This window comes from Pradoshia sp. TA40_28, from assembly GCF_059694525.1.
Genome location: NZ_JCATZO010000002.1, coordinates 1 through 57,671, shown reverse-complemented (window position 1 = coordinate 57,671; position 57,671 = coordinate 1). Strand labels below are relative to the sequence as shown.

Genomic DNA, 57,671 nt, shown 5'->3' with positions numbered 1-57,671 from the left:
TAAAGCGCCTAAGAACGAGAGAAGTTGGTTTAAACGCAATAAGACGCAATTATTCGGAAGCCTGATTGTGATGCCTATTTTCAATACCCTTATGATTGTCATTGGAGCTGTCGCGTATATAGCAGTCGGCACATCTGATCCAATTGTTGCACTTCAAGAATCGGCAAGTGGAATTGTGCTCGGCATCCTATTGTTGATGATTGTATTGGCGCAGTGGTCGACTAATACGTCCGCGAATGTCATTCCGGCAGCGACCATTTTCTCGAATGTAGGAGGACCGAAAGTGCCATTTTGGGTTGGTGTCGTAATTGCGGGTATTATCGGAATCATCGCGCAGCCTTGGAGCCTTTTTGATGTTTTGAATTCAGTTCTATTGATTATCGGTGGGATTTTGAGTTCCATTGTCGGCATCCTATTCGCAGATTATTATTTACTTCGGAAACGCAGGGTTCATGTTAAGGACCTTTATGAATTGAACGGTCAGTTTCATTATTGGAAAGGCGTTAATATGGCTGGATTTATCTCCTGGGTTGTAGGAGGAACAGCGGCAAATCTGTTGTCAGCTTATTCTTCGCTTGTCGGCTTCATTGTTGGAGGTGCACTCTATTATATTCTGGCCAGGTACTGGTGGTTTGCGAAGTATCCTCAGGCAGAGCTGATTGATCCGAGTGATGAAAAATATTTAGGTCTTACAGCCGGGAGAGATTGGGAGATTGACGAGAATGAGACAGCCGGATTACTTAAGACAGAAACAATTTCTGAGCAAATTTAGAAGGAGGCTATCTCTTATGTCAGATTACACGCAGTACTTAGAAGAGAAGAAGCGAATAGATACTTTCCTTGAACAGGGCTATATCATCAAGTCTATCATGGAAAATTTGAATGGTGCCTATGTAGAATTCAGTAGTCAGGAGCGCATGCAAGATCCATATGAAAAGCATATTCTTCATGTCACTTCACCGGATGCGAGAAAATATTTCTCCGTCAAGCTGATCGAACAGCAGGCCTCCTTGAAGAATAAGATTTAGCCATTTATAAAAAGGAGAGTGAGTGGTTAGTGGAAAGTCAAAAACTATTAATCAACGGGAAACGCTTAAAGGAATCGCTAGAAGCTTTTGCGCAATTTGGCCATACCGACAATAACGGAGTGACAAGATTGGCCTTATCAGAGGAGGACCGAGCTGCCAGAGATTATTTGCGGGATTGCTGTGTTGAGCTAGGCCTTGAGGTCAAGCATGATGACCTAGGAAATATATACGCTACCTTAAAGGGCAAAGAAGATAAACCACCTATCCTGATTGGATCGCATCTTGATTCTGTAAAAAAGGGAGGAAGATTTGACGGGGTTTTAGGGGTTGCGGCCGGACTAGAGGTGGTCAGAACACTAATCGAAAATAAAATAACGCCCCGCGTACCAATTACCATTGTTAACTTTACGAATGAGGAGGGAGCTCGTTTTGAACCTTCCATGATGTCATCTGGTATACTGTCGGGAAAATTTGACAAAGATACCATGCTTCAAAAAAAGGATGCGGATGGAATTACCTTTAAGGAAGCCTTGAAATCGATAGGCTATGCAGGAGATGAGGAAAACAGACTAAAAGAGGGAACGGCCTTTTTAGAGCTTCATATTGAGCAAGGTCCGATTTTGGAACAGGAATCTCTGTCCGTTGGAATCGTTGGGTGTGTCGTTGGGATGGTTTGTTATGAGTGGGAGATTAGCGGGGAATCAGATCATGCAGGAACAACTCCAATGTCGATGAGAGAGGATGCCTTATTCACTGCCAATGATATTATCAGTGAAATACGCAGCCAATTAAGTGATTTGGATGCTGAATTGGTCTATACAGTTGGACGCATGAATGTCTGGCCCAATATTCATACCGTCATACCTGAGAAGGCAGTCTTTTCCTTAGAGGCGAGACATCAAGATCCCAAAGTGATCAAGAAGGTTGAGGAGACGATTCGGAAGATTAAGGACTCCTATCAACTGAAAGAATGCCGCGTAGAGATTAGGAAACTATGGGGAAGAGAAACCGTGTTTTTTAGTGAGGAACTATGCAAACAGCTCACAAAAGCAGCGGAGACATTAGGCTATTCGTATAAGGAAATGGTTAGTGGAGCAGGACATGACGCTCAGTTCATAGCTTCCTATATTCCTACTGCGATGGTGTTTGTCCCAAGTGTGAATGGAAAAAGTCATACTGAAGTGGAGCTAACATCCTGGGAGGATTGCGAAAAAGGGGTAAATGTTCTTCTCGAAGCAATCCTTGATATGCAGAACGGCTGATGAATGCGAACATGCTGGGCGAAAGACTTTTGTTTAAATACGAACTAATGGGAGGAAGCAAATATGTCGATGATCAAAGAGGAAACACAGGTATTGAAGAATTACATAAATGGTGAGTGGGTGGACGCAAAAGCCGCTGATACATTGGATGTTCCAAATCCGGCAACAGGTGAGGTGCTCGCTCGAGTTCCCCTTTCTACTCTTGAAGATGTAGATAATGCGGTGCAAGTAGCAAGTGTTGCTTTTAAGAAATGGAGGAATGTACCTGTTCCTAAGCGTGCCCGTATTCTTTATAAATATCACTATCTCTTAACGGAACATCATGAAGAGCTTGCAAGGCTTGTAGTAAAAGAAAATGGAAAGGCCTACAAAGAAGCATATGGGGAGGTTCAGCGAGGAATTGAGTGTGTCGAATACGCTGCTGGGGCTCCGACTTTAATGATGGGTGAAACCTTGTCGAATATTGCAGAGGATATTGATTCGGAAATGTACCGTTATCCGCATGGGGTAGTCGGTGGCATTGCCCCCTTTAATTTTCCGATGATGGTTCCTCTCTGGATGTTCCCGCTTGCGATTGCTTGTGGCAATACATTTATTCTCAAACCGTCGGAGCGGACACCGCTGCTTGCGAATAAGCTGGCAGAACTATTTACAGCAGCAGGTGCCCCGAAAGGTGTGCTGAATGTTGTGCATGGTGCACATGATGTTGTGAATGGGCTGCTTGATCATCCAGATGTAAAAGCAATTTCCTTTGTCGGCTCACAGCCGGTCGCGAAATATGTGTATAGCCGTGCTGCAGCGAATGGGAAAAGAGTACAGGCTCTCTCCGGTGCAAAAAATCATCATATTGTAATGCCCGATGCAGATGTGAAAAAGGCAGCCGGGAATATCATCAGCTCTTCCTTCGGTAGTGCTGGTCAGCGTTGCATGGCTTGCAGCGCGGTTGTCATTGTTGGTGAGGGGCAGGCATTTACCGAGGAGCTGAAAAGACAGGCAGATGAGCTGACGATCGGAAATGGAATGGATGAAGATGTCTTATTAACTCCTGTTATTAGAGAAGAGCAACGGAAGAAACTTTTAGGTTATATTGAAAAAGGCTTGAAAGAGGGGGCAGATTTAATTCGGGACGGCAGAAGCGAAGCGGAATTGGAAAGGGAAGGCTATTTCCTAGGACCAACTATATTTGATCATGTGAAGCCTGAAATGACAGTTGCTAAGGAAGAAATGTTCGGTCCTATCCTAAGTCTGCTCCGTGCTGATTCACTAGATGAGGCTCTAGAGTTTATCAAAAAGTCTAAATATGGCAATGGGGCAACAATTTATACGAAAGATGCCCGTGCAGTTAGGCAGTTCCGAGAAGAAGCGGATGCGGGAATGCTTGGAATTAATGTCGGAGTTCCGGCTACGATGGCCTTTTTTCCTTTCTCCGGTTGGAAGGATTCCTTTTATGGAGACCTTCATGTGAACGGCAAAGACGGAGTTAATTTCTATACACGCAAGAAAATGATTACGTCCAGATTTGATTATTAATGAAAGGGGGAGACAGATAGCAATGGGAGAGGTTAAGGAAGAGACAGATTTACTGACAAAGGATAAGGAGTATGTATGGCATTCCATGAAACCATATAATCCGGACGCAACCATGATTGCCGAGCAGGCGAAAGGATGCTGGGTCACAGACGCAAATGGCAACCGATTGATTGATGCGATGGCAGGCCTTTGGTGTGTCAATATCGGATATGGCCGTGAGGAACTCGCCGAGACGGCCTATGAACAATTAAAGAAATTGGCTTATTTCCCACTGAGCCAAAGCCATCCTCCTGCCATTGAACTTGCTGAAAAGCTTAATAATATGCTTGGCGGCGACTATGTTGTTTTCTTTTCTAACAGTGGGTCTGAAGCAAATGAAGCTGCTTTTAAAATAGCGAGGCAATATCATGCCCAAAAGGGGGAGCATTCCCGCTATAAATTCATCTCACGTTATCGCTCCTACCACGGCAATTCAATGGGTGCACTTGCGGCAACAGGACAAGCCCAGCGTAAATATAAGTATGAACCGCTCGCACCGGGATTTATTCACGTAGCTCCGCCTGACTCGTACCGAGGCCCGGAAGAAGATGACAGCCAGTCGCAAGAACTGCAATCGGTAAAGGATATGGACCAGGTAATGACGTGGGAATTAAGTGAGACAATCGCCGGGGTTATTATGGAGCCAATCATTACGGGTGGAGGAGTGCTCATGCCGCCAGAAGGGTATATGGCCGGTGTCCGCGAACTCTGTGATAAACATGGGGCTTTATTAATTGCCGATGAGGTGATTTGTGGATTTGGAAGGACAGGTGAACCGTTTGGATTTATGAATTACGGCGTGAAGCCCGATATTGTCACGATGGCAAAAGGAATTACAAGTGGGTATCTTCCATTATCAGCGACAGCAGTAAAAAGAGAAATCTATGAAGCCTTCCAGGGCGTGGAGGAATACGATTATTTCCGACATGTAAATACTTTTGGTGGAAACCCAGCGGCTTGTGCACTTGCTTTAAAAAATCTCGAAATCATGGAACAAGAAGGATTATATGAAAATTCGAAAATACTTGGAGAATATATGAAGGAGCGTCTTGAAAAGTCGATTGGCAATCACTCTTTTGTCGGAAATATCCGCGGAAAGGGGCTCCTTATTGGAATCGAGCTTGTTACGGATAAGGAGACAAAATCTCCACTGGAGATAAATGCAGTCAATCAAGTTATTGCCGGGTGTAAAGAAAAAGGTGTGCTGATTGGCAAAAACGGGGCAACGGTCGCAGGCTTTAATAATGTTCTTACCCTGGCACCGCCATTGTGTATAACTAAGGAAGAAGCAGATATCGTGTGCACGGCAGTTGCGGAGGCAATAGAAGCTTTGTAAGAAAAAGAGCTGGCGATCATTCATTTACAAAGTTTAGAGACTTATTAGTGAGGAAATTAGTCATCAACAAATCATTATAATGGATCAGCATTAAATCAATCCTGCTAAAAAAGGTTGCTTATTTGATTAAAAAAAGAAAGCCGTGAGGCTTTCTTTTTTTACTTAGATATAAATTGTTGAGTCCAAATGTGACCGTCTTTAGCATAACCTACGCCAATATGAGTATACTTTGTACTCAATATATTCGCTCTGTGACCGGAGCTATTCATCCACGATTTTACGACCTGTTCTGGAGTCGTTTGTCCTTTGGCAATATTTTCCGCAGCTGCTTTATAGCTGATGCCAAAGTTCTTAATCATATCAAATGGTGAACCATACACAGGACTAGTATGGCTAAAGTATTTATTATCCTTCATATCTTCTGACTTGTATCTTGCAACTCTGGCAAGCTCCCAATCATATTGTAATTCTTTTAAACCTTGTTTAGTTCTTTCAGCATTAACGAGTCTGATGACTTCTTGCTCGTATGCTTTTATATCATCCTGGGTAGGAATAGTAATCTTTTGTCCGGGATAAATGAGGTTAATATTTGAGATTTGCGTATTCGCAGCAATTAGTTCACTGATCCCTGTCTCTGTTTTGACTGCAATTTTCCATAAAGTATCCCCAGATACAACCGTATATTGGTAGTCTGCAAAAGCAGAGGCTGTAGGGAGCAATAAAGTGGTTGTGAGTGCAACGGCTATAATTTTTTTCTTCATCTTTCCTCTCCTTATAAATTTTTGATACAAATTTCATTATATAAAAAGATGGAAATAAATTGGGTTGTAAATAATAGGAAGCTAATTTCCTCTATAATTAATCCTTACTAGAAATAGATTTCTACGTAATTGGTAGTTTGTGGTTTAAGTGATTGGAGTGTGAAAAAGGAGGGTCCAATGACCGTTCGTTTTAGGGATATTTCTTGCTTAACTATAATTCACTGGGTGAGAATTACTAGCCGGTTCGAAGACCTTTGCATCAACCTACAGAAAGGGCATTAGCTAGAGAAGTATAAATCAAAAAAAGTATATATAGAAAATATCAAAATATGACAATTTTGAAAACAGACTATCCCTTCCATCTGTAAGTCTTTTATACTAGAAGTAGATAGGTGGAAAGGAGGTCCATAATATGAAAAAACAGTTAATTGGAATTAGTGCCATATTAGTCATATCAGGCTGCGGTGCTCCAGATTTATTCTTGAATAATAACCACCAAGCAAATATTGAGAGCGTGATTGACCAGAAAACAGTACATACGTATATAGAGAAAGCGATAGCACATCTTAGTACAGCTCCAAATTATAATCAGGCAGATGTTGAAGAACGATTAATGAAGATGGCAAGCGATTCTTTTCATATCCCAGTTAATGAAGTCAGAAAGATATACACAGCTTATGAATATAATGAATAAAGGGATATGAATCAATAAAGCGAGATGATATTTGTGACCACTTAAATTAAAGCGCTTACATATATAACTTTCCTTACTTTATCCAAATTTGTATTAACAACGATGCTAAATGGGTAATAAACTATAAGAGGGTTAATACAGAGAGGAAGTGGCACTATGAGTCTCCAAACCGTTCTTTTTGACTTTGATGGAACCATTGCCGATACTTTACCTGTATGTTTTGATGCATTTAGGTATGTATTTAATAAATATGATCAAAGAAATATAACGAATGAAGAGATTATTGAATTATTTGGTCCAAATGAGGATTTTATTATAAGAAAACATCTGCGAAACAAGGGAAAAATAGAGGATGCTATAGAAGATTTTTATGATCAATACGAAAAAGGGCATAATCGGGAGTTTGAATGCTTAACAGAAATTCAGGAAATGCTGGATGTTTTAAAGGATATGGATGTTAATCTTGGTATTATTACAGGAAAAAGCAGAAGGTCCTTAACCTTATCATTAGAGACTTTGAATCTATATGATTATTTTGATGTGACCATTTCCGGAGATGAAGTGAAAGAAAATAAACCCAGTCCGGAGGGAATCCAAAAAGCATTAAAGTTACTCCACAATGAACCTTCTCAGGCATTATTTGTTGGAGATAGCCAAGTTGATATCGAGGCAGGGTCTGCGGCAAAAGTAACAACGATTGCAGCTCAATGGTTTAGTACGATTCAACCTATAACGTATCAAACAAAGCCTACTCATATATGTAAAACATTGCCTGATTTTATTAAATTGATAAAAAAATATAAATATAATCCTGGGAGTAAGCTTCAAAAATGATAAACGTCTATAATAGCCTTTTTATTTGACATCTTTCGTTAAATGAAAAGGTTTTTTATGTACCATAAGATGATTCTCGGATAAATCATTGTGAAAACAATTGATTAGTTTAGTATAATAAGAATGTATGTGAAAGGGGGCAAAGCATTGAAGAGTAAAAAAACGATATGGGGAAGTATAGGTATATTTTTACTGGTTGTTCTCCTCGGTGGTTGTAATGACATTTCCAGTCCGGAAGAACGATTAAATGAATACATAGAGCTTTGGAACGAACAAAAATTTGAAAAAATGTATTCAGATTATGTGACAGTCTCAGCAAAAGATAAGTTTAAGAAAGAACAATATGTTAATCGGTATGAAAAGGTATATAAGGATTTAGAAATTTCGGATTTATCTGTAAAAGGTACTTTCAAAGATGAGAAAGATTTGAAGGATCAGAAGAGCATAGCGCTTCCGATTCAGGTTAAAATGAATTCGCTTGCAGGTCCAATTGAATTTGAAAAAGAAGTAACCATGAAGCTTGAAACAAAAGATAAGGAAGAAAATTGGTATGTTGATTGGGATACAACATATATTTTCCCAGAACTAAAACCGGATGATAAGATCGGTATTAAACATACCACTGGCAAAAGGGGAGAAATTCTCGATCGCAACGGAAATGGACTTGCTATAAATGGCGTTGCCCAAACTGTAGGAATTGTTCCGGAGAATTTTGATGAATCTAAAAAAGCTGAGTTAACCAATTTATTGAATCTCAGTGATGATTATATTGATAAGCAGCTAAATCAGAGCTGGGTACAACCGAGTTATTTTGTACCAATCAAAACAATACAAAATAACCAAAAAGAACTAATTGAAAAGATAAAAGCCTTTGATGGTGTCAGTTTCCAAGAGAAGGAGATTCGGGAATATCCTTATAAAGACAGTGCAGCTCATTTAACAGGTTATGTCGGAACCATTACTGCAGAAGAGCTGGAGAAAAATAAAGATAAGGGCTATTCGAATGACAGTGTAATTGGCAAAAGGGGGCTGGAGCAATTATTAGAGGATAAACTTCGACCGAAAGATGGGTATACCATTTATATTGATCGTGAAGAAGATCCTGTGGTGATTGCGGAAACAGAAGCTCAGGATGGGGAAAACTTCAGACTGGTAATAGATGCTGAATTGCAAAAGCTGGCCTTTCAAAATATGAAGGGAGCCGCGGGTACCTTTGCAGCGGTTCAACCCAACACGGGTGATGTATTGGCGCTTGTAAGTTCCCCATCATTCAATCCAAATGATTTTGTGCTTGGGATCAGCTCAGAGAAGTATAGTCAGCTGGAAAAGGATAAGAAACAACCGCTGCTGAATCGATTTGCTGCAACCTATTCACCAGGCTCAACGATTAAGCCGATTATCGCAGCAATCGGATTAAGCACTGGTAAGCTAGATCCTAATAAAGAATTGGATATCAAAGGATTGAAATGGTCCAAGGGGAAAGAATGGGGAACTGCTTCGATTACAAGGGTAAGCGATCCAGGACATCCTGTTAATTTGCAGACCGCATTGCAAATATCCGATAATATCTATTTTGCTCAAACTGCCCTATCAATTGGTGAGAAGGATTTAATTAATGGGTTTAAGCAATTAGGGATTGGCGAAGAAAAATTCCCGCTCGAATATCCGATTAGGGCCTCACAATATTCAAATAGCGGTAACTTGGAAAGCAGTAAGCTATTAGCAGATACAGGCTATGGACAAGGAGAAGTATTGATGAGTGCAGTGCATTTGTCCAGCATCTATGGAACGATTGTAAATGATGGGAAATTAATGAAGCCTCGTCTTTATCTTGATACTGAATCAGCTATTTGGCATGATTCTTTTCTAACGAAGGAACAAGCTAAGACATTGCAAACTGATTTGAGAAAAGTTGTTACAAGTGGTACCGGTAAAGCCGCCAATACACCTAAATTAGAATTGGCTGGTAAGACAGGGACAGCTGAACTGAAAAAGACACAGGATGAAAAAGGCATGGAAAACGGACTATTTGTAGCCTATGATCAAAAAAATCCAAAAGCTGTTATGTCTCTATTAATAGAAGATGTGCAAAATAATGGAGGCGGCAAAGAGGTTCAATCTATTGTCCAAAAGACATTCCTAAACTGGAATTCTTCTGAAATTGAATAATTAAAAGGGAATAGTACAAGAATCTGAGAAGAAGCTTCCACCAGAAAGTAGAGTGGAAGCTTTTTTTTTATGTAAGTCTTTTTAAAGTCATTTCGCATTAAATATTGTAGAGAGAGAGGTAAAAGTCACGTATTATGTGGAATAGCTATAGTATAAAACTTCGGAGTAAAAACGGTATACCGGTAATCCTGTTTACTAATTCATTATAGTTTTGTACAAGAAAACGCTAATACAACTGGAATTCTGAGTCTTCTATTATATTCTTTTTCATAGGTGAAGTTTTCACGCACAGGCTGACCTTCTCGTAAATCGGTCACTGAAAATCCAGCACGGATTAGAGCGCTAAAATATTGTTCAACTGTCCGGTGATATTTTACCACTACTTGATCAATCCAAGGTTCTTTTCTTTCTCCATCAAGAAAATAGTCATCTACAATCCAGTTTCCACGTCTATCACCAGTTGCTTTACTTTGAAAAGAAGCTGTAATAATAGGGTGTTGGACACTGAAAACAAACTTACCGCCATCTTCCAAAGACAAATGGACGTTTTGAAAGAGAGTGTGAATATCAGATAGATAATGTATTGCAAATCTTGAGGTCACAATATCAAACTTTGCTTCTGCGAAAGGATAAGACTCCATTGTATGATGATACACGTGTCCATTAACACCTGCTAGATTCTTTTTTGCAACTTCCACCATTTGTTCAGAACCATCAATCCCAGTGTAAGTAGCTGCACCTCGTTCTAATAATTCCTTGCCAAAAGAAGCTTCACCGCAACCTAAGTCCAAAAGGTTATTATTTTGAAAATCGCCTATCAGATCAAAAATAATCGGGGTTTCAATAGCATTATTAGGACTATCTTCTCTAGCTCTTCTTTTCATATATTTTGAAAAAAACTCTTTTTCTTCATAAACACTCGGACCCCTGAATTCCATAAATTCCTCCCTGTATTTTTTGATAATAGTGCACTGCGTACTGTGAGCCACTTTTTAGTAGAATATGCTTTTGTATATAATACCATAAAAAGTAAATTGACTCTCATTTCCTTGAAGGATGAATAAAATAGTTGGAAAAAGAACCAGGAGAGAATAAATTAAAGGATATAGTATGAAAACTAGATGGAAGAAAAATGACTAGTTTACCAGCTTTCCCCCGCGTTTTAAAGATGATAAATAGAAGTCTTAATTACCAATATGGAATAAAATTCATTTAAAAAGAAGTGGAAAGATAGTGACCTCGAAAAGTTAGAGTTGAAATCTATTTTAGGGGGTGTAAAACAGAAGAAAGGAAAGGTAATAGGCCTGTTCTTTCGTAAAATTCATTTCTTTAGAATTGCAGCTTCAGGTTAACTGATTTGCTGTAATAGTTATAGAAAAAGGCATCAGTCAAACACTGATGCCTTTAGTCTGTTTATCTGGAACTCTAATTTTAATTAGTTACATCCATAATCCTGCCTTCAACATTAGGTGATACAGTTTGTTCAGGGAAGGATTGGATGTAATCGGAGAAGATCTCCCAATCAACGAAGCCTGGTTCGCTCACACGGCCATCCGCGTAAATATCTGCGAAGACGGAAAAGCCATCTCCGCCTTTAGCGGTGAAGATGTTCGTGGCAGCGAAGTAGGTTTCTGTATCAGAGAGTGGTGTATATTCTCCATCTTGGAGTATTTCTACTGATTGGACGCGTGCGCCTACTGGTTTAGAGCTGTCATAGGTAAAGTGCATGCCTGCAACCTGCAGGTAACCGCCACTAGCGCTTGGAGCTGCACTAACGCTATGTTCAAGTGCTGTTTTCAATTCAGTTCCGCTAATTTCCATGATTGCAAGTGCGTTACTGAATGGGAGGACTGTCATCACGTCCGCTAATGTGATTGGTCCAGCCTTTAAGGTTGTCCGGATACCGCCGCCATTTTGGAGGGCAATTACTGTATTTGGGTTAATAGCTTTTGCCTTGTCAAGCATCCCATCAGCAATCAAGTTGCCAAGATTTGTTTCGCCAGTTCTTGCAGCAGGATTGCCCCCAATTAGGTCAACGCTTGTTGTGCCGACAACTTGCTTTTTCTTTGCGTCAACAACTGGCTTGTACTTCGCTAGAATTTGAGCTGCTGCCGGGTTTTCGGTAAAGACATAAGAACCATCCGCATTCTTGGCTTCAATGCTTATCAGCTCCCCTTCATAGGCAATGACTTTTCCTTTTTTATCAAAGCTTACATCCAGCTCCCCTAGATATTTGGAATACTCGTTTGCTTGGACGATAATAGTTGGCTCTTTGAATTTATCCACAACGACTGGCTGATCCAGCTGTGAATGTGAATGGCCTCCGACAATGATGTCGATACCTTCGACTTGATTGGCCAGCTCGAGATCATTGTCACCGCCGCCATCATTGTAGCCAATATGGGTAAGGGCAATGATTTTATCAACCCCTTGTTTCTTGAATGCTTTCACAGATGCTTTTGCTGAAGCGATATACTCTTCAAACCTAACATCACCGGGACTTGAAATACTGGTAGTCTCAGCTGTTGTTAAACCGAAAATGCCGACTTTCTCACCATTAATATTCTTGATGATACCGTCATAGATTTTTCCATCATGAGGTTTTCCGGTATATGCGTTATTTTGAAGATTCTTCATGAGGGTATCCTTGCTGAAATTAACATTCGCACTTACAAATGGGAATTTGGCATTTTGTACAAATGGTAGCAAGGTCTCAGTCCCAAGGTCAAATTCATGGTTGCCGAAGGTAAACGCATCGAATTCGGCGAGATTCATCAATTCTAAATCGGCTAGCCCCTTAAATTCATTGAAATAAAGGGTGCCAGAGAACACATCGCCGGCATGGAGAAGAAGATTATTAGTATTTCCATTGCGATGTTGATTGATTGCGGTTAGTTGCCGAGGTGTATTTTCAATGTTGGCGTGCGTATCGTTGACATGAAGGACACGTAATTGATAATCAGGAGCTTTTAATGCTAGTTGCAGCATGGTAATAAATTCAGATAGGCTAACCTTTTGGCTATAGCCAAATTCTGTAGCAGAAATGCTTTCAGCGATGCCATAGAGAACGATAGAACCAATTCTTTCTCGGTGTTTCTTAGGTACATCAGTGAAGACTGTTTCTGTGCTACCTTTTAAATCAAAAGCCTTGGCAATCCAAACTGAAAGTTCGCCGCGAGTTAAAGTCTCGTGACTGCCGAACTTATTCTTGCTTTTGGCTTCAAGGATTCCAGCATGGAATAGCGAGCTTACAGCTTTTTGGGACGATTTTGGCACATCCGTAAAACCTGTCTTTGGTGCTATTTGGTAATCAAGCTTTAATGCACGCGCCATCAGATTTGCCGCATCAATTCGGGTTAAGGATTCCTGTTTCTTAACACTTTGAGACGAAACACCTAGTTCCTGAATAAAATGAGCTTCACTCTGCCGGTTAGCTGCCTTTGCATCCACATTCGGAACAACTAATGTTCCAGCCAGCGTGGCAGCCATTGTGACAACGGCAAATAGACGGAAAAACTTCAATCGTAACTTCATAAATCGCGCCCCTTTTTATTTGATATGACCAAGAGATTGGTCTTATATCTGATTATAAATAGTTTTTGGGGGAATCGACGTAATTTTCAGATAAATGGTTATTTAGAACTATTTATTTAGCAGTCATTTACGTTATTATCCATTATAAGATTCCTTTATGGTTAAGGGATCGACCCTCTATATATCAAGTTAGGCCTAAAACAGATTATACCTAGTGGCGTTAAAGTTATATTGGAGGTGTGATGGTGAGAAAATTCAGTTTATCGTCAATGGGCTTCGTGTTAGTGGGACTGGTATTAATCGGTTTAGCGGGGAGATTAGAGAATCATATTGAAATGACCTTTCTTTTGGGGATTTTTTCTTGTTTGATTGGGATTGTCTTTAGTTTTGTGGCGTTTTTTAAACAAGAAAAAGGAATTTTAAAATTTGTTTCACTTAGTTCATTTTTTATCGCGCTCTTTTTGATTAGCTGGTTTGAACCATTTCATTTCATTCGCGTCTTAATCTGGCTAAAAACTATTGCTTAGCCATCAAAGGGACAATTATAAGAACATGAATGATTTACTTCTTAATTTAATTCTGAAGAATAGGAATAGTGACTATAATGAAATGATGAATAGGAAGGGTGAAGACATGAATAATGAAGGAATTAAGATCTTATTAAGTGAAACATTTGAAGGGCCAAAAGGAAATGGGAGTTGGTTTACTGAATCAAAGCCTGGGAGCGGATTGTTCGGAACTATTGATTCTTTAAGCTTTGAGGAAGCGTCCGTACTAGTGGAAGGTGTGACAATTGCCGCCCATACGGATCATACACGTTACCACTTATGGGCCAATAACCAATCATTAGAGGGTAAGACGGAGAATCTTGATTGGGATGAGAGTTGGAAAATTGGAGTGGTGACAAAAGATGAATGGGAGCAAATAAAGAATGGACTTCATCATGAGTACATGAAGATAACTAAATACATTACTGAGGAGCATAATTTTAATTCTTCAATGACTACTAACCTCTTAGGGGCGTTAGCCCATGCCGCATACCACTTAGGAGCCATTAGGCAGATGGTAAAGATTGTTAAATAACTTAAAATGCTAATAGGAGGGCGGGGGCTAGTCATGAACGCTCGAATTGATTGAATAATCGTCCCTTTTTTCGAAAGTTAGTTGAATAGGCAGTAGGGGTGTTTCCTTTCTATAACCATATATCAATTAGTAAATTAATACCTGAAAAAAGGTATATAAAAGAGGTACTGCATGTCGCAGTACCTCTTTTTAATTGAGAATATGAGAATATAATTGAGAATTTCAATAGTTAAAATGATAAATCTATAAATCTATTAAACTTCTTCAGTTACTGTTAGGCCTAATCCAGCAGCTACTAGTGTTCCGTATTCAGGATCAGCTTTGTAGAAGTGCTGAATTTGACGTTCGATAATTTCAGGTATAGATACCCCTTGCATAGCACCAACAATGTTGTTAACTAAGTTAGCGCGTTCTTCGCTGCTTAACAATCTATATAGGTCACCAGCTTGTGTGTAGAAATCATCTCTATCATAAGCAGTGCTTGCAGCATAACCTTCTACTTCAAAAGTAGCTTGTTGATCTTCAGGAGATTCTTTCGGTCCTCCAAAGCTGTTTGGCTCGTAATATACAGATGAGCCGCCATTAACACTTGGGTTCATTTGTCCGTCACGTTGGTAGTTATTCACTTCTGTTTTAGGACGGTTGACTGGCAAGTGATTATGGTTTGCTCCTACGCGGTAACGGTGAGCATCTGCATAGGCGAATAAACGGCCTTGTAATAATTTATCTGGTGATACATCAATACCAGGAACAAAATTACCAGGAGAGAACGTAGCTTGCTCTACTTCAGCAAAATAGTTTTCTGGGTTTCTATCTAATACCATACGGCCAACTTCGATTAAAGGATAATCTTTTTGAGACCAAACTTTAGTTACATCGAATGGATCGAAACGATACGTATTGGCATCTTCAAGCGGCATGATTTGTACGCATAATTTCCAAGCAGGGTAATCTCCAGCATCAATCGCATTGAATAAATCTTCAATATGGTAGTCTGGGTTTGTACCAGCAAGTTCAGCAGCTAAATCAGTAGCTAGATTTTTAATTCCTTGTTCTGTTTTCCAGTGATATTTAACCCATACGGATTTGCCTTCAGCATTCGTCCATTTGAATGTGTGGCTTCCAAATCCGTGCATATGACGCCAAGTAGCAGGGATCCCGCGGTCAGACATTAGGATGGTAATTTGGTGCAATGCTTCAGGTGAAAGAGACCAGAAATCCCAAACTGCATCAGGGTTTTTCAAATGTGTTTGCGGATTCCTTTTTTGTGTATGTATAAAATCTGGGAATTTAATCGCATCACGGATAAAGAAGACAGGAGTGTTGTTACCAACGATGTCATAGTTGCCTTCTTCGGTATAAATTTTAACTGCGAATCCACGTGGGTCACGCAAAGTATCAGCAGAACCAAGTTCACCTGCTACTGTTGAAAAACGAGTGAACAATGGAGTTTTTTTCCCAACTTCAGATAGGAAAGCAGCTTTAGTATATTCAGTTAGATCATTTGTAACTTCGAAATAACCATGTGCTCCGCCACCTTTTGCATGTACGACACGCTCAGGTACACGTTCTCTGTTAAAGTGAGCTAATTTTTCTAATAAGTGAACATCTTGAATTAAAGTTGGTCCGCGTCTTCCAGCTGTAATGGAATTCTGGTTATCTCCAACAGGAGCTCCCCAACTAGTTGTTAATTTTTTGGACATTAGTTATACCACCCTTTTTCGTAAGATAAACCTATTATAGTTACTTTTTTTCTTTTTATCAATTAAAAACATTTATTTGTTTAAAATTATTATAAATAGCGTTTGTATTTCTGATAGAAAACTAGTTTGAAGATAAAGGTAAATCCCATTGGTGGCATGAGTTTGTTTGATAGTTTGAAAGGTATTCAGGACATTCTCAATAAGGGAATTAAAGTGCGTTTTTTTTATTCTTTCTTTTTGTGGGGATTCAAAAATCCTTCCTCTTTGACCAAAAGGTATTTAGTAAATTAAGCATTGTTTGGATTTTTGATGCTCTCTAATTTTCCAGTTGATACCAAAGGTTGGTTGTATCCATATAAATAATAAGTTTTCAGGAATGGTTTTCCTTTCAAATGAGGGTGATTCCGAGTAAGATGAAATATAACTTATAAAACAAATGGGAAAGGTTTGATATAATGACGGAGGCTGTTCGCACGGTTCCAAGACCGCTGGTTCGTTTGAATCAATGGGTGATTTTTCTTAGTGTTGTCGCTACATGGGTAACAGGAAATGAATGGATCTTAGCCCTCCCTTTAATTGCAGGAATTATGGGTTTATTAATGGGTTTTAATCCAATTATGCAAGCCGGAAAATTGTTTTTACGAAAAAAACCTTCTGAATATATTCCGGAAGAATGGGCCCAGCAACAATTTAATCAATGGATCGCCGTTATTTGCCTTGCTGGCGGTTTAATTAGTTTTCTGCTTGGATGGAATGTGGCAGCCTATCTATTTACAGGTTTAGTCGCGGTTGCATCATTTGTCGCTATACTTGGATTCTGTGTTGGCTGTTTTATCCGTTTTCAGTGGCAGCAATATATGTACAAAAGATCAGCAAACAAAACAATATAAGAGAAGAAAGAGAATCTTAAGAATAAGACAAGATTCTCTTTTTTCTTTTTATATAGAAGAATAGCGCACAACTTGCTCCAATTTTTAAATCAAGGTCACCTTTCTTCAGCATGGGCATAAACTGTAGCATGCAATCCTTGTTGAACTGATAATTAATTTGCACACTAGACATTTATCACGCATAGGATGAAATGAAAATGGTTGAGGAGGGTAACCTTGAATGTCACAATATAGAGAAATTATTACAAAGGCAGTAGTGGCAAAGGGACGGAAGTTTACCAAGGCAAATCATACGGTTTGCCCGGATCATGATCCTACCAGTATACTGGGCTGCTGGATTATTAATCATACGTATGAAGCCAGGAAACAAGGTAAAAAAGTTGAAATCGCAGGGTACTATGATATCAATGTTTGGTATTCATTCTCCAATAATACAAAAACAGAGGTTAGAACAGAAAAGGTGCCTTATAAAGATATTATCAAGTTGAAATATCGGGATCAAAACGTTTACGATGATAATGAAGTTATTGCAAAAGTTGTGCAGCAGCCCAATTGCATTGAATGCCTAATCACTCCAGATGGTGAAAAAATCTCTGTTCATGTCGAACGTGAATTTTTAGTGGAAATTATCGGTGAAACAAAAGTGTGTGTTGCAGTAAGGGAAAATGCATGCAGTGAAGAGGAAAGCTGGGAACTAGATGTAGACGATGATGAATTAGCAGAAATCAATCCTGATTTCCTTGATCACAGCGAATCATCCAGTGAAGAGTCCAGTTCCTATGAATCAGGCAGGAAACAGAGCAAAGGCAGTAGGTCTTAAGCAACTAGAGAGAAAACTCTCTAGTTTTTTTGTTGTTAGAACAGCTTGGCTCCTATGATATAATACTTCTATATATTTGACTGAAAGAAAGGTTTTGGGAAAATGGCAGTAGCAACCTATACACCTATGATTCAACAATACTTGAGCATAAAGGCAGATTATCAAGATGCATTCTTGTTTTTCCGCCTTGGCGATTTTTATGAAATGTTCTTTGACGATGCGATTAAGGCATCAAAAGAACTTGAGATAACATTAACAGCAAAAAACGGCGGAGGAGATCAAAAGATTCCGATGTGTGGAGTCCCGTATCATTCTGCGCAATCCTATATAGAAACATTAGTAGACCGAGGCTTTAAGGTGGCAATCTGTGAACAAACGGAGGACCCAAAAGCAGCAAAAGGGGTTGTTAAACGTGAAGTTGTACAATTGATCACACCGGGGACCGTTATGGAAGGAAAAAGTCTCGCTGAAAAAGAAAATAACTACCTGACTTCTATTTCATATATGAATAACGCTGCATTTGGAGTTGCCCATATCGATTTAACAACAGGTGAAAATCGTGTAACCTATTTCACTGATTTTAAAGATGTGTTAAACGAGGTATCAGTGATTGGATCTAAAGAAGTTGTCGTTCCGTCTGATATCGGGGATGAAAAAGAAGTGTTATTAAAAGAGAGAGGGGTTGTCACTCTCTCTTATGAAATGGATTCCGAACCTAAAGCAGAGTTTAGCCATCTGGTAAAAGATCTTCAGAAAACGGATTTGAAACATACAGTCGCCCGTTTGCTTAATTATATACAACGTACCCAAAAGAGAAATATAGAACATATTCGGCCCGTTGAATTATATGAAACAGAACAGTATTTAAAAATCGATTATTATTCGAAAAGAAATTTAGAGTTGACGGAGACCATCCGTTCTAAAGGAAAAAAAGGCTCTCTTTTATGGCTCCTTGATGAAACAAAGACAGCCATGGGAGGTCGTAGATTAAAGCAGTGGATTGAGCGCCCATTAATTAGTGAATCTGAAATAGAAGCTCGTTTATCCATGGTCGATACATTTATGAATCAATTTTTTGAACGGGAAGAACTTCGCGAGCTTTTACACGAAGTTTACGATTTGGAGCGTTTGACTGGCCGTGTATCTTATGGCAATGTAAATGCCCGGGATTTATTACAGCTCAAGCGTTCGCTGCAGCAAGTGCCGGCTATTATTGATGTAATTGGAAGGCTGCCAAATAATACGGCTAAAGAAATAGCATCCCGTATGGATCCATGTGAAGAAGTGACCGATTTACTTGAGCAGGCTCTGCATGAAAATCCACCGATCTCTATTAAAGAGGGCGGTATTATTCGTGAAGGCTATAATGAGGATTTAGATCGTTATCGCGATGCATCCAAAAACGGAAAAACGTGGATTGCCCAACTGGAACAAAAAGAAAGAGAAAGAACAGGAATACGTTCATTAAAAATTGGATATAATCGTGTGTTTGGCTACTATTTGGAAGTGACAAAAGCAAATCTTCATCTTTTGAATGATGAGCGATATGACCGTAAACAAACACTCGCGAATGCAGAACGCTATATTACTCCGGAGTTAAAGGAAAAAGAAACTATCATTCTTGAGGCAGAAGAGAAAAGTACGGGCCTTGAATATGATTTATTCTGTGAACTGCGTGACCAGATTAAAGATTATATTCCACGGCTGCAAAAATTGGCGATGGAAATCAGTGAATTGGATGTTTTACAATGCTTCTCTACCATCAGTGAGCGATATCACTATGTAAAACCACAATTCTCTCATACACGTCAAATGAGCATTAAAAATGGCAGACACCCAGTCGTGGAAAAAGTATTGAAAGCTATTGAATATGTACCTAACGATTGCTTTTTAGATAAGAAGAAAGAAATATTATTAATCACCGGTCCGAATATGTCTGGTAAGAGTACGTATATGCGCCAGGTTGCACTTACAGCCATAATGGCTCAAATTGGTTGTTTTGTACCTGCTGATGAAGCCATTCTGCCTATTTTTGACCAGGTATTTACGAGAATCGGTGCTGCGGATGATTTGATATCAGGACAAAGTACGTTCATGGTAGAAATGCTTGAAGCTAACCATGCGATTTCAAATGCAACTGAAAATAGTTTGCTTTTATTTGATGAGATTGGTCGAGGTACGTCCACCTATGATGGGATGGCATTGGCACAATCGATTATTGAATATATTCACCATCATATTGGAGCGGCTACATTGTTCTCCACACACTATCATGAATTGACAGCCCTATCTAAACAATTGGACAAGCTGAAAAATGTACACGTTCGTGCAGTTGAACAAAATGGGAATGTGATTTTCCTTCATAAAGTGGTTGATGGCCCTGCTGATCGCAGTTACGGTATTCATGTTGCTAAGCTTGCTGATATGCCTGAGACGGTTATCAAGCGTGCGGAAGAGATTTTAAATGTATTGGAACAAGGGGACAAGAAACCTAAAGCCATCTCTTCCAAAGAAGCTGATCCAAAGACTGAAGGACCGGCGGAGCTGGCACAGTTGTCTTTCTTTACTGAGGTGAAGGAAGAAAAAACAACAACTTCATCCAAACAATCGAAAGAATGGAAGGTAGCGGAAGAGCTAAAATCCTTATCCATATTAGAAATGAATCCTTTAGAAGCTTTAAATACCTTATATGCATTGCAAAAAAAATTAAAGTAGGGGGGAGAAATCAGCATGGGGAAAATTGTACTGTTAGATGATCTATTATCCAATAAAATCGCTGCTGGAGAAGTAGTGGAGAGACCCGCATCTGTTGTAAAAGAGTTAGTAGAAAACTCTATAGATGCTAACAGTACGGTCATTGAGATTTATGTGACAGAAGCCGGTTTGGAATCGATCCGCATTATTGATAATGGTGATGGGATGGAAGACGATGATGCCTTGAATGCTTTTCACAGGCATGCGACCAGTAAGATCAAAGATGAAAATGATTTATTCAGGATTCGTACGCTAGGCTTCCGTGGGGAGGCCCTGCCTTCCATCGCTTCTGTTTCCAAATTTGAACTGAAGACCTCTACAGGAGAGGGGCCAGGGACCCGACTTTTACTAGAGGGTGGAAAAGTCATAACGCACGAGTCTTTTTCGAGCCGTAAAGGGACAGATATGACAGTTAGTGAACTGTTTTTTAATACGCCTGCCCGGCTAAAATATGTAAAAAGTGTTCATACAGAACTTGGAAATATAACGGATGTTGTAAATAGACTAGCTCTGTCTCATCCAAATGTATCCTTTAAGCTTGTTCATAATGACAGAACTTTATTGCAGACGTCAGGGAATGGCAACCCGCTTCAGGTACTTGCCGGGATATACGGAATCCAAACCGCCCAAAAAATGCTGCCATTTGAAGCATCTACACTTGATTTTTCAATAAAAGGCTATGCCGGCCACCCGGAAATGACGAGAGCTTCTCGTAACTATATGACGATACTCGTCAATGGACGTTTCATTAAAAACTATTTAATCGCGAAAGCCATTATGGAAGGATATCACACCTTATTGCCAATTGGACGTTATCCAATAGCTATGCTCAATATTGAAATGGACCCATTATTGGTGGATGTGAATGTACATCCTTCGAAAATGGAGGTCCGCTTCAGTAAAGAGCAAGAATTAATGGAATTAATCAGTGAGACAATCCGGAATACGTTTAAAAAAGAGACCTTAATTCCGATGGGTTCCCCTGTTAAACGTGATGAAAAAGCCAAAATAGAACAAACTCAATTTACATTTACAGAGGAAAGAACGAAGGAGCCTGAACCCCAGAAGCAGGTTCCGCCGATTGTAAAGGCAAATGAAGGGTTTTCGGTGATTTATGAACCACCGGAGACTGAACAACCAAAGCGGGAAGTCGATGCTCCTAGTTCTATAAAGCTATACGAGAATGCTACAGAATCAATCGAAGTACAAGAAGAGACTGAACCAACTATCAGTTCAGAACCGGGTTCCGAAAGTATCGGAACGTTCGTGGATCGAAAAGAAGAAGAATTAAAGCCGGTTCAAGAAAATCAGGACAGACAAGAAAGTCGAATTCCACCTTTATATCCGATTGGACAACTGCATGGCACGTATATTTTAGCCCAAAATGATCAAGGGCTATATATGATTGATCAGCATGCTGCCCAGGAAAGGATTAAGTACGAGTACTTCAAGCATAAAGTGGGAGAAGTCAATAAAGAACTGCAAGAGATGTTGGTTCCGATGACATTGGAATATTCAACAGATGAATTTGTGAAATTGGAAGAGCATAAAGAAGAGTTGGAAGAAGTAGGTGTGTTTTTAGAACCATTTGGATTAAATAGTTATATTGTACGTGCCCATCCAACTTGGTTTCCAAACGGTATGGAAGAAACAATCATTGATGAAATGGTCCACCAAGTATTAACAATGAAAAAGGTGGATATAAAGAAATTACGTGAGGAAGCGGCGATCATGATGAGCTGTAAAGGATCTATAAAAGCCAACCGGCATTTGCGCAATGATGAAATAAGTGCATTGCTGGAAGAATTACGGCATACCAATGATCCATTTACATGCCCTCATGGACGTCCAATTATCGTCCATTATTCCATTTATGAACTGGAAAAAATGTTTAAACGGGTTATGTAATAGAGTAAATAATGAAAATGAAGGGTGGCGGAAAACGAGTTGGTTTTCCGCCACCCTTTTTTGTTGTTGGCGAAGCGGCTGATGGAGCCAAGTGTTATCCGGTGGACTTCGTGACATGGGGATATAATTTGGCTGGGAAGGAGCGGTTATACGAGACGTTAAAATTAAATTTTAAGATATAGAGTAGTTTATATACAAAAATCAAGCTCGGAAAAATGAGTTTGTAAAGCCTTTTATTCAAGTTTTACTAAGTCCTTAATTCGAAGCGAAATCAATCAAATGGCCGAAAAAAAGAGGTGCCAATCAGCCAATATGACTGTTCAGGCACCCCATATTTTACTCTATATCAATCGTTTTTTCTTGCTTAGCCTGCCAAACTTTGAATTTCTCAAGTTCTTCTGTTATTTGTTTAATGGTAAACCCGATGATGGCTGCATCATCAGCGAAACCTAGTCCAGCGATAAAATCGGGTATAAAATCTACAGGTGACACGAAATAAATGATGGCAGCAATAATGGAAAGAATCGTTTTGGTAGGGATTTCTTTATAGTCACCTTTAACCCAGGAACGAAACATTGCAATCAGAGACTGAAGATTATCCCATACTTCTTCTAATGCATTTTTGTTTGTGTTCGATTTAGTTGTCGCTTCATCTAATAACTCATTTGATTTTGTCTTATTGTTGAGATAAGTTTTAGCCATGTCCAAGTATTTTTTATATTTGAGTTTACCTTTATTATTTTGTTCGTCCATATCTAATTCCTCCTAACCTTAACTTGTATACATTTTAAGGTAAATTTTATTAACTAACAAGATTTCTGCGAATTCTAGTAGTAATGTTTATGGTTACCTCTAAACGGAAATTCAGTACCTTACTGTCATTTTCCCTAAAACTGTGTATACTAATCCTATCCTGTAAAAAATAGAGGTGGATGAATAATGAGTAAAAGTCGGGCAAAGAAATATCGGTTAAAATTAGAGCGGGAAGGTAAACGGAATCCGGAAACGCTGCGTGGTGGCCTAAATCTTATAGATTTGAGTACCAGGATGACGAAAACAAAGATGGAACATGTAAATCAAATTAAACATAAAAAGAGATTTCAGCATCTTAAAGAGGATGAGGGAATCTTTTTTAGTATCATCTCTGCTTTAGAATTAAGAAAAGCAGGAGTGACACAACGATATACATGCAACCAAGAAAATTCCTTTTGACCTGAAATTCTCTAATTCCTGTTATCAGAAATAAAAGGAATAAACAGAGAAAAAGCAATTCCATCAAGATCAATACTCTGAATAAAAATATATACCCTATTAAGACTAACGCAAGTAATCCAGTTAACCCCTGTATGAGTCGTATCACAAATCAATCTCCTCAATTATTCTAGATTGCCCGTTTACCATCTATCTCCAATTTAAGTTTACGTCTTCAAAAGTTAGGATATTCTAATAGTAGCACTGTCTCTCTATATTTATATGAGTTTTAAAGGATGCTTTTTTGCCTTTTTAGAATTGTATGGTTGTGTGTGTATTCGAACTATGGTGATAAGGCTACATTTAAAGTGAGGTATAGTTGTCTCCAGTTGTCTGCATGATTTTAAACGTGTTCAATTTCATGAAAAAAGGTAAAGTTATTCTGAGATAATAAAAGAATGAAAAAGAGATGAATAGAGAGTAATTGATCTGTCTATACTTATTAGATGTTAACTTGCTCATGTTAAGATAATACCGATTTATGTTAAGATAAGAAAAAATGAATAGGGCAGTGTGAAGGATAAATGAATAAGCAGAAATTGGTCGTGATTATTGGACCAACAGCAGTAGGAAAGACAAAGCTATCAATCGATTTAGCCAAAAAGTTCGATGGTGAAATTATTAGTGGAGATTCAGCGCAGGTCTTTAAAGGTATGGATATTGGGACGGCCAAAATAACAGCAGATGAAATGGAAGGGATTCCTCATTATTTGATTGATTGTCGCGAACCATCTGAATCATATAATGTTTATGACTTTAAGCATGAAGTAAAACGGTTAATTACTGATATAACGAATAGGGGTAAATTGCCCATATTGGTAGGCGGTACAGGGTTATATATCCAATCCGTTCTCTATGACTATCAGTTTCCTGAAACCACGGCAAACCCAGACATCCGTCATAAACTTGAAGAACGAATTGAGAAGGAAGGTTCTGACGCTGTATATCAAACACTTGTTGAAATCGACCCTATAGCTGCGGAAAAGATACATCCTAATAATACAAAACGGGTGATTCGTGCTTTAGAAGTATTTTATGATTCAGGCAAGCGTTTTAGTGATCAGGAACAATCTACAGAGAGAACGTTATTATATGATGTTGCCCTGATTGGATTAACAATGGACCGTGACCTTCTATACAATCGGATAAATAAACGCGTTGATACCATGATGCAGCTGGGCCTTGAAGAGGAAGTCAAAAATCTGTATGCAAAAGGGTTAAAAGATTCGCAATCGATGCAGGCAATAGGTTACAAAGAGTTTGCAGGTCTATTTGAGGGAACTGAGACACGAGAAAATGTCATATCAGCTATTCAACGAAACTCACGCAGATTTGCAAAAAGACAATTTACCTGGTTTCGAAATAAGATGGATGTGCATTGGTTTGATGTAACCGATCTGGCTAACTTTGATAAAATTTCTGAAGAAATATCAATTGAAGTGGCAGGAATGCTCGATTTAAAAGCGAATAGATAAACATAGAGAGAAAAGAGGAGGCCAAAATGATGAAGCAAGGAATTAATATTCAAGATCAAATATTAAATCAATTACGCAAGGAAAATGTTTATGTAACGATTTTTTTACTTAATGGTTTTCAGTTACGCGGACTGATAAAAGGGTTTGACAATTTTACAGTCTTAATTGAAACAGAGGGCAAACATCAATTGGTATATAAACATGCGATATCAACTTTTGCTCCTCAAAAAAATGTACAAGTTGACCTTGAAGGTTAAGGATAAGTACGGCAGACTCCCCAAAAAAGGGAGTCTGTTTTTTATTTACTGATATTTTTTCATTCTGTAATAGGGGAAGCAGGAATATAATTAAAAAGAGGAAATACAATTATTTTCCGGGCAATCGCAGTATATGACAAGCAAGGATGTCTTCGTAGAAATAATACGATTTAATTTGTAGTTTCAGGAGGGCTCTTGTCTCTTTTGCCTTCACTTTGTCGAATGTGTTTGATAAAAAGGGGGAAGATGGCTTCATTTAAAGAGGTGATAGAGTGGAGCGACAGCCAATGCGGGTAAGAAATAATGGGCAGATTAACATTGTGTTGAAGAATGAGCAAACAAATGTTCAAGAAAAGCCACTTTCAAATGTTTCTCCACTACCCAGGGAAATACCTTCTCATCATATAGCTCTTAAAGAAATAGAGGCTGAACTAAATAGTCTTGTAGGCATGGAGGAAATGAAAAGAGTTATAAAGGAAATTTACGCTTGGATATATGTAAATAAACAACGAGAAGTAGCCGGACTTAAGGCAGAAAAACAGGCGCTGCATATGATGTTTAAAGGCAACCCGGGTACAGGGAAAACGACAGTTGCTCGTTTAATTGGAGAACTGTTTGTAAAGATGAATGTCTTGAGTAAAGGACATTTGATTGAAGCGGAGCGTGCTGATCTTGTGGGAGAATACATTGGTCATACGGCACAAAAGACACGCGATTTGATTAAAAAAGCAATTGGCGGTATTTTGTTTGTGGATGAAGCCTATTCGCTTGGGCGGGGTGGAGAAAAAGATTTTGGCAAGGAAGCGATTGATACATTAGTGAAACATATGGAGGATCGGCAACACGATTTCATTCTTATTCTTGCAGGATATTCACGGGAAATGGAGTATTTTTTAACATTGAATCCCGGATTACATTCCCGCTTTCCGATTGTGATTGATTTCCCGGATTATTCGGTTGATCAGTTAATGGATATTAGTAAGAAGATGCTGAAAGCACGGCAATATGTATATAGTGCAGATGCGGAAAGAAAACTTCGAGATCACCTGCATTATATAACGAATGTTATAAACTTAAAGTCATTTTCAAATGGCAGATACGTAAGGAATGTGATTGAAAAGTCAATCAGGGCTCAAGCGATGCGTCTTTTAATGGCGGATCAATATGAGAGAAGAGATTTAATGACCATCAGAAGTGATGATTTGGTCTTTGATACGTTTGAGTAAGTATGAATATAATCAATTAGGGTGCCTTATAAGTTGTACACCAGCTTATAGGGCACTCTGTTTTTTGAAGAATAATAGGGATTGTGTTTATGGGAAGAACGAATTTTGTTCTAAATTCTATCAGACTACGGTCAAGACGGTTCGTTCAGAACAAGGGATGAAATTGGTTGTATGTTAGACTAGAAGATATTAGTAGTTTTGGCTATCTTTATTATGGTAATCTGATGAAACAAAGAAATGCTTTATTTAAAAAAAGGTTTGATAAGAAAAAACGTTGCTGTTTCATCGATTGGTACAATTATTTTTACGTAAAATCATTTAGGGGACAGGTATTGAGATAACCTATATTTAATCAGTAGCTGATCCTGAGAAATTGAATGGAGGAAATAGAATGAAAAAATTAGTAGCCATGTTTATTTTACCTATGACTATTTTTATAACGGGTTGTTCGGCAGTAGAGGATGTGTCAAATTCTTTAGATTATGTTACGGAAGCGAAGGAATACATGGATGAGGTTAATCAGTTCGCAAAAGAATTACCAACTGTAGCAGAAGAAGCTATTACCGATTTAAACTCGAAAGTTCAATTAGAAGAATTATTAACAGACATGCAAAATGAAATAGAAGAATTCAATATACTTGAAGCGCCAGCTATGTTAGAGGATATCCATAATCAAGTGGTAGAGCATAATGAGGAACTGGCAAGCAAGATTGAGTTATATATGGAAAAGATTGAGTCAGGTACATTAAGCTCAGAATTACTTTCGGAAATTGGTTTACTAGAGGAAATAGCTGTTTATGACGATCTGTTAAGCCAAATCAATAAATTAAGTGAATAAATGGCTATCTATTCGTTTATGTAGGATTAGATATAGTAACATGGGTGACAATGATGTGTGAATATGGGACGATAGTAATCTATAAAAAAGGAACTCTAAGCAAATGATAGAGTTCTCTTTCTTTTGTAAAATTTTCACGGGTTTTAAAGAAAAAAGTAGATATGTATGTTGTATGAATCTAATTACTATCCGTCTATTCAGTATTTTTCTGTACAACGGGTAATTGCCACTGATAAAGATAGGATAGCATTCTTAAAAATGTAATCATTGCAAACAAAAGGTATAATTCAAGGTTGGTTGTCATCACGCCTAGACCGATTAAGAGCCCTGCAATCCCTGCCCAGATGGCATAAATTTCAGATCTTAGTAATATCGGCTTCCTGCCTGCGAGCACATCGCGAACAATTCCGCCACCGCTACCTGTGAGAATCGCGGCGAAAATGACCGCAATCAGTGGTAAAGACAGTTCAGTTGCCAATAAAGCACCCTGAACAGCGAAAGCACTGAGACCAATCGCATCAAAAAAATTCCCCCACCGGTTCCAATGCTTCAAAAGAGAATGTTGAAATAAACAAACGACACTTATGGAAATGAAAGCAATAAAAAATAAGTTATTTTGATCCCAAATATTGATAATTGGTATGCCGAGAAGAAGATTACGAATGGCTCCACCTCCAAAGGCTGTTACAAAGCCCAGTAAATAAAGGCCAAATAAGTCATATTCCTCTTCCATAGCCACTAATGCACCGCTAATCGCAAAAGCGATGGTTCCAATAATACTTAAAACATCCCATGTCATACTTTTTTAACATTCTCCTAACATAAAATTTAAATAATGCTTTAAAATCCAGCTAATTTATCATATCATTTGAATACAATGTTTGGAACGGTCCATTTTTTTGGTATGATAAGAAGAATAGCGAAGTATGAAGGAAGTGACATCATAATGGAAGATACATATGAAAGAGCCATATTGGTTGGCTGTCAACGCGAAAATATTGACGATAACAGATTTGAATCCTCTATGGAGGAGCTTAAATCTTTAACGGAAACGGCTGGAGGGCAGGCACTTGTACGAATCTCTCAAAAAAGAGTTAAGCCTCATCCAGCAACCTATATTGGAAAAGGGAAAGTAGAGGAGCTCGTTGCATTAGTTGAAGAGCTTGAACCGGATGTCGTCATCTTTAATGATGAATTGTCTCCAAGTCAAATACGAAATTTGGGCAAGGAACTGGGGACGAGAATTGTTGACCGTACCCAGCTTATATTGGATATCTTTGCTCAACGTGCGCGTTCTCGTGAAGGGCAAATGCAGGTAGAGTTGGCGCAATTACAATATATGCTGCCAAGATTAGCAGGACAAGGTACTGAATTATCAAGACTCGGTGGTGGAATCGGTACGAGGGGACCTGGGGAAACAAAATTGGAATCCGATCGACGCCATATTCGCCGTAGGCTAGATGAGATAAAAAGGCAATTGGACTCAGTTGTTAAGCACCGTGAGCGTTACAGAGCCCGCAGAAAAAGAAATAACCGTTTCCAGATTGCGCTCGCAGGTTATACGAATGCCGGAAAGTCGACGTTATTTAACCGTTTGGCTGAAGCTGACTCTTATGAAGAAAATCAGCTGTTTGCAACCCTTGATCCGATGACAAGAGAATGTCTCCTGCCATCAGGATACAAAGTTCTTATCAGTGATACCGTTGGTTTCATCCAAGATTTACCAACGTCATTAGTTGCGGCTTTCAGGTCAACGCTTGAAGAAGTGACGGAATCTGATGCTATATTACATGTGGTGGATTCTTCTCATCCTGATGCCTATAATCATGAGAAGACGGTTCAAAAAATTATAAAAGATTTGGAAGCAGAGGATATACCTCAATTAATTGTTTATAACAAAAAAGATGCTGCCCATCCAGAATTTGTGCCGACATCCAAGGAAAAATCCATTCACATATCTGCACGTCAGGATGAAGGGATTCAACAGCTTCTACAGGAAATGGAAAAGCTGGTTGAAAGCTTTATGGAACCATATTCCGTTAAGATTCCTGCAAGTGAAGGGAAGCTCATAGCCCGCTTAAAGGATGAGACAATTGTTAAATCAAATGAGTTCCATGAAAGCAATGAAACCTATCATTTAAAGGGATTGGCATTAGCAGACCATGCAATCATGGGAATTATTAAAAATTATGAGTAGGAGTAGAAGTACAACATGTTTGAACAATTAAAGAACGGTGAGAGAATAAAAGAGACTGTTCAGGAAACTGAGAAAATGGTTTCTGAAAGATTTTTAGAAATAGATGAAAATGTAGATTTTAATACTGCGAAGGTATTAAAAGCCTTCCAGGAAAATCAAGTGAGTGATGCTCACTTTAACCCATCAACAGGATATGGGTATGATGATATGGGAAGGGACACATTGGAAAAGGTGTTTGCCCATGTTTTTGGTGCAGAAGCAGCTCTAGTCCGTCCGCAAATCATATCAGGAACACACGCTATTTCTACTTCTTTATTTGGTGTGTTACGGCCTGGTGATGAGCTTTTATATATTACGGGGAAGCCATATGACACGCTTGAAGAAATTGTTGGTATTCGTGGAAGTGGCATAGGTTCATTAAAGGAATACCAAATTTCCTATCAATCTGTTGCTTTAAAGGAAGATGGCTATGTAGATTTTGAAGAAGTAGGAAAAGCTATCAAGCCAAATACAAAAGTAATCGGGATTCAGCGCTCAAAAGGCTATGATAATCGACCATCGTTTACGATATCTGAAATCCAAGAAATGATCCAATATGTAAAAGCGATCAAACAAGATGTGATTGTTTTTGTGGATAACTGCTATGGAGAATTTGTTGAGAAAATGGAACCTACTCAAGTTGGAGCAGATTTAATGGCAGGTTCCTTAATCAAAAATCCTGGTGGAGGTTTGGCGAAAACAGGTGGATATATTGCCGGCAGAGCTGATTTAGTCGAGCGCTGTGCGTATCGTTTAACGACACCGGGAATTGGAGCAGAAGCTGGTGCTTCGTTGTATAGCTTATTGGAGATGTACCAGGGATTCTTTTTGGCCCCGCATGTTGTTGGGCAATCCTTAAAAGGGGCAATCTTTACAGCAGCAATGCTTGAGAAATGGGGATTCAATCCTTCACCTACCTGGAATGAACCGAGAACAGACTTGATTCAATCAGTCCAGTTCCATGACAGAGAAAAAATGGTTCTGTTCTGTCAGCAAATTCAGTTCGCTTCACCAGTCAACTCCCATGTGACTCCATATCCTGCATATATGCCTGGATATGAGGATGATGTAATCATGGCAGCTGGGACCTTTATACAGGGTGCAAGCATTGAATTAACGGCTGATGGTCCGTTAAGACCGCCGTATACTGCCTTTGTACAGGGTGGACTAACTTACTCTCATGTTAAAATAGCCATCTGCAAAGCCATCGATCAGATGATTGAAAAAGGTTTAATATAGAATTCTGAAATGACTCCCTTGTTTTTTAATGAGGGAGTTTTTTATTTATGAAAAATCGGTAATTTGAATAGTAGCAAATGATTTCTCGCGAATGGATCATAAAAATGTCGTTATACAATATAGTGTTATTTTCTTGTTCGATAAAATGATGGATGTTATTCATATACAAATTTCCTTTCAAAAAATCTTCTGCCCACTCAGAGTTGGTAAACTTACCTATTTTTTATTATTCTCTATATCTTCTATATCATTTATTCTCACATAAATTCCTTCGTCACAATATATGAATATTTTCCTATATAAAGGGATTTTATTCCAAATGTCGAATTTGTTAAATGAGGAGGTGAATCGTAACGAAGGGGTTTTCGATAAACGATTGATAAATATGCATTTTCGCTATATTACAAGGGGGGGTTCAAATGGTTGAATGGGTTCAGCAGGCAGATGGAATTTGGCAGTATATTGCGTTATTTTTACTATCAATATTACCGTTTCTAGATGTGTTTTATATTATTCCAGTAGGTGTCGCATTGGGGATGTCACCTATAGCTGTTGGGGTTATTTCTTTTTTAGGAAATTTTATTATGGTTATAGTATTTGCTATGTTCTTTAGACAAATTGCCGAATGGCGTAACAAACGCAGAGCAAAGAAAGGAAAAACGGGACCGACAAAAAGGGAAACGAGAGCCAAACATATTTGGGAAAAATACGGTCTTCCAGTTTTCGTTTTACTGTCGCCTTCCATACTTGGGACAGATATAGCTGCTTTAATGGCTCTTGTGCTTGGTTCTTCTAAAATCAGAGTAGTTACTTTAATGGGGGTTAGTTTGGTCATTTGGTCGGTTGTAATGACATTGGGATCTGTGTATGTGTATGAATTGCGATACATAATTTAGATTGAGATATATACATAGTTAGAAAAAAAGGATGTCGCAATGACAAACCTTTTCTTTTTGCTTAATATAAAAAAGAATTTCCTACCATTGACAAGATTAGTCTAGTTTACTGTTTTTTGTTCTTCTAAGATTGTACCGGGTACAGTTATGTTATTAATGAGCCTCTTATAGGGTTTGTTTTTTACATCTAGCACTCTCTTTTTAAATTCACATCAATAATAGCTTTGTACAAACTTCATATTCCTTTCATTAGAATACACCAATCCTAATGAATATATTATAGCAACGATATCCATAAAAAATCCTTCTTTGTTTCGGTAACCCACCTCATCCTTTATTGATTCTGGCAAATTATCGATATTTATATCTTTTGATGCAGCTGCATCTATTGTAGTCATTAAGTAAATGACTATTTCATGAAAAAGATCATTAAGTAACATATCTGCTTTAAATGTTTTTCCGTAGAAAATGGATTTAATTTCTTCAAGATGTTCTGAACCTAATAACACTCCGGTAAATTAAGAGATACAGAGTGATAATGAAATCTCTGGTGGTGATTAGATGAATGATCAACCCAAAAATAGAGAGTTGCAATATTTTGAAGAATTGCTTGCGTTAATTAACACAATCCCCCAAAAACAATCAACCTTGTTAATTGGGATTGATGGCTGTGGGGGCGCAGGGAAAAGTACACTTGCTAAAAAGATAAAAGATAGATTTTCAGATGTAACAATTGTACATATGGACGATTTTTATTTACCATCTTCACAAATATTACGTATAAATCCAAAGAAAAAATCTATTGGCGCAGACTTTGATTGGAAGCGTTTGTTAAATCAGGTACTCATTCCGATCAGTCAAAACAAAGAAGGATATTTTCAGCGATATGATTGGGAGGTGGATGATTTAACAGAATGGTGTACTGTTCCCATTGGAGGAATTGTCATTATAGAAGGTGTTTATTCGATCCGGAAGGAATTATTTAATAAATATGATTTCACAATATGGGTTGAATGTTCACGAAAAGTCAGGCTTTCACGAGGCCTTGATAGAGATGGGGAAGATGCCCGTGATAGGTGGGAAAATAATTGGATGATAGCAGAAGACGTTTATGTTGAAACATATCAACCTTTTAAAAGAGCAGATTTAATCTTTAATGGAATGAATAAAGATTTACCGCTATAAAGAAAAACGAGTGAAATGGAACTTTACTAGTCGTATGGAAGTTGGTCTTAAGGATTACATTTATTTACAGGTAAATTAATAGGTTATTTGTCTGTAAGTGGGGTAAAAGAGTTGGGTAGGCTGCTAGAGACCATACTTTTGAATTTTCATGTCAGAAAACCTTACATATGATTGACAAAGAAGTTTACATGGCATAAACTAACAATATCAATAAGAGATATTGAAGGGGGATACAGTGGTGAGCGGTAACATCAGAAGAACGATGCCACTTTTTCCAATAAGTATTGTCATGCAGCTGACCGATTTAACTGCACGTCAAATCCGCTATTATGAAGAGCACCAATTGGTTCATCCTGCCAGAACAGATGGAAATCGAAGGATGTTTTCATTAAACGATATTGATCGTCTTTTGGAAATTAAAGAATTACTTGATCAAGGCATAAATATGGCTGGGATTAAAAAAATTCTTGGATTATCTGAATTGGAGCCAACTGAAACAATAGATAAAGAGGAACAATCAAAAGTACAACCAAAACCAGAATTGACTAATGCGCAATTAAGAAAATTGCTACGTGATGAAATTTTAAAGGCTGGCCGCTTTACAACAAGAGGCAGCAATCAATCTGGTGATATGCATCGTTTTTTTCATTAAAAATTAAAATATAAAAAAGCTTTATTATTCAAGGAGGACGAAGAAGATGGGGAAATACACTGCTGAGGACATTAGAAAGTTAGCGAAAGAAGAAAACGTTAAGTTCATTCGACTGCAATTTACTGACATTCTGGGAACAATTAAAAATGTTGAAATTCCTGTAAGTCAGCTGGATAAAGCATTAGAAAATAAAATGATGTTTGATGGTTCATCAATCGAAGGATTCGTACGTATTGAAGAATCTGATATGTTGTTATATCCGGATCTTGATACATGGGTAGTCTTCCCTTGGACTGCTGAAAAAGGAAAAGTGGCTCGTCTAATCTGTGACATTTACAATCCAGATGGAACGCCATTCTCTGGGGACCCGCGTGCTAATTTAAAACGTGTGTTGGAAGAAATGAAAGAGCTTGGCTTCACAGACTTCAATTTGGGACCTGAACCGGAATTTTTCTTATTTAAACTAGATCCAGCAGGGGAACCAACTTTAGAGTTGAATGATAAAGGTGGATATTTTGACCTTGCTCCTACAGACTTAGGTGAAAACTGCCGTCGTGATATTGTTCTTGAACTTGAAGAAATGGGATTTGAAATTGAAGCTTCTCACCATGAGGTAGCTCCTGGACAACATGAGATTGATTTTAAATATGCAGATGCTATCACAGCATGTGACCAAATCCAAACATTCAAATTGGTTGTAAAAACGATTGCACGTAAACATGGCTTACACGCAACCTTCATGGCAAAACCATTGTTTGGCGTGAATGGTTCGGGAATGCACATGAACTTATCTTTATTCTCTGATGGGAAAAACGCATTCTATGATACAAAGGGAGATATTGAATTGAGCGATACAGCTCGTCAATTCATCGCTGGTATCATTGAACATGCACCTGCGTTCACAGCCGTAACTAATCCAACAGTTAACTCATACAAACGTTTAGTACCTGGATACGAAGCGCCTTGTTATGTGGCTTGGTCTGCTCGTAACCGCAGTCCTTTAATCCGTATTCCAGCTTCACGTGGATTAAGCACACGTGTTGAGGTTCGTTCCGTTGACCCAACTGCCAATCCATACCTAGCGATGGCTGTATTACTAAGTGCCGGTCTTGACGGAATTAGAAATCAGAAAAAAGCTCCAGCTCCAATTGATCGCAATATCTATGTAATGTCAGCTGAAGAACGTGAAGAAGAAGGAATAAAAGATCTACCGGCTACTTTGTACCAAGCATTAGTCGAATTACAAAAAAACCCTGTCATCATGCAAGGTCTTGGTGATCACATTCTTGAACACTTTATTGAAGCGAAAGAGATTGAATGGGATATGTTCCGCACCCAAGTTCACCCATGGGAAAGAGAACAATACATTCAAATGTATTAATCAAAATGAAACCCTTGATACCATTGGTATTGAGGGTTTTTTATTTTTGTGGGCAAATACATAAGTCTAAGTTATTTTAAAACTGCCCACAAACTGTCCACGAATTTTTATCTATTTAACATGTCCCTCATGAAATCCTCAAATTTATTCATGGGATCTGCTTCAATCTTTTTAGATATATGAGAAGTGATGATAGGCCAATTGCGAATATCATTGGGGAAGCAATTGTACGTTTGAATTCAGAACGAAAAGTTTTGATTTAGTAAAAAGTTTGTCTTATTACTATAAAATTACCTGTCTAAACGTATCTTATATAGATTAAATTTTTGGAGGAATTTTATAATGAGTAAATACATTGATAAAATAAAAAGGTGTTATGCTTATGGATTGAAAATTTAAATTAAAAATGGTGGAACACTGTCGCTGCCCATCTTGTCAAAAAACAATTTTTCTACAACAAATATGTAAAATTCATAAAAAAATAAGGTTGGGCAGCGAATATCAACGGTATGTTAAGAGATTATCGGTAAATCGCTTTCGGAACAAACGATGTAGTAGTTAAAATAGCTCAAGGAACATAGTCTCTTGGCAATAGTATACACACCTGTTATCCTTACTCAAAAAGGAAATTATATCAATGAGTAAATTTTTGTGTATTTTCTACAAGTTAAAATTGCGATATTTACTTAACTATGTAAGACCATCTAAGAAAGTTAATAAAAAAATTCTCAACATACATCTGAAACTAAATAAGTTAGAAATGGTATCGAATTACAACGGTACGGTAATATGTAAGTGGTTTATCGTCAGTCCTCTCTTGGATATGCCGAATAATACATCTGAGATGACTGACGTGGGGGGAAAGCAACAATACGATTTAGATAAGAATTATACTTATCCAGAAAAAATTGCTGGAAGGTGTGATCATTGTGGCAGTTCTTACTTCAAATCCTCTGGGGGTAAAGGTATCTTCCTTCTTGAATGTCACAAGTGCGGTATGGAGAAGTCTATTTAACACACGTTTATTTTAGGAATTATTTACAATTATTTGTTTTTGAGCTATATTGAAATTGCACATATTCCCATACCGTGCCACCTTTTTAGATTTGTTTATAATAACCTTACAGAAAGAAGTCTGAGTATATTTATATACTTAGGCTTTTTTCGTTATCATTCTAATCTGAGTAAAAGTAATTAAATAATATATTTTAGGACTTCTTATTAGAGGTCCTAAGAGTGATGAACTCCCCTGTCAATCGCCCAATGTTGAATGAAGGGCAGTAGGTTAGCTGGAAACTTGACACAATGACACAACGGAGATGAAATTTGCATACGATAAGGATGAAGGGTATGGATGATTAGAGACAGTTGGTGAATACATGGCAGAAGAGTTTAAGGATTATCGACAACAAACAGATAAGCGGTTTGATAAACAAGATGATCGAATGGATAAGCAGGATAGTCGCATGGACAAGCAAGAAGACCGAGTAGGTAAAATTAACGATACCCAAATTATTCACGGTCAGCAGATAGCCGGTATACTGGAGACTCTTGAAGATATAAAAGGAGATACAGTATGGTTAAGAAGAACGGTCACTGGCGCGGTGATAGGTGGTACTATATCAGCTGTCATTGGTTTTGTTGTGTTTGCCATCCAGAAATTATATTAAGGAGGGTGAACCATGAAACGTAAGCGGATACCTTATTTTGAAGCATTAGTCAGCATGTTGAGTTATTACCTGGCATTGGTGTGTATGTTTAACAACGATATGTTCGAACAATTGCCAAAACTATATGGAACACTTGAAAAATTGGGAAGTGAAACCTTTTTTGCGTTAGTATTTTTCTTTGCTGCCACCATAAAAGTCATTGGATTGGTAATTAATAATCATACATTAAGAAAGATTGGTCTTGGCTTATCTGCCATAATTTATTTAGTGATAACTGTATCGTATGCCATGAGTGCCATTCCGTTAAACTGGGGAACTGGCATTTTCTTTTTACTCTTTGTTTTTAGCTTGTTGAATATATTCGAAGTCAAATATACTAAATTAATGGAATCATAGGGGAATTATTTGAACTAGTAAATTCGGTTTAAGAACCCTATATTTATCGTAACTATTTACTTCTTGGTGTTTACCTTAAATACTATGCGATTGAGACAGCGTCTGTGGTCTTGGGCACTGCGATTGTTACTGGGCGCCACAGCTTTGAACTACTGTTAGCGCATAGAATGTCGCTTCCTTCCAAGTGCTAGAAAAGATAGGATTTGAGCGCCACCACAGTATCTCGATAAAGTGGTCAAAATTTGAAACAATTCCTTACCTTTACCCTCTGGTTAACTATGACAATGGATTGTTATGTATCTTATTTTGACTCGTACTGTAATTTACCTTACACAAATGAAAAGAAGGCGATCCTTTTAGGAACGCCTTCTCTTGATTCAAGTGAACCTTATTTAAGTATGGTTTGTATTAGTACTGGATCATGATCGCTTGCCCGTCCATGTTCTTCCATGAAAGCAGCATTGATGTGAACGATATCAACCGCAGTACGCAATGTTAGTGATTTTGATACCAGGATGTGGTCAAGCGTTTGTAAATTACCTTGATAGGCATACGTATAGCGGTCAACTGTAGGAATAAAATCAATCATATTCGTCAGCTCACTGCCCTTTAGCGTTTTGAGTGTATCTGTAAATTCAAAATCATTTAAGTCTCCGAGAACAATAATATTGGTATCCTTGTCCTCGGATTGGATTTCTTTTGCGAATTGATTCACCACATTTGCAATGCTAATGCGCTGTTCTTCACTAGCCAATATGGCTGGTTGATTTTTTCCGAAGAGCGGTTGGTCACCGCCTTTTGAATTGAAATGATTAGCGATGACGATAACATCCTTCCCATTAAAGGTGAATTGGGCAGCTAAAGGCTTACGGCTATCATCGAAAGCTGGATTTTCGGGGGCAATTCGCCCTGGATTTAAAGTAAGTTTACCATCCTCAAAGCCGACAGCTTCATTGGCACTTCCTTTGGGAGCAGAGGCCAGTGACACGCGATCTGAGTCATACAAAAATCCGACGCGGATATTCGCTCCAGGAGCGCCTCCGTCTTGATTATTTAGCGGGGCGATATCTGTGAATGAATAAGCGGGACCGCCCAGTTCTTTGATTTTATCAATCAATGTTTGATAGCTTGCACTTGCATCTGTATTACCGCTATTTGTGGCACCATCATTATCCTGAATTTCAGTAAGACCAATGATATCAGGCTGGTTTAGATTGTCTGTAATGGCTTTTGCAAGTTTTGTAGTTTTCTCATCGCTTTCCTTCGGGGAGAAATTCTCCACGTTATAGGAAGCGACTGTCAATTTTTTTGCATGTTCCTTAAATTTCGTTACTTCTTGTTTCAGGCTACCATTTTTAAGATCCGGTAAATCATCCTTATCGGATAAGATCCGGTAATTGCTGAATCCATAACTGACAACACCGTGAATATCTCCAGTAAAAGAATCGCCAGTCTTGGTAACAAAGCTTGAATCGCCGGTATCAACGATGATACGCTCTGGGTTATAGTCGGTTGCTGAAATTCTTAAACCTTTTGCCAATGTGTTGAGCAGGGTATATTTTGACACTACATATAGTTCACCGTAATCTTGTGGGGCAATGACCTTCGGCTGTTTAATATTTACAAGCATTCCCTCTAGGCTTTCGTAATAATCAACCCCGTCCTGCCAAGGATCAAACTGACTGAACTGGTCGTTATCGATGATTCGTGTTGGCTGTCCTTTAAGCGGGCTAATCTCAATCGGTTTTGGTAGCGACTGTGATGTATCTACAATCGTTATATTAGAAGCATTGATTTCCGTTACCGGTAAATCAGTAGTTAATTTTTCGGCATATCCTTCAAGCACCCATTCTTTAACCTGGCCGCTTGCTTTAATTGTATCCCCAACTTGTACGGCATGGTTTTTTTTATAGACAAGTATGCCTTCTGAGGTCGCAAGGTTTTTATCAGGCGTTAAGGATTGCATGTAGAAGTTGTTGGCGTCGGCAATATAAGTTACGATACCTTCAACATCTGCCACATATTGATCTTGATAAGGAGAGTTATGCCCAGCACCTTGGATGTCATGTATCTTTAAACCGCTAGTGGCAATGGAATAGACTAGTGTTGCAATATCACTGTCTTTGTAGCCATCTGCTATGCTGATTGCTTTAATTGTTGTATTCTCTGTTATGATGATTGGAGTCGTGTACACTTGGCTGTTTATGGTTGGCTCCATTCCGTTTGTTGTATAGTAGATGATCGCGTTCTCCGTTTTTGTTGTTAAGGTAATAGCTGTACCCGATGAAACTGGTCCAGAAGAGATTAAACTCGTGACAGGAGCGGCTTTAGGAGTTGTATCAGGTTCTTCTGCAAAAACGATAGAGGTGGGTGATTTTAATCCTGGCACGGTATAGTAAGTCTCAAGGTTTCCAGTAACTTGAATTTTACTGCCGATGATTGACGGGTTTGACTGCAACCCAAATTGTGCTCGGAAGCTTCCCGAGAGTTGTATGGGAAGCAGCTTTTCTTTATCGGTCTCATTCGGTGAATCGGCGAGGGCGATATTAAAATCATTGCTGAAGGGGGAGTCAAAATCATAGCTGTTATTTCCTGTGGTGTGGGCAACGATATAGCCTTCAACGGTGGTGTTCCCTGTATTGCTGGCAATTGCCTCTTCTACGGTAATAGGTCCATCTGCCTTAGGTGTTTCCTCTGGAATGAAAATTGAGAGGAGCAGGAAAACAAGAAAGGTTGGGACAAAGAAGCGATTAATAATAGGCTTAGACATTCGACACTCTCCTTTATATTTCTGCTATTTGTCCCATATATTACAAAACGAAGAGCAATCAGTACAGGGTGGTTAGATTCATCTTTCTGTTGAAGTTTCTAATCGTCATAAGCAAAAAGTCATGATTGTACTATTATTATAAAGAATCTTTAGATTCAGAGTGATTAATTTTTATTATCTCTGTTACAAGCCATGTAATAAACGTGAGATAGTCAGGGGGGTTAGTTTCGTGTTATATAGCTATGTTGAAAGATAAAACTTTAGGAAATCCGACTAAAATTCAGTTGATGGGTATTGTATGGCTTTAAATTTTAACTGTGGAGAATGAGAAACGAGCGTAGAGAAGGGGAGGTAGTATTGATAATAATACGTAATCCATTATGAGAGCTTGTTAATGATTAATTATCTATTGGATATAGTCACATAAAAAAACCCCTCTCAATAATCAAGACGGGGTACTTTCAAGTCTGCGTATCGTTTGGCAACTAAGTGCTTTAATTGCTCTAAATCTTCCAATGTTGCTTTATTTCCGATAAAGTCTTTTATTACTGGCGGAATCGTTATAGTTTTTGGTTTTTCTACTGGTTCTTTAATGTCCATTTGCATCTATCCTTCTGAAAAACTAGTATAAATTCATTATATAATTACATTATTACGGACAGATTAATACTATTTTACATTTTAATATTATTATGAAGTCAAGTTTGTATTTTTAGCATGCAAAAAGGATCCGGCGATGTTGCGCGGATCCTTTTTGGATGGGGCATGTAGGACTCGAACCTACGACCTGATGATTAAGAGTCAACTGCTCTACCAACTAAGCTAATACCCCGTAAATATTGATTACATTATTTATTTTACTCTTTTCATTCTACTATTCAACTAATATGCTTACAGGAACTGAAAAGAAAGGAGAGGAAGTTAAAAAGACAAAATTAACTAACTGGTGTCCAATCTGGATCATGATTTTAGTTTGCTTCCCACAATTTTTGGAGGGAAAAATAAAAAACGTTTTCTCCTTGAATAATGCATATGTGAAGGAACGAGTTGTCGAGCTCCATCTGGTAAAAATGCTGTCATGGTATTAGTTGAAATATCGGCATGAACCATGCTTACTTTCCATTGATCATGATGAATATCACCTCTGATAATGAAATCTCCCCAAAAGCTGTACATACTATATCGTTCCAGTAGCCAAAAATCTAAAGAATCTGGTTCAGGTTCATATAAAATCCTTTGACGTTCATAATGAACATCAAACTGGTAAGCTTTATTGTGAGCAGTTCTTTCGCTTGAAAAATAAAATTGATCGCCCTCTTGCTGAAAAGACATATGAGCCTTTTTATAAGGTAAACCTAACCCCATTTGCGCACCTAAGACGGCTAACAGCTTGTCTGCTTCTAAACTAAAAAAATAGATGCCTGGGACATTCTTATATTTAACATAGGTGCGAACATTCAATTCTAGATATGTGTGAAGATAAGGAAAATGCGGAAGTCCTCGTGCTCTCATTTTGGTGACTTTAAAAGGAATGATGGAAATCCAGGATTTTCTCTCGAATAAATCTAGTTCTAATTCTTGCGGGACATATGGACGCAGAAGAGCGGGGGAGATTTGATAATGTAAAAATAGCATATCATTCCATACTTGTGTTAGTAACCAAGGCATATTAGGCATAGGGAAAGGGCGGTGTTGGGTTTCATTCAGTTCAAAATACATCATTTTCCCCTCTTTTCTAAGTATAGTAAATATTTGCCCATATACAGGGGCAAATAAACATAGCGATAAGATTTGAGTACTTTGAGCGTAATTAGTTACGCAACTGGTTTTGCTCATTTAGTGAGTCAATCAATTTACCCTTGATCTATTTATTTAGGAGGAGGGTTGCCCCTTCCTCGTCATCATGTTCCTAAAACATACATAGATAGATGAATCAGGTGTAAGGTGAGTATAAACGGTAAATTCAGTAAAAGTGGAAGTCTGTGTTTTCCTAAGAGGAGAAATCATGCATCTCAATATCGGAGATTATATCGAAGCCGCATGATTTGATAAAACAAATGTGCATCTTGGCCCATTTTGGTATGGGGATTTATTTGGGCCCCTAGACAATTTAATAACATTTCGTCACACTGTTTCGTAGGTCCAAACCTTTCATAGCAATCATCATGTCTTTTGCAGCATGAATCCACCTGGTTGGTAGGCCCCCATGGACCGGAACAGCCTGGTCCACACCAATTGTATCCAGGGTAACATAATCCTTTCCTTTTCCGCCTATTTCTTCTTCTCATAATGCCACCTCGCATACAGAACTTTTTATTATTATATGAAAGATTGGACAAAGAGTAAGGGCAAAATAAACAGGGAGAAATGGCGATCTTTAATAAAGTTCTAACTGCTATGGATAATAAAATCGAACCTTGCCTGATGCGCTGACTTAAAAAATAAGTTTAAAAGGAAGAGAAAAGCCCAGAGTATGTATCTCTGGACTTTTGTAATCAGTTTAAATGTAAGTATATATTAATTTGTTTATCTATTGATATTCCAAAATATCAACCTATTATTTATTTAATTCTCGAATGATATAGAGCCCTGAAATCCAACCTTGTTTACCGCCGGCTAGGTTTACTTTATACCATCCATTGCTGGTAACAGGATTGTTTTTGGCATCCAAAGCTAACTCGATATATTGATAATTGGAAAGGGTAGCGACTATATCACTGCCTGTATTGGCAGCTGAACGTACGTGTAGGGAGGTAGCATCCACGCGTGCTAGATTTTTAACAGACATATGTTGATAATAGTTGTTTAAGCTTATACTGGATGTATCATAAACTTTCCCTTTATATTTTACCTTTAATGTTTCATTATTATGTTTTTCTAAAAGATTGAAGGTTTCACCAGCCTGAATATTTACAGAAGATCCGGAGCTTGTTTTTGTTACATATTCAGAGCTAACCCATCCAGTTTTCCCGTTGTACTGAACCTTCATCCAATCCCCGCTTGTATTAACATAGGTAATGGTTTTGCCTTTTGGTATCGTAAGCAGAATAGAGCCGCTTGTTGATGCATTAGAGCGTAAATTCAGATTAGAAGTTGTCTTGTATACATTTGAACCAGTACCTTCTGCTGGTGTCAAAGTGATTGTCTTATGTGCAACGGCAAGGGTGCCAGCTGGGAAGACGTCTTTTGCATCAGGATAGGATGGTCTGCTCGGAACAGTTTTGTTTGGCGTTGCATTTTTAGCACTTTCCATACTGTAATTAAGCATCGCAGACATATGCTTGGCAATGGCTTTTCCCCAATTGGAATCACTGGCATAATAGAAATTCATTCCACTGCTTTGATTGTCAATTCTGTTTCCATTAGCATCCTTAACGGTATAACCAAGATACGCGCCTCTATAGGACCAATATCCTTCATTTAAATACGTTGCTTTCATCATTTGGGCAATAAATTCAATATTTGATTGGATCGTATTGAACTTAACAGCACCGACGAATGGAGCAGCATCATAAGCTCCGTAACCAAATAGATTATTTTTCGCCAAAGAAATAGTGGATTTACCAAAATTACTTTCATGAATGGCATGTGCGGCAAGATATAAAGCATTCACACCATACTTATTTGCTGCATTAATTACAATATTACCTTTATTATATAAAACACTGTTGGCAGATGTTGCGTTATTGGCAATATAAGCATTGATTTGAGCCGCTGTTACAGATGATTTAGTCCTTAAATCCATCATTATATAGGAATCAGAACTGATTTGATCAGACGAGTCCGAAGTGGAGGCACCCTTTTTAAGATAATCAGAACTGACCCAGCCAGTATATGAATTATAGGAAACTTTAAACCATGTGCCGCTTTTTGAGAGATACGTAACTTGACTCCCATTTGGAATAGTTGTAATAGCAGTTGAATCAGTTGAAGCTTTTGTTCGTAAATTTAAATTAGCAGTAGTGCTGTAAATGACATCTTTTTTGGGTTCCTCTTTTGTATCTTCGGTCGTCTGCTTAAGGAAGTCAGAGCTGACCCAGCCGGTTTTGTTTCCGTATTTCACCTTATACCAAAAACTGCTTTTAGATAGATAGGTTACTTTTTCTCCTTTAGGGATAATGGTTAAAATAGATCCCTGCGTAGAAGCTTCGGTTCTTAGTTTCAGATTGGCAGTTGTTTGATAGCTTACATTCTGCTCCGGTTTTACGGGAGAAGTAGGGGTGCTGTTGGTTGGTGTTGGTTTAGCGGTTGTAACTCCTTTTAAATAACTGGAGCTGACCCAACCGGTTTTACTATCGTATTTCACTTTAAACCACGACCCGCTTTTAGAGACATACGTAACGGATTTCCCTTTAGGAATCGTCGTAAGAAGAGATCCTTTTGTTGAAGCAGAAGATCGTAAATTCAAGTTAGATGTTGTTTGATACGTAACCTCCTGTTTCGGTTTTGCCGGGGCAGAAGGAGTGCTGTTGGTTGGTTTGGCAGTCGTAATCCCTTTTAAATAACTGGAGCTGACCCAACCGGTTTTACTACCGTATTTCACTTTAAACCACGTTCCGCTTTTAGAGACATACGTAACGGATTTTCCTTTAGGAATCGTTGTAAGAAGAGCTCCTTTTGTTGAAGCAGAAGACCGTAAATTCAAGTTGGAAGTTGTTTGATACGTAACTTCCTGCTTTGGCTTTGCTACAGAAGAAGGGGTGCTGCTCGTTGGTTTAGCAGTTGTAACTCCTTTTAAATAGCTGGAGCTGACCCAACCGGTTTTACCACTGTATTTCACTTTAAACCACGACCCGCTTTTAGAGACATACGTAACGGATTTCCCTTTAGGAATTGTTGTTACGACAGATCCTTTCGTTGAAGCAGAGGATCGTAAATTTAAGTTTGCTGTAGTTGTATAGGATAACGTGCTACTTAAAGCAACTGCTGCGGTCGCTGTTTCCTTTTTCTCATTCGTTTTTTTTACATAATCAGAGCTGACCCACCCCGTAGTCGTTTGATATTTCACTTTATACCATGACCCACTGGTGGATATATAGGTTACTGTTTGTCCCTTTGGAATGGTTTTCAGGACTTTTCCGTTTGTAGACGCTTTAGATCTCAGATTTAAGTTGGCTGTCGTTTGATAGTTAGAGACAATTGCTTTACTTGAACTAGTTTTTGTGACCTTTTTTACATATTGGTCATTGACCCATCCAGTACGATTATTGTATTTAACTTTATACCACGAACCACTCTTTGAAATATAGCTAACCTGTTTCCCTTTTGGAATGGTTAATGAAATAGCGCTTTTAGTAGAATTACTGGCCCGTAGGTTTACGTTGGCAGTCGTCTCGTAATAAGTTGAACTAGCTGCTTCTGCCTTTATTGAATCCAGTAAATGTAATGATGTTTCCCCGCTATACAGAATAAAACCGGCAGATAATAAGAGTGTTGTACCCTTATAGACCAATGGCTTACGTAGTGCCTTTTGATTTTGCAAATGTACATCCTCCTTTATTCTCCCTCTATTTTTATAAGTTTTATGGTAGATCCCATAAAGTTTTGCTGCATGGTGTTTGAATGCTAAAAACTAAATCAGTGGAAATTGTCAACAAAATTATGCGGGCCTCATAGAATGTATAGAGGGTGCTATATCACATATCGACATAATTCGGAGAAAATTTAATAGGAATCGTGATTTAACATAAAAAAGATGTTATTTTTTCATTAAAAAAAGGAATAAAGATAATAATAAGGATAGAAAGGGGGAGAACAATGAAAGGGTATCTGCATAAAATTACGAAGAAAATGTGTAGTTATTGTTTACATCTGGATTTGAATAGAAAGGTGAAAAATCGTCATTTTACGATTGTCTCAGATAATGATTGGGGCAAAAAAGTATATGATGATTTAGGCATGGAATATCAGTCGCCATTTATAGGAATGTACATATTTGCTCCGGATTATATTGAACTGGTATCTAACTTTGAGCATTATATGAAATCTCCCCTTAAATTTACCTTACATTCTAAATATGATGGTATTAAAGAGGTCTATCCGATTGGTTTATTGGATCAAAAAGTAGAAATACATTTTTATTCCTATAAATATAAACAAACAGCGTTTGAGGATTGGAATGAGAGAGTTAAACGCATAAATTGGGAGCAATTATTTTTTAAATTTAGCGATCAATATCAGTGCAGAGCAGAATGTATCGAAACATTTAATCAATTGCCATTAAAAAACAAAGTTTGTTTTACGGCAATGCCAAAGGGCCATTTACAAAGTATAATTTGTTTTTCGAATCAAAATTCAATAACCAAAATAGAACATGAGCTAACTGATTATAAAAAGTACTTTGATTTAGCTGAGTGGCTTAACACTGGGAAAGTGATTAAAAAAGAACCTCAAAAAAGAAGGAATCATTTTGAACTGGAATTTCCTTTTAAACTAATCGGTAATAAATAGAACATTATACTAGACACCGGATTGATCCCGGTGCCTTTTTATGTATCAGATCAAAAAAAGGATCTGTTTGTCTGTTTTTTAATTGCAGCAATCATCTGTTTATTTCCAATCATTTTATCTAAATAGTAAAGAGCATATTATTATTTAAATATAATTCATTTCGTGCGTTACCGCTTTTTGGACAAATATCATAAAGAAATGAAAACTTACCAAGGTTTTTGAAACTATCTCTCTGTTTGTTCGTATGTATAGTATGATAAAATAGCCTTAGAAAGGGGTGACTGTTATGTTTTATGTTATCCTGCTTGGATTGGTAGGAGCTACAACCGTAGTTTTTTTGCGGGACGCAAAGTCGACAGAACCTAAACAGGAACGACTGGCTAATGTGATGAAACGAATAGCTGGAAAAAATCAAAAAGACCAGTTTGTATGCACACAATTAGATGAGCGCTATGCACATTATGTATACGAAATGGATTCAAATATACTATCTATTTTGGCTGGTCCGGAATACATTACAATTAATGCCCAAAGAGCCAAAACAAAACAGCCTTTATTGGACGTTCGGTATGATACAAGATCAAGAGTTTATACAGAAAAGAAGATTTCCGAACAGTTATTGAAAAAAGAAAGCGATAAAGAAAAGATTGATCTTTTTCTACAATGGGCGATTATGAATTTTCAACCGGAAAAAACGAAATTGTTATATAAAAATAACAAAAATTATACTTCGCTTATTAATGAGCTGGAAGATGCAAGGAATACAAACCGCCTTTCATCACCGATCGATCATGCGTTTACTCAAATTATTCCTAGTTTGGGATATTTGCTGGAGCATGTAGAGTTAATCACAGACATTGATTATGAGCATCAGGTTAGGGAGACACTAATCAAAGATTTCCGAAAGTTGATTGCTGACTTTATTCAATTAGAAGCTAAACAACAAGAAAAATATGAACATGATACATTAAATCGATTAATTACTATACAGGAGAGAATTACACAAATCCGTAGGCATATCGATAATACAAGAGAATTTGATTTAAAGAAAACACTGACTACAATCGATCAACGATATGAAAATTAAAGATGGACAAGAGGTGGAAAGCTAATGAGTGAGCAAAACCGGGAATTTGATGAGACGGTGATTCAATCCGTCATTAATCCCGACGATATGAAAAAATTAAACGAAGAAGCAAGCCAGGTTGTCAAAAAAATATCTGATACAGATGCACATAATATTGACTCTGTTTTAGAGCAATTAAGTAATTTTGGTGGCAATGAACAGCGAATGGCCGGAGAATCGTTAAATAGTCTGCGTAGACCGGTCAAAGAAATGATGGACAACAAGGACAATCACGATATACCAAGTAATTTGTTAAAGCTTCGCGAAGCGGTATCCGATTTAAATCCACGAGCTTATCAAACCAAAGGGATCGCTAAGATTGTACCGAAATTTTTACGGAAGAGTTCCAATGAAAAGTTCATTGCCAAGTATCAAACAGTTGAAAAGAATATTGATGAGATCGTCCAGTCCTTATTAAGAGGAAGAGATATGCTTCAGGAGGATAATGCGGAGCTTGATGTCATCAAAAAAGACGTTCATGAAAAAATATATCTGTTGGATAAACAAGTATATATGGGGCAGCATCTGTTTCAAATGATTGAGGATAAGAGGCATGAGCCTGAGTGGCAAAATAAGCAGCAGCTTGTCAACGAAGCACAGGAGAAGATTATTGTCAGAACAAAAAATATGAGTTCCATGGTTAATGTTTTGCAGCAATCCCTGGCTTCCGTAGATATTATCAAAAAGAATAATGATAAGTTGAAAGAAGCTATTCGAAATGCGATTGATACAACTAAAAACTTGGCTCCTGTTACATCTGCTATTCATTTGGCCTTGCAAAACCAAGAAAAAATCATTACAGCTATTAATGATGTGAATGAAGCTACAGAAAACATGATCTTGGCCAACGCACAAATGTTAAAAGAAAATACAGAGAAAACGACCAAGCTTCTCGAGAATCCTTCTATCTCAATTGAAAAGCTGCAAAAGGCATACCAGGACATTTATTCAGCTATTGAGACTCAGGAAGCATCGAGCCGTAGAATTATCGCGAGCAGTAAAGAGTTTGTGGAGAAGCTCGATGATATGAACAGAGAAATGAAAACGAAGTTATTAAATCAATAAGGGGGAAGTGACAAATGCAATATGTTAGATATTCTCTCTTGCTGTTAACCTGTTATTTGACCGTTATGTTCAGTGGAATGATTCCAGTGGTCTTCTTTGATTCATTTGGAATGTTCCTAGGTTCATACATTTCCATGTCAATTGGGATTACTATTCTTTTGTTTGGTTTATTCTTCATGAAAATGAAGGAACACCATTCTTTAAAAATGAGACTATTTGTTATTAACACAATAGGCTTCCTGCTATTCCATTTCAATTTTGCAGGGTTTGCCTCATACAGCTCAGTAGTCCTTTGTTATCCAATTCTTGCAGTCTTGACATTGGTTGTGTACGACAAATACCAAAAAAACCAAAAGCAGAAAACAAATAGAGTATACTTCTAAAACGTCGAATCCTTCGGCGTTTTTTTGTTTGCTGGGAGACTAGCTAGTAAAAAGTTTTCTATCAAGCGAGAGCTTCATAGAGGTTGAAATAAAGCATGAACAAATAATGAATTAATAAGCATATAGTATTGGTGGGAATTTATTGTTTATATAAGCACTAATTAAAATATATTATGGGGTAATCCATCAGAATAAGGTTTCCGCCTTTAACATGCACTTATTAATACTTAACGATAGTCGTGATTCCGAATTCTGTTACGTAATTTTTATGACACAACTCGTCTACCCATTTTTTAGGGTTTAACTGATATGTTCCAAATTGATCTTGATACATTAAACTTTCAACATTAATAAAAATTGATTCAGAAGCTTCCATTAATCTTCTTTGGTAATATTCAAAGTCGTTTTGATTAGGTATGTATAATAGTTCCAATACATCTCCTATTTCCATATATTTTTCAAGATATAATAAGAATAATTTAGTACCAGCACTGGTAATTTCATATATGTATGGCATCGTAAAGAGTCCTTCTACACACTGACCCCATCCTAATGCATCAACTTCATTCACCCAAAACTGGGTTGAACCTTCCATTTGCTCAAACATTGTTCCAGAGTTATAGTCTTCAATTTCATTAGGTATTATAAAAGATTTGGATGAAGCCAAAAATGTAATTTCAGACATAGGAAACCTCCTCATAAACACCATAAATTGGATTTTTTCACACGTAAACTATCATAGGTATATACTTCGTTTAAAATACAAATGATGGAAAAAGGAACTTTGGTGCTTTCATTTAAAACTAAGCAAGAAAGTCGATGGAGTTATATAACATAACTCCTCCTATAATTAGCTATAGTGTAAAGAAATGGTACGAATGATTTTTGTATATTATACTTTAAAGGATTATCATTTGGGCTAATTAGATCACTTATAATAGTTAGAACTGATGGCAAGAGGACGGTATAGTAACATATTAATAGGAGGAACCATTTTGAAAAGACTTATTTTAATCACTTTGCTATTATCGGTATATTTTGTACCAACTGCTTTTGCTCATTCTCATTTAGAGAGTTCTACACCTGCCGATGGCGAAGTTGTTACTGAAGAGCTGCGTGAAATAGTGTTAACTTTTGATGGAAAGATTGAACAAGGAAGTACTTTTGAATTAATGAATACGAATGGAAAAGCTATTTCGATAAAAGATATCACCATTGCAGACAATAAAGTTATCGGGACTCTTCCAAATGGTTTAGAAAATGGAAAGTATCATGTTGTATGGAAGATTATCAGTGCGGATGGGCATCAAATGGAAGGGGAGTATTCATTTGATGTGTTAACTGAAACGCCAACACCTAACAATGATAAGGAAAAAGAATCAGAGAATGAAAATTTAGAAGACAGTGAAGCAAATCAGCATATAAGTGAACAAGAATCGAAACAAAAAGCGTCTGAAACAGAAAATGACGTGGCTGGGGATCAAACAAAAAATGAAGGTTCGTCCGCTCTCGTTTCAATTATTGCCGTACTATTAATCTTGGCTATGATTATCATCTTTATAGTTTTAAGGAGAAAAAAATAATCAATGGCTCCTGTAATTGTTAGCGAGATTTTTCTATACCTTTGTTTTTCGATTTTAATGGGTAGTTTTATTCTTACCATGGTTCCAAGTCAATTCCGTCCAAGCCTAGTTGTAAGAAAAAGATACATGATATTTGCTGCAAGTGGGATTGCGCTATTTTCCTTTACGCCCATACTCGTTTTAATCATAAATCTGCAGCAAAGAGTAGGATGGCAGGAAGGAATGCAAATGGTACTATTGACTTTCGATATTGGGAATGCATGGATTTTTACAACCATTATTGTTTTGAGTCTAATCCTATTCATTGCTAAATTTTATCAAGCGGAAAAACCTACATACTCTTGGATGGGTTGTCTATTAACTATTCTTTTAATTACAGGAGTTGCCTGGTCCAGTCATGCAAGTTCCTTGGAACAAGGAAAAGGGTTTTTAATCCATTTTATTCATTTTACTTCTGTTACAGTTTGGGTTGGTATCCTGTATGTTGCTAGCTGGTTTTCCAAAAATCATGAAAATTGGCTTCGCTTTTTACATTGGTTTACCCCGCTTGCGATTAGCTGCGTCTTAGTGACAACAGCTTCAGGAGTTGCTCTTATGACTTTCGTGATGGAGATCCCGGAATATCCAAACTCTTGGATGGCTGATTATGGGCACTATTTATTAATAAAACATATACTCATTATTTCATTACTTGTTTATGCTGTTATCAATGGCCTGTTCATTAGAAGGAGATTAATGACAAATCAAACCTTTAATCCGGTTCCCTGGATGAAAGCGGAAAGTATTGTGGCACTCCTTGTTTTTTCAGCAACTGCTGCAATGGGCCAACAATCCCCACCAAGTGCAAATATCATGGAAGAGGAAGGACGATCTTTCCTATTTGAACTCTTTTATCAAGGTCAATATAATCCAGGAATGGACATTCACTTGGGCGTCAATATAATGAGCATTCTCTTTATAATGATAGCTTTCCTATTTTTAGCCATGATTTTTTATATCTATTTTAAAAAATCTTCACCTATGCTCACAGTTTTGATTAGTGTCCTGTTTGTCCTTTCCAGCTATTTGGCGATCATTATGAGTATCAGTTAAATGGTGGTTGAAAGGAAAGCGGCTATAATGGAGGGAACTGTCATTCATTGATTGATTTTATCTCGGTAGAAAATTTATATAGAAGATAAGCAATGTGAAGGGATACCATTGAATACGTCGATGGTAAGAGTGTCATAGATAGGATAGGATTTTTAATGGTAGTATTAAACAGAAAGACAAGCCGGCAGATAGTATACTGGCTTGTCTTATTTTAATTTGTTTTATAAGCTAGATTGTTCTTAAGGAGTAATGGCTGCATGCTTCTCGGCCTTTTCGTCAGGCACATAATCAGGATCGAATTCGTTCTCTGATTTAGAAACAACAACAGTTGCTACGCCATTTCCAATTAGGTTCGTAATGGCACGTGCTTCAGACATGAAACGATCAACACCGATTAATAAAGCTATTCCTTCTACCGGAATCATCGGGAAGGCAGCCAATGTTGCGGCCAGTGTGATAAAGCCGGAGCCTGTCACCCCTGCGGCACCTTTAGACGTTAACATTAATATGCCAAGTAAGGTCAACTCCTGCCAGATCGTCAAATCAATTCCGTAGGCCTGGGCAATAAAGATAGCGGCCATTGATAGATAAATAGATGTACCATCCAGGTTGAAGGAGTACCCAGTAGGGACAACCAAACCAACAACTTGCTTTGAACAGCCATAGTTTTCGAGCTTTCGCATCATTCCCGGAAGAGCTGATTCGGAAGAAGAGGTACCAAGAACCAGCAGAATCTCTTCTTTAATATAGGCCATGAACTTAAAGATGTTAAAACCGTAATATTTTGCAATGGAGCCGAGGACCAAGACGATGAACAAAAACATCGTAAGGTATACGGAACCCATCAATTTACCAAGTGAAACGAGCGAACCAAGACCGAAATTCCCAATCGTATAGGCCATAGCGGCAAACGCGGCGATAGGGGATAGTTTCATAACCATACTGACAATCTTAAAGAATATATCCGCTACAATTTCAAAAAAGGTGATGACTGGTTTAGCTCTTTCGCCTACAGAAGCGGCAGCCAGTCCGAATAGAATGGCTGAGAACAAGACCGGAAGCAGTTCCCCTGCAGCCAAGGCGCCGACAACATTCTCAGGAATCAAGTTCATAATGAATGTTCCGAAGCCCTGATCTGTTTCAGCGGCTTGTTCCGTATATTGAGATACATCGCCAGTTTTTAGATTTTCTGTATTAAGCCCGCTTCCAGGCTGGACAAAGTTGACGACAAGAATACCGATTGCTAAAGCAAGAGTCGACACAATTTCAAAATACAATAAAGCCTTGCCGCCAATTTTTCCGATTTTCTTTAGATTACCCATGCTTCCAATCCCAATGACAACAGTTAAAAAGATAATAGGAGCAATTAGCATTTTAATTAATTTTATGAATAAATCAGCAAGGATTTTTAAACTGGCACCGAACTCAGGGAAAATGGCCCCGACCATAATCCCCAAAATGATACCGGTGACAACCTGGACAGTCAGATTCTTAAAGATTTTCAAAGCCAACCCTTCTTTCTTTTCATTTTGTTAGCGCTTACAAGTTATTTTATTTATCTTAAAGGATAAACAAGAAATTTGGGGATTATGGTTTTAAAGTTCTTTTTGTTCTTTTTGGTCAACGGGTTGATATTTTTTGACCTAAGCGGAATTGGCTTATTCCTATTAAACAATCAGGTTCGACTCCATATGAAAAAGAAAGACCTTCCGTAGGGGAGGTCTGATCAGTTTATTGCTTCTTCCATTTTTTTTAATAACTTTTCATCGATTTGGTTCTCATAGTAATCATATAGGGGCTTGAAAGTTTGCTGCCATTGCTGTAATTCTTCTTCACTTGGATGATGGATCTCAAGTTCAGCGGAAGCTTCCAATTTCGCTAAGGATTCTTTGTTCATTTGCTCGGATTGCGTTAAGTTCCAAGCGGTTGCTTCTTCCATTGCTTCAATGACTGCCTGTTGTAAATTCTCGGGGAGGCTGTTCCAAAATTCATTGTTAATCATGACGGCATATCCGAGAATACCATGGTTGGTTAGTGTCATATGATCCTGTACTTGATAGAAGCCCTTAGAATCAATGTTAGAAATCGTATTTTCTTGGCCGTCAAGCTCCTCACTTTCTAACAATCTATAAACCTGATCAAAGGAGGCGCTTCGGTTCTCCGCCCCAGCTATGTTCAATTGTCTTTGGAGCATGTTACTTGGCATCGTGCGCAGTGTAAGTCCCTCGAGATCATTTGGCAGTTTAACAGGGGAATGCGCCGTTGTAATTTGTTTGAATCCATTATTCCAAAAGGCCAAGCCCTTAACATCATACTCATCAAGCATTCTTAATAGATCTCCCTTTATGGGACCAGTGAAAATCTCCTCTATATCCTTATGATTCTCAAATAAGAAAGGAAGGTCGAGAACTTGCCATTCGGGAATCCAATCCGTCACTTTGGAGAAGGAGGGAGCAATCATCTCGACTTCTCCTTTTTGCAAAGCCTGCAGTTCATCACCATCAGAGTAGAGTGTGCTGTTCGGATAGACTTCTACCTGGATGGTTCCGTTCGTCTTCTGCTCAACTAGCCTTGCAAATTTATCAGCAGTAAGCCCTTTTGGTGTATTTTCGGCAACAACATGACTAAAGTTGATGACAATTTGTTCGTTTAGGCCCTCTTGTTCAAAATCAGTTGGTAAGCTTGCTTTCTGTCCAAAATCATGCCGAAACCCCATGTATATAAGCAATATGGCAATGATGGAAACAGAAGCTATCAAAAATCTTTTCATCTCATATCCCCGCTATATTATTCTAAAACTATTCTTTTCAATATTCTACCATGTTTATTGGTGGTACAATGGAAAAAAGTTACTTGAGGAGTTTTCGGCATGAAGCAAATATCAATTCATTGGAAGATTATGTCTATGACTTTTTTCATTATTTTCTGTTCTTTCGCTGTTGCAGGCATCTTTGTGCTCGAAAGTATCATGGAAAAGAAGGAGGAAGAAATCAGCGAACGGAGCCTGCTCCTCTCCAGAACGGTTGCTGAATTGCCTGAGGTAAAGAAGCTGCTTTCAGAAGACGGTGACAAAAGCGGAGCAGAAGAAATAAACCCAATTGTTGAACGAATTAGGGTGATCAATAAGGCTGATTATATTGTTGTGCTCAATAATAATCGAATTAGGCTGTCCCATCCGGTCAAAAAGATGATTGGTACAGAGTCCAAAACGACAGATGAGGATGCTGCCTTTTCGGAACACAGCTATGTTTCTAAGGCGAGTGGGCAAGCTGGCGCAGTTTTGCGCGGATTTGTTCCAATTATGGATGATGAACATAATCAAGTTGGGGTTGTAATCACAGGCTATCTGACCCCGACTCTGTGGGAAATTGTATGGGGAACAAGGATTGAAATTATCTTGGCCATTTGTTTTTCACTGCTCTTAGGTGCATGGGGAGCATGGTCACTTGCCCGGCATGTTAAAAACCAGATGTTTGGCCTTGAACCGCATGAAATAGCCCGTCTATATGCGGAACGGAATGAAACCTTTAATGCCATGCATGAAGGAATCATCGCCATTGATAATAATTTGGCCATTACAGTTTTTAATGAAAAGGCCTATCATATTCTTGGTGTAGATAAGCAAGATCTAATCGGTAAGAATATATATGATGTCCTGCCTGATACAAGATTGCCAGAGATCATTGATTTCAATCATCCGGTCTATAATAAAGAGCTATTGGTCAATCAGCACTCCATTCTTAGTAACCGTATCCCTATTCATGTAAGGGGCAAAACGATTGGAGCGGTTGCTGTTTTTCAGGACAGAACTGACGTGAAAAAGCTTGCCGAGGAGCTTACAGGCGTTAAGGCGTTTGTTCAGGCTCTCCGTGTTCAAAACCATGAGCATAAAAATAAAATGCATACCATTGCAGGCTTGCTTCAGCTTGGTAAATTTAAAGCGGCTACAGACTATATCTTCCAAGCTAAAGAAGAACAGGACAAGCTTACTGATTTCCTGCATGAACGTATACAAGATGACAATTTATCCGGTCTATTACTCAGTAAAGTTAGTCAGGGGAAAGAACTAGGCATAGAGGTTGAAATAGATAAGAACAGTACGTGGACTCATTTCCCTAAGGGGCTCGACCATCATGATTTTGTCGTCATTATCGGCAATCTTATGGAAAATGCATTTGAGGCTGTACAAAAATCCAACAAAAAAGAGCGTAGAGTTTCTATTAGTTTGGACCAAACGGATGATGCTACATCCATTATGGTAGAAGATAATGGGATTGGGATGGATAAAGTTGTTTTCGATAATCTATTCAAAAATGGATACACAACCAAACAAGAAGATGGACATGGGATTGGCATGTACTTAATTCATGAAATTGTCGCCAAAGGCGGCGGTGCTATAGAAGTGGACAGTTCTCCTGGTGAAGGGACAAGCATTGTTATTACATTTTAAGGGGGAAATAGAATGGAAACCGTTCCTGTATTACTAATAGAGGATGATCCAATGGTGCGCGAGGTAAATCGCGGATTTATTGAAAAAATAGAAGGTTTTCATGTTGTCGGTTTTGCCCCGAACGGTAAGGAAGGGCTTAAACAAATTGAAAACTTGAAGCCAGAACTCGTCTTAATGGATATTTACATGCCTGAACAGGATGGAGTTGCAACGATCCGGAAAATCAGGGAAAAGGCCATTTCGACAGAGGTCATTGCTGTTACAGCAGCCAATGATCAGCAGACCATTCAGAAAGTTCTGCAATACGGGGCATTTGATTATGTCATGAAGCCATTCACCTTTGAGCGGATGAAGCAAGCACTCGAGAACTATAAGGCATATAGGGACCAATTCAAATTGAAAAAGGAATTGACTCAGGAAGAATTGGACCGCCTCTTACGCAGTCAGCCTGAACAGGAGCCGAAAATGAAGAAAGAAGAACTCCCCAAAGGGCTAAACCCGGCAACGATGGAGAAAATCCTTGAATTCATCAAAGAGAAAAAGAACCCAATCTCAGCAGAAGAAGTTGCCGAAGGAACTGGACTGGCAAGAGTTACGGCCCGCCGTTATCTAGATCATCTTGAAAAGCAAAACAAAGTTGAAATTGTCTTACAGTATGGTGGAATAGGAAGACCTGTTAACCGATATCAAACAGTTTAGATTGATTGAATAAGAGGCTATTGAAGTCTGGTGTCTATTATTTTATGAGATTTTTTATATAAGTATTCTAACCCCGAATAATGACTACCTTTATTAATGGATAACTTGTTAATGAAAAAATATGAGAGGATGTATATATTATGGATAACAAATTAATTCAAGAGTTAGGAATTAAATTACCCATCCTACAAGCGCCTATGGCAGGAGTGACCACTCCCGAACTCGTTTCATCTGTTTCGAATAATGATTGTTTAGGTAGTATTGGAGCAGGTTATTTAACAGCAGAACAAACAAGAGATTTTATACAAGAGGTAAAAAAGTTAACAACACATCCATTTGGTATAAATCTTTTTGTACCGGAAGATCAAGCATTAATAGAGGATAAAATCTTCAAAATGAATAGTATCTTAGATAGGTATCGAAAAGAACTTCAGATAGATAAAGATGAGGTATCCATTTCTACTGGATCTGAATTTGAAGAACAAATAGAAATCGTATTAAACGAAAAAGTAAAAGTTTGTTCGTTCACATTTGGTATTCCAAGTAAGGAGATTGTGAAAGAATTAAAAAAGAAGGGGACATTTGTTATTGGTACTGCGACAAATGTAAATGAAGCCCAACTAGTTGAAAGTATAGGAATGGATGCAGTAGTTGTCCAAGGTAGCGAAGCAGGGGGACATAGAGGTTCATTTATCAATCCGGATAGTTTAATAGGGTTAATGTCTTTAATTCCTCAAGTTGTAGATCATGTTTCCATACCTGTTATCGCTGCAGGTGGAATTATGGATGGAAGAGGTCTAACAGCGGCTTTATGTCTTGGAGCAAAAGCTGTTCAATTAGGTACCGCTTTTTTAACTACAAAGGAAAGTGGAGCACATCGATTACATAAGGAAGCAATTCTTTATGCATCAGAAGAGGATACCGTATTAACCAAGGCCTTTTCAGGTAAACAAGCTCGTGGAGTGAAAAATAAATTTATAGAAGATATGCAACAGTATGAGAAGGA

Annotated in this window: 53 protein-coding genes, 1 tRNA gene and 1 pseudogene (1 of these 55 running past the window's edge); 38 read left to right on the top strand and 17 right to left on the bottom strand. The window is 38.1% G+C overall.

Annotation, left to right across the window (positions count from 1 at the left end; translation table 11 throughout):
- The 5 genes from AC58NB_RS02335 to AC58NB_RS02315 all read left to right on the top strand — a co-directional run.
- Nucleotides 1-772, top strand: the 3' portion of a protein-coding gene (locus tag AC58NB_RS02335) for an NCS1 family transporter (protein ID WP_497425206.1). Its footprint begins 704 nt before the window's first position; 772 of the gene's 1,476 nt are visible here — the last part of the coding sequence; its start codon lies off the left edge, out of view; the stop codon is at nucleotides 770-772.
- A 16-nt stretch (nucleotides 773-788) separates the two neighbouring features.
- Nucleotides 789-1,028 (top strand): hypothetical protein, encoded by a 240-nt coding sequence (locus AC58NB_RS02330; protein WP_497425205.1) that lies wholly within the window; start codon nucleotides 789-791, stop codon nucleotides 1,026-1,028.
- Between the two features lie 29 nt (nucleotides 1,029-1,057).
- Complete coding sequence (locus AC58NB_RS02325) at nucleotides 1,058-2,290, top strand: Zn-dependent hydrolase (RefSeq protein WP_497425204.1); 1,233 nt, start codon at nucleotides 1,058-1,060, stop codon at nucleotides 2,288-2,290.
- A gap of 63 nt (nucleotides 2,291-2,353) precedes the next feature.
- Nucleotides 2,354-3,820, top strand: coding sequence for a CoA-acylating methylmalonate-semialdehyde dehydrogenase (locus AC58NB_RS02320; protein WP_497425203.1), 1,467 nt, complete (start codon nucleotides 2,354-2,356; stop codon nucleotides 3,818-3,820).
- Between the two features lie 22 nt (nucleotides 3,821-3,842).
- A complete protein-coding gene (locus AC58NB_RS02315) occupies nucleotides 3,843-5,195 on the top strand; it encodes an aspartate aminotransferase family protein (RefSeq protein ID WP_497425202.1) in 1,353 nt (450 codons plus the stop codon).
- Nucleotides 5,196-5,353: 158 nt separating this feature from the next.
- Here the strand turns inward: AC58NB_RS02315 and safA are convergent, their stop codons facing one another.
- Entirely contained in the window at nucleotides 5,354-5,956 is a 603-nt protein-coding gene (gene safA, locus AC58NB_RS02310) for a SafA/ExsA family spore coat assembly protein (RefSeq protein ID WP_497425201.1), read from the bottom strand.
- A 412-nt stretch (nucleotides 5,957-6,368) separates the two neighbouring features.
- Between safA and AC58NB_RS02305 the strand changes: the two genes are divergently transcribed.
- From AC58NB_RS02305 to AC58NB_RS02295, 3 genes are all read left to right on the top strand, one after another.
- Nucleotides 6,369-6,650 (top strand): hypothetical protein, encoded by a 282-nt coding sequence (locus AC58NB_RS02305; protein WP_497425200.1) that lies wholly within the window; start codon nucleotides 6,369-6,371, stop codon nucleotides 6,648-6,650.
- Nucleotides 6,651-6,806: 156 nt separating this feature from the next.
- Nucleotides 6,807-7,484, top strand: coding sequence for an HAD family hydrolase (locus AC58NB_RS02300; RefSeq protein ID WP_497425199.1), 678 nt, complete (start codon nucleotides 6,807-6,809; stop codon nucleotides 7,482-7,484).
- A gap of 147 nt (nucleotides 7,485-7,631) precedes the next feature.
- Nucleotides 7,632-9,653 (top strand): penicillin-binding transpeptidase domain-containing protein, encoded by a 2,022-nt coding sequence (locus tag AC58NB_RS02295; RefSeq protein ID WP_497425198.1) that lies wholly within the window; start codon nucleotides 7,632-7,634, stop codon nucleotides 9,651-9,653.
- Between the two features lie 203 nt (nucleotides 9,654-9,856).
- Here the strand turns inward: AC58NB_RS02295 and AC58NB_RS02290 are convergent, their stop codons facing one another.
- The gene (locus tag AC58NB_RS02290; protein ID WP_497425197.1) at nucleotides 9,857-10,591 is read right to left on the bottom strand and encodes a class I SAM-dependent methyltransferase; all 735 of its coding nucleotides are present in this window, start codon (nucleotides 10,589-10,591) and stop codon (nucleotides 9,857-9,859) included.
- Nucleotides 10,592-11,084: 493 nt separating this feature from the next.
- A complete protein-coding gene (locus AC58NB_RS02285) occupies nucleotides 11,085-13,187 on the bottom strand; it encodes a bifunctional metallophosphatase/5'-nucleotidase (protein WP_497425196.1) in 2,103 nt (700 codons plus the stop codon).
- Nucleotides 13,188-13,432: 245 nt separating this feature from the next.
- Here AC58NB_RS02285 and AC58NB_RS02280 point away from each other — a divergent pair, with 245 nt between their 5' ends.
- Both AC58NB_RS02280 and AC58NB_RS02275 read left to right on the top strand, forming a co-directional pair.
- Nucleotides 13,433-13,714, top strand: a complete 282-nt coding sequence (locus AC58NB_RS02280) for a hypothetical protein (RefSeq protein WP_497425195.1) — start codon at nucleotides 13,433-13,435, stop codon at nucleotides 13,712-13,714.
- Between the two features lie 25 nt (nucleotides 13,715-13,739).
- Nucleotides 13,740-14,270 (top strand): hypothetical protein, encoded by a 531-nt coding sequence (locus tag AC58NB_RS02275; protein ID WP_497425194.1) that lies wholly within the window; start codon nucleotides 13,740-13,742, stop codon nucleotides 14,268-14,270.
- 254 nt (nucleotides 14,271-14,524) lie between these two features.
- On the opposite strand, the gene katA is transcribed toward AC58NB_RS02275, so the two are convergent.
- Nucleotides 14,525-15,973 (bottom strand): catalase KatA, encoded by a 1,449-nt coding sequence (gene katA / locus AC58NB_RS02270; protein WP_497425193.1) that lies wholly within the window; start codon nucleotides 15,971-15,973, stop codon nucleotides 14,525-14,527.
- Nucleotides 15,974-16,428: 455 nt separating this feature from the next.
- Here katA and AC58NB_RS02265 point away from each other — a divergent pair, with 455 nt between their 5' ends.
- The 5 genes from AC58NB_RS02265 to AC58NB_RS02245 all read left to right on the top strand — a co-directional run bounded on the left by AC58NB_RS02265 (nucleotide 16,429) and on the right by AC58NB_RS02245 (nucleotide 22,527).
- Nucleotides 16,429-16,863: a DUF4395 domain-containing protein gene (locus tag AC58NB_RS02265; protein ID WP_497425192.1), complete on the top strand. Its 435-nt coding sequence runs from the start codon at nucleotides 16,429-16,431 to the stop codon at nucleotides 16,861-16,863.
- Nucleotides 16,864-17,083: 220 nt separating this feature from the next.
- Nucleotides 17,084-17,683: an outer spore coat protein CotE gene (locus tag AC58NB_RS02260; protein WP_497425191.1), complete on the top strand. Its 600-nt coding sequence runs from the start codon at nucleotides 17,084-17,086 to the stop codon at nucleotides 17,681-17,683.
- A gap of 102 nt (nucleotides 17,684-17,785) precedes the next feature.
- Nucleotides 17,786-20,398, top strand: coding sequence for a DNA mismatch repair protein MutS (gene mutS, locus AC58NB_RS02255; protein ID WP_497425190.1), 2,613 nt, complete (start codon nucleotides 17,786-17,788; stop codon nucleotides 20,396-20,398).
- 15 nt (nucleotides 20,399-20,413) lie between these two features.
- Nucleotides 20,414-22,345, top strand: a complete 1,932-nt coding sequence (mutL, locus tag AC58NB_RS02250) for a DNA mismatch repair endonuclease MutL (protein WP_497425189.1) — start codon at nucleotides 20,414-20,416, stop codon at nucleotides 22,343-22,345.
- A gap of 11 nt (nucleotides 22,346-22,356) precedes the next feature.
- A complete protein-coding gene (locus tag AC58NB_RS02245; RefSeq protein ID WP_497425188.1) occupies nucleotides 22,357-22,527 on the top strand; it encodes a hypothetical protein in 171 nt (56 codons plus the stop codon).
- A gap of 154 nt (nucleotides 22,528-22,681) precedes the next feature.
- On the opposite strand, the gene AC58NB_RS02240 is transcribed toward AC58NB_RS02245, so the two are convergent.
- On the bottom strand, nucleotides 22,682-23,098 hold the full coding sequence (locus AC58NB_RS02240; RefSeq protein WP_497425187.1) for a YkvA family protein: 417 nt from the start codon (nucleotides 23,096-23,098) through the stop codon (nucleotides 22,682-22,684).
- A 186-nt stretch (nucleotides 23,099-23,284) separates the two neighbouring features.
- Between AC58NB_RS02240 and brfA the strand changes: the two are divergent.
- Nucleotides 23,285-23,479 (top strand): annotated as a pseudogene (gene brfA, locus AC58NB_RS02235) (ribosome rescue factor BrfA); the annotation flags it as partial.
- 4 nt (nucleotides 23,480-23,483) lie between these two features.
- Here brfA and AC58NB_RS02230 read toward each other — a convergent pair.
- Nucleotides 23,484-23,621: a DUF3953 domain-containing protein gene (locus AC58NB_RS02230; protein ID WP_497425539.1), complete on the bottom strand. Its 138-nt coding sequence runs from the start codon at nucleotides 23,619-23,621 to the stop codon at nucleotides 23,484-23,486.
- Between the two features lie 499 nt (nucleotides 23,622-24,120).
- On the opposite strand from AC58NB_RS02230, the gene miaA reads away from it, so the two are divergent.
- The 4 genes from miaA to AC58NB_RS02210 all read left to right on the top strand — a co-directional run bounded on the left by miaA (nucleotide 24,121) and on the right by AC58NB_RS02210 (nucleotide 27,392).
- Nucleotides 24,121-25,071, top strand: coding sequence for a tRNA (adenosine(37)-N6)-dimethylallyltransferase MiaA (gene miaA / locus AC58NB_RS02225; protein ID WP_497425186.1), 951 nt, complete (start codon nucleotides 24,121-24,123; stop codon nucleotides 25,069-25,071).
- Between the two features lie 29 nt (nucleotides 25,072-25,100).
- Nucleotides 25,101-25,328: an RNA chaperone Hfq gene (hfq, locus tag AC58NB_RS02220; protein WP_066104248.1), complete on the top strand. Its 228-nt coding sequence runs from the start codon at nucleotides 25,101-25,103 to the stop codon at nucleotides 25,326-25,328.
- 287 nt (nucleotides 25,329-25,615) lie between these two features.
- The gene (spoVK, locus tag AC58NB_RS02215; protein WP_497425538.1) at nucleotides 25,616-26,554 is read left to right on the top strand and encodes a stage V sporulation protein K; all 939 of its coding nucleotides are present in this window, start codon (nucleotides 25,616-25,618) and stop codon (nucleotides 26,552-26,554) included.
- A 391-nt stretch (nucleotides 26,555-26,945) separates the two neighbouring features.
- Nucleotides 26,946-27,392 carry a DUF6376 family protein gene (locus tag AC58NB_RS02210; protein ID WP_497425185.1) on the top strand — a complete coding sequence of 149 codons (447 nt, stop codon included), beginning with the start codon at nucleotides 26,946-26,948 and terminating at the stop codon, nucleotides 27,390-27,392.
- Between the two features lie 193 nt (nucleotides 27,393-27,585).
- Here AC58NB_RS02210 and AC58NB_RS02205 read toward each other — a convergent pair whose 3' ends face one another.
- The gene (locus AC58NB_RS02205; RefSeq protein ID WP_497425184.1) at nucleotides 27,586-28,191 is read right to left on the bottom strand and encodes a trimeric intracellular cation channel family protein; all 606 of its coding nucleotides are present in this window, start codon (nucleotides 28,189-28,191) and stop codon (nucleotides 27,586-27,588) included.
- 105 nt (nucleotides 28,192-28,296) lie between these two features.
- On the opposite strand from AC58NB_RS02205, the gene hflX reads away from it, so the two are divergent.
- The 3 genes from hflX (at nucleotide 28,297) to AC58NB_RS02190 (ending at nucleotide 31,763) form a co-directional block, all read left to right on the top strand.
- Nucleotides 28,297-29,589, top strand: coding sequence for a GTPase HflX (hflX, locus tag AC58NB_RS02200; RefSeq protein WP_497425183.1), 1,293 nt, complete (start codon nucleotides 28,297-28,299; stop codon nucleotides 29,587-29,589).
- 15 nt (nucleotides 29,590-29,604) lie between these two features.
- Nucleotides 29,605-30,867 carry a methionine gamma-lyase family protein gene (locus tag AC58NB_RS02195; protein ID WP_497425182.1) on the top strand — a complete coding sequence of 421 codons (1,263 nt, stop codon included), beginning with the start codon at nucleotides 29,605-29,607 and terminating at the stop codon, nucleotides 30,865-30,867.
- A 419-nt stretch (nucleotides 30,868-31,286) separates the two neighbouring features.
- Nucleotides 31,287-31,763, top strand: coding sequence for a small multi-drug export protein (locus AC58NB_RS02190; RefSeq protein WP_497425181.1), 477 nt, complete (start codon nucleotides 31,287-31,289; stop codon nucleotides 31,761-31,763).
- 212 nt (nucleotides 31,764-31,975) lie between these two features.
- Here the strand turns inward: AC58NB_RS02190 and AC58NB_RS02185 are convergent, their stop codons facing one another.
- A complete protein-coding gene (locus AC58NB_RS02185) occupies nucleotides 31,976-32,272 on the bottom strand; it encodes a hypothetical protein (RefSeq protein ID WP_497425180.1) in 297 nt (98 codons plus the stop codon).
- Nucleotides 32,273-32,324: 52 nt separating this feature from the next.
- On the opposite strand from AC58NB_RS02185, the gene AC58NB_RS02180 reads away from it, so the two are divergent.
- The 6 genes from AC58NB_RS02180 to AC58NB_RS02155 all read left to right on the top strand — a co-directional run bounded on the left by AC58NB_RS02180 (nucleotide 32,325) and on the right by AC58NB_RS02155 (nucleotide 37,047).
- On the top strand, nucleotides 32,325-32,948 hold the full coding sequence (locus AC58NB_RS02180) for a uridine kinase family protein (RefSeq protein WP_497425179.1): 624 nt from the start codon (nucleotides 32,325-32,327) through the stop codon (nucleotides 32,946-32,948).
- A gap of 238 nt (nucleotides 32,949-33,186) precedes the next feature.
- The gene (locus tag AC58NB_RS02175; RefSeq protein WP_497425178.1) at nucleotides 33,187-33,600 is read left to right on the top strand and encodes a MerR family transcriptional regulator; all 414 of its coding nucleotides are present in this window, start codon (nucleotides 33,187-33,189) and stop codon (nucleotides 33,598-33,600) included.
- A gap of 46 nt (nucleotides 33,601-33,646) precedes the next feature.
- Nucleotides 33,647-34,981, top strand: coding sequence for a type I glutamate--ammonia ligase (glnA, locus tag AC58NB_RS02170; RefSeq protein WP_497425177.1), 1,335 nt, complete (start codon nucleotides 33,647-33,649; stop codon nucleotides 34,979-34,981).
- Nucleotides 34,982-35,618: 637 nt separating this feature from the next.
- Nucleotides 35,619-35,996, top strand: a complete 378-nt coding sequence (locus AC58NB_RS02165) for a DUF8096 family protein (protein ID WP_497425176.1) — start codon at nucleotides 35,619-35,621, stop codon at nucleotides 35,994-35,996.
- 364 nt (nucleotides 35,997-36,360) lie between these two features.
- Nucleotides 36,361-36,651: a hemolysin XhlA family protein gene (locus AC58NB_RS02160; RefSeq protein WP_497425175.1), complete on the top strand. Its 291-nt coding sequence runs from the start codon at nucleotides 36,361-36,363 to the stop codon at nucleotides 36,649-36,651.
- A 12-nt stretch (nucleotides 36,652-36,663) separates the two neighbouring features.
- On the top strand, nucleotides 36,664-37,047 hold the full coding sequence (locus AC58NB_RS02155) for a hypothetical protein (RefSeq protein ID WP_497425174.1): 384 nt from the start codon (nucleotides 36,664-36,666) through the stop codon (nucleotides 37,045-37,047).
- Nucleotides 37,048-37,435: 388 nt separating this feature from the next.
- On the opposite strand, the gene AC58NB_RS02150 is transcribed toward AC58NB_RS02155, so the two are convergent.
- The 6 genes from AC58NB_RS02150 to AC58NB_RS02125 all read right to left on the bottom strand — a co-directional run bounded on the left by AC58NB_RS02150 (nucleotide 37,436) and on the right by AC58NB_RS02125 (nucleotide 45,299).
- Nucleotides 37,436-39,817, bottom strand: coding sequence for a DUF6359 domain-containing protein (locus tag AC58NB_RS02150; protein WP_497425173.1), 2,382 nt, complete (start codon nucleotides 39,815-39,817; stop codon nucleotides 37,436-37,438).
- Nucleotides 39,818-40,255: 438 nt separating this feature from the next.
- Nucleotides 40,256-40,423: a hypothetical protein gene (locus AC58NB_RS02145; RefSeq protein ID WP_497425172.1), complete on the bottom strand. Its 168-nt coding sequence runs from the start codon at nucleotides 40,421-40,423 to the stop codon at nucleotides 40,256-40,258.
- Nucleotides 40,424-40,576: 153 nt separating this feature from the next.
- Nucleotides 40,577-40,649 (bottom strand) — tRNA-Lys (locus tag AC58NB_RS02140).
- Nucleotides 40,650-40,777: 128 nt separating this feature from the next.
- Nucleotides 40,778-41,653 carry a YqjF family protein gene (locus AC58NB_RS02135; protein ID WP_497425171.1) on the bottom strand — a complete coding sequence of 292 codons (876 nt, stop codon included), beginning with the start codon at nucleotides 41,651-41,653 and terminating at the stop codon, nucleotides 40,778-40,780.
- Between the two features lie 176 nt (nucleotides 41,654-41,829).
- Nucleotides 41,830-42,105 (bottom strand): Parvovirus coat protein VP1-like protein, encoded by a 276-nt coding sequence (locus tag AC58NB_RS02130; RefSeq protein ID WP_497425170.1) that lies wholly within the window; start codon nucleotides 42,103-42,105, stop codon nucleotides 41,830-41,832.
- 269 nt (nucleotides 42,106-42,374) lie between these two features.
- Entirely contained in the window at nucleotides 42,375-45,299 is a 2,925-nt protein-coding gene (locus AC58NB_RS02125; protein WP_497425169.1) for an SH3 domain-containing protein, read from the bottom strand.
- A 275-nt stretch (nucleotides 45,300-45,574) separates the two neighbouring features.
- Between AC58NB_RS02125 and AC58NB_RS02120 the strand changes: the two genes are divergently transcribed.
- The 4 genes from AC58NB_RS02120 (at nucleotide 45,575) to AC58NB_RS02105 (ending at nucleotide 48,841) form a co-directional block, all read left to right on the top strand.
- Nucleotides 45,575-46,267, top strand: a complete 693-nt coding sequence (locus tag AC58NB_RS02120) for a DUF1919 domain-containing protein (protein WP_497425168.1) — start codon at nucleotides 45,575-45,577, stop codon at nucleotides 46,265-46,267.
- 286 nt (nucleotides 46,268-46,553) lie between these two features.
- Entirely contained in the window at nucleotides 46,554-47,354 is an 801-nt protein-coding gene (locus AC58NB_RS02115) for a hypothetical protein (RefSeq protein ID WP_497425167.1), read from the top strand.
- A 24-nt stretch (nucleotides 47,355-47,378) separates the two neighbouring features.
- Nucleotides 47,379-48,458, top strand: coding sequence for a toxic anion resistance protein (locus tag AC58NB_RS02110; RefSeq protein WP_497425166.1), 1,080 nt, complete (start codon nucleotides 47,379-47,381; stop codon nucleotides 48,456-48,458).
- A 14-nt stretch (nucleotides 48,459-48,472) separates the two neighbouring features.
- On the top strand, nucleotides 48,473-48,841 hold the full coding sequence (locus AC58NB_RS02105; protein ID WP_497425165.1) for a hypothetical protein: 369 nt from the start codon (nucleotides 48,473-48,475) through the stop codon (nucleotides 48,839-48,841).
- A 220-nt stretch (nucleotides 48,842-49,061) separates the two neighbouring features.
- On the opposite strand, the gene AC58NB_RS02100 is transcribed toward AC58NB_RS02105, so the two are convergent.
- Nucleotides 49,062-49,526, bottom strand: coding sequence for a hypothetical protein (locus AC58NB_RS02100; RefSeq protein WP_497425164.1), 465 nt, complete (start codon nucleotides 49,524-49,526; stop codon nucleotides 49,062-49,064).
- Nucleotides 49,527-49,836: 310 nt separating this feature from the next.
- On the opposite strand from AC58NB_RS02100, the gene AC58NB_RS02095 reads away from it, so the two are divergent.
- Both AC58NB_RS02095 and AC58NB_RS02090 read left to right on the top strand, forming a co-directional pair.
- Complete coding sequence (locus AC58NB_RS02095) at nucleotides 49,837-50,424, top strand: copper resistance CopC family protein (RefSeq protein WP_497425163.1); 588 nt, start codon at nucleotides 49,837-49,839, stop codon at nucleotides 50,422-50,424.
- A gap of 3 nt (nucleotides 50,425-50,427) precedes the next feature.
- On the top strand, nucleotides 50,428-51,516 hold the full coding sequence (locus tag AC58NB_RS02090) for a CopD family protein (RefSeq protein ID WP_497425162.1): 1,089 nt from the start codon (nucleotides 50,428-50,430) through the stop codon (nucleotides 51,514-51,516).
- A gap of 239 nt (nucleotides 51,517-51,755) precedes the next feature.
- Here the strand turns inward: AC58NB_RS02090 and AC58NB_RS02085 are convergent, their stop codons facing one another.
- A complete protein-coding gene (locus AC58NB_RS02085) occupies nucleotides 51,756-53,021 on the bottom strand; it encodes a dicarboxylate/amino acid:cation symporter (RefSeq protein ID WP_497425161.1) in 1,266 nt (421 codons plus the stop codon).
- A 221-nt stretch (nucleotides 53,022-53,242) separates the two neighbouring features.
- On the bottom strand, nucleotides 53,243-54,286 hold the full coding sequence (locus AC58NB_RS02080) for a DctP family TRAP transporter solute-binding subunit (RefSeq protein WP_497425160.1): 1,044 nt from the start codon (nucleotides 54,284-54,286) through the stop codon (nucleotides 53,243-53,245).
- 99 nt (nucleotides 54,287-54,385) lie between these two features.
- On the opposite strand from AC58NB_RS02080, the gene AC58NB_RS02075 reads away from it, so the two are divergent.
- The 3 genes from AC58NB_RS02075 to AC58NB_RS02065 all read left to right on the top strand — a co-directional run.
- Nucleotides 54,386-55,966, top strand: a complete 1,581-nt coding sequence (locus AC58NB_RS02075; RefSeq protein WP_497425159.1) for an ATP-binding protein — start codon at nucleotides 54,386-54,388, stop codon at nucleotides 55,964-55,966.
- Between the two features lie 12 nt (nucleotides 55,967-55,978).
- On the top strand, nucleotides 55,979-56,665 hold the full coding sequence (locus AC58NB_RS02070; RefSeq protein ID WP_497425158.1) for a response regulator: 687 nt from the start codon (nucleotides 55,979-55,981) through the stop codon (nucleotides 56,663-56,665).
- A gap of 140 nt (nucleotides 56,666-56,805) precedes the next feature.
- Nucleotides 56,806-57,671: NAD(P)H-dependent flavin oxidoreductase (locus AC58NB_RS02065; RefSeq protein WP_497425157.1), on the top strand; the 866-nt coding region annotated here is incomplete at its 3' end.

Bases quoted from the DNA above. Each gene is read 5' to 3' on its own strand.
- AC58NB_RS02330 (WP_497425205.1), top strand. From the start codon at position 789: ATGTCAGATTACACGCAGTACTTAGAAGAGAAGAAGCGAATAGATACT.
- AC58NB_RS02320 (WP_497425203.1), top strand. From the start codon at position 2,354: ATGTCGATGATCAAAGAGGAAACACAGGTATTGAAGAATTACATAAAT.
- AC58NB_RS02315 (WP_497425202.1), top strand. From the start codon at position 3,843: ATGGGAGAGGTTAAGGAAGAGACAGATTTACTGACAAAGGATAAGGAG.
- safA (WP_497425201.1), bottom strand. From the start codon at position 5,956: ATGAAGAAAAAAATTATAGCCGTTGCACTCACAACCACTTTATTGCTC.
- AC58NB_RS02305 (WP_497425200.1), top strand. From the start codon at position 6,369: ATGAAAAAACAGTTAATTGGAATTAGTGCCATATTAGTCATATCAGGC.
- AC58NB_RS02300 (WP_497425199.1), top strand. From the start codon at position 6,807: ATGAGTCTCCAAACCGTTCTTTTTGACTTTGATGGAACCATTGCCGAT.
- AC58NB_RS02290 (WP_497425197.1), bottom strand. From the start codon at position 10,591: ATGGAATTCAGGGGTCCGAGTGTTTATGAAGAAAAAGAGTTTTTTTCA.
- AC58NB_RS02285 (WP_497425196.1), bottom strand. From the start codon at position 13,187: ATGAAGTTACGATTGAAGTTTTTCCGTCTATTTGCCGTTGTCACAATG.
- AC58NB_RS02275 (WP_497425194.1), top strand. From the start codon at position 13,740: ATGAATGATTTACTTCTTAATTTAATTCTGAAGAATAGGAATAGTGAC.
- katA (WP_497425193.1), bottom strand. From the start codon at position 15,973: ATGTCCAAAAAATTAACAACTAGTTGGGGAGCTCCTGTTGGAGATAAC.
- AC58NB_RS02265 (WP_497425192.1), top strand. From the start codon at position 16,429: ATGACGGAGGCTGTTCGCACGGTTCCAAGACCGCTGGTTCGTTTGAAT.
- AC58NB_RS02260 (WP_497425191.1), top strand. From the start codon at position 17,084: ATGTCACAATATAGAGAAATTATTACAAAGGCAGTAGTGGCAAAGGGA.
- mutS (WP_497425190.1), top strand. From the start codon at position 17,786: ATGGCAGTAGCAACCTATACACCTATGATTCAACAATACTTGAGCATA.
- mutL (WP_497425189.1), top strand. From the start codon at position 20,414: ATGGGGAAAATTGTACTGTTAGATGATCTATTATCCAATAAAATCGCT.
- AC58NB_RS02245 (WP_497425188.1), top strand. From the start codon at position 22,357: ATGAAAATGAAGGGTGGCGGAAAACGAGTTGGTTTTCCGCCACCCTTT.
- AC58NB_RS02240 (WP_497425187.1), bottom strand. From the start codon at position 23,098: ATGGACGAACAAAATAATAAAGGTAAACTCAAATATAAAAAATACTTG.
- AC58NB_RS02230 (WP_497425539.1), bottom strand. From the start codon at position 23,621: ATGGAATTGCTTTTTCTCTGTTTATTCCTTTTATTTCTGATAACAGGA.
- miaA (WP_497425186.1), top strand. From the start codon at position 24,121: ATGAATAAGCAGAAATTGGTCGTGATTATTGGACCAACAGCAGTAGGA.
- hfq (WP_066104248.1), top strand. From the start codon at position 25,101: ATGAAGCAAGGAATTAATATTCAAGATCAAATATTAAATCAATTACGC.
- spoVK (WP_497425538.1), top strand. From the start codon at position 25,616: ATGCGGGTAAGAAATAATGGGCAGATTAACATTGTGTTGAAGAATGAG.
- AC58NB_RS02210 (WP_497425185.1), top strand. From the start codon at position 26,946: ATGAAAAAATTAGTAGCCATGTTTATTTTACCTATGACTATTTTTATA.
- AC58NB_RS02205 (WP_497425184.1), bottom strand. From the start codon at position 28,191: ATGACATGGGATGTTTTAAGTATTATTGGAACCATCGCTTTTGCGATT.
- hflX (WP_497425183.1), top strand. From the start codon at position 28,297: ATGATAAGAAGAATAGCGAAGTATGAAGGAAGTGACATCATAATGGAA.
- AC58NB_RS02195 (WP_497425182.1), top strand. From the start codon at position 29,605: ATGTTTGAACAATTAAAGAACGGTGAGAGAATAAAAGAGACTGTTCAG.
- AC58NB_RS02190 (WP_497425181.1), top strand. From the start codon at position 31,287: ATGGTTGAATGGGTTCAGCAGGCAGATGGAATTTGGCAGTATATTGCG.
- AC58NB_RS02180 (WP_497425179.1), top strand. From the start codon at position 32,325: ATGAATGATCAACCCAAAAATAGAGAGTTGCAATATTTTGAAGAATTG.
- glnA (WP_497425177.1), top strand. From the start codon at position 33,647: ATGGGGAAATACACTGCTGAGGACATTAGAAAGTTAGCGAAAGAAGAA.
- AC58NB_RS02165 (WP_497425176.1), top strand. From the start codon at position 35,619: ATGAGTAAATTTTTGTGTATTTTCTACAAGTTAAAATTGCGATATTTA.
- AC58NB_RS02160 (WP_497425175.1), top strand. From the start codon at position 36,361: ATGGCAGAAGAGTTTAAGGATTATCGACAACAAACAGATAAGCGGTTT.
- AC58NB_RS02155 (WP_497425174.1), top strand. From the start codon at position 36,664: ATGAAACGTAAGCGGATACCTTATTTTGAAGCATTAGTCAGCATGTTG.
- AC58NB_RS02150 (WP_497425173.1), bottom strand. From the start codon at position 39,817: ATGTCTAAGCCTATTATTAATCGCTTCTTTGTCCCAACCTTTCTTGTT.
- AC58NB_RS02145 (WP_497425172.1), bottom strand. From the start codon at position 40,423: ATGCAAATGGACATTAAAGAACCAGTAGAAAAACCAAAAACTATAACG.
- AC58NB_RS02135 (WP_497425171.1), bottom strand. From the start codon at position 41,653: ATGAGCAAAACCAGTTGCGTAACTAATTACGCTCAAAGTACTCAAATC.
- AC58NB_RS02130 (WP_497425170.1), bottom strand. From the start codon at position 42,105: ATGAGAAGAAGAAATAGGCGGAAAAGGAAAGGATTATGTTACCCTGGA.
- AC58NB_RS02120 (WP_497425168.1), top strand. From the start codon at position 45,575: ATGAAAGGGTATCTGCATAAAATTACGAAGAAAATGTGTAGTTATTGT.
- AC58NB_RS02115 (WP_497425167.1), top strand. From the start codon at position 46,554: ATGTTTTATGTTATCCTGCTTGGATTGGTAGGAGCTACAACCGTAGTT.
- AC58NB_RS02110 (WP_497425166.1), top strand. From the start codon at position 47,379: ATGAGTGAGCAAAACCGGGAATTTGATGAGACGGTGATTCAATCCGTC.
- AC58NB_RS02105 (WP_497425165.1), top strand. From the start codon at position 48,473: ATGCAATATGTTAGATATTCTCTCTTGCTGTTAACCTGTTATTTGACC.
- AC58NB_RS02100 (WP_497425164.1), bottom strand. From the start codon at position 49,526: ATGTCTGAAATTACATTTTTGGCTTCATCCAAATCTTTTATAATACCT.
- AC58NB_RS02090 (WP_497425162.1), top strand. From the start codon at position 50,428: ATGGCTCCTGTAATTGTTAGCGAGATTTTTCTATACCTTTGTTTTTCG.
- AC58NB_RS02080 (WP_497425160.1), bottom strand. From the start codon at position 54,286: ATGAAAAGATTTTTGATAGCTTCTGTTTCCATCATTGCCATATTGCTT.
- AC58NB_RS02075 (WP_497425159.1), top strand. From the start codon at position 54,386: ATGAAGCAAATATCAATTCATTGGAAGATTATGTCTATGACTTTTTTC.
- AC58NB_RS02070 (WP_497425158.1), top strand. From the start codon at position 55,979: ATGGAAACCGTTCCTGTATTACTAATAGAGGATGATCCAATGGTGCGC.